Source organism: Streptomyces sp. NPDC111516 (genome assembly GCF_055635345.1).
The window spans coordinates 851,613-909,283 of the sequence record NZ_JBVKBV010000001.1; the positions used below are offsets into that span (position 1 = coordinate 851,613).

Annotated in this window: 44 protein-coding genes, 2 tRNA genes and 1 pseudogene (2 of these 47 cut by a window edge); 8 read left to right on the forward strand and 39 right to left on the reverse strand. The window is 68.8% G+C overall.

The annotated features are described in order from the left end of the window. The 6 genes from ACZ7L9_RS04035 to ACZ7L9_RS04060 form a co-directional block, all read right to left on the reverse strand. On the reverse strand, positions 1-712 hold the 5' portion of the coding sequence (locus ACZ7L9_RS04035) for a DegV family protein (protein ID WP_471412287.1). The gene continues 134 nt to the left of window position 1, outside the view; only the first 712 of its 846 coding nucleotides appear in the window; it begins with the start codon at positions 710-712; the stop codon falls past the left edge of the window. Positions 713-820: 108 nt separating this feature from the next. Next, positions 821-1,576, reverse strand: a complete 756-nt coding sequence (locus ACZ7L9_RS04040) for a hypothetical protein (protein WP_471412288.1) — start codon at positions 1,574-1,576, stop codon at positions 821-823. A gap of 175 nt (positions 1,577-1,751) precedes the next feature. Continuing rightward, a complete protein-coding gene (gene leuS / locus ACZ7L9_RS04045; protein WP_471412290.1) occupies positions 1,752-4,625 on the reverse strand; it encodes a leucine--tRNA ligase in 2,874 nt (957 codons plus the stop codon). Between the two features lie 448 nt (positions 4,626-5,073). Then, positions 5,074-5,146 (reverse strand) — tRNA-Ala (locus ACZ7L9_RS04050). A gap of 200 nt (positions 5,147-5,346) precedes the next feature. Continuing rightward, on the reverse strand, positions 5,347-5,580 hold the full coding sequence (locus ACZ7L9_RS04055; RefSeq protein WP_015608461.1) for a hypothetical protein: 234 nt from the start codon (positions 5,578-5,580) through the stop codon (positions 5,347-5,349). A gap of 259 nt (positions 5,581-5,839) precedes the next feature. Continuing rightward, complete coding sequence (locus tag ACZ7L9_RS04060) at positions 5,840-7,291, reverse strand: MFS transporter (RefSeq protein WP_471412291.1); 1,452 nt, start codon at positions 7,289-7,291, stop codon at positions 5,840-5,842. 102 nt (positions 7,292-7,393) lie between these two features. Here ACZ7L9_RS04060 and ACZ7L9_RS04065 point away from each other — a divergent pair. After that, a pseudogene (locus tag ACZ7L9_RS04065) lies at positions 7,394-8,246 on the forward strand (helix-turn-helix transcriptional regulator). Between the two features lie 125 nt (positions 8,247-8,371). Here the strand turns inward: ACZ7L9_RS04065 and ACZ7L9_RS04070 are convergent. The 7 genes from ACZ7L9_RS04070 to ACZ7L9_RS04100 form a co-directional block, all read right to left on the reverse strand. After that, positions 8,372-8,444, reverse strand: a tRNA-Ala gene (locus ACZ7L9_RS04070). Positions 8,445-8,700: 256 nt separating this feature from the next. Further along, positions 8,701-9,354 (reverse strand): histidine phosphatase family protein, encoded by a 654-nt coding sequence (locus ACZ7L9_RS04075; RefSeq protein WP_471412778.1) that lies wholly within the window; start codon positions 9,352-9,354, stop codon positions 8,701-8,703. Further along, positions 9,351-9,782, reverse strand: coding sequence for a ribosome silencing factor (gene rsfS, locus ACZ7L9_RS04080; RefSeq protein WP_266361561.1), 432 nt, complete (start codon positions 9,780-9,782; stop codon positions 9,351-9,353). Before rsfS ends, ACZ7L9_RS04075 begins: the two co-directional genes overlap by 4 nt. 114 nt (positions 9,783-9,896) lie before the next feature. Next, positions 9,897-11,669 carry an LCP family protein gene (locus ACZ7L9_RS04085; RefSeq protein ID WP_471412293.1) on the reverse strand — a complete coding sequence of 591 codons (1,773 nt, stop codon included), beginning with the start codon at positions 11,667-11,669 and terminating at the stop codon, positions 9,897-9,899. Positions 11,670-11,688: 19 nt separating this feature from the next. Further along, complete coding sequence (gene nadD, locus ACZ7L9_RS04090) at positions 11,689-12,306, reverse strand: nicotinate-nucleotide adenylyltransferase (RefSeq protein ID WP_266746151.1); 618 nt, start codon at positions 12,304-12,306, stop codon at positions 11,689-11,691. Between the two features lie 38 nt (positions 12,307-12,344). After that, positions 12,345-12,509, reverse strand: coding sequence for a hypothetical protein (locus ACZ7L9_RS04095; protein WP_471412295.1), 165 nt, complete (start codon positions 12,507-12,509; stop codon positions 12,345-12,347). A gap of 84 nt (positions 12,510-12,593) precedes the next feature. Beyond that, positions 12,594-12,746, reverse strand: coding sequence for a hypothetical protein (locus ACZ7L9_RS04100; RefSeq protein WP_471412296.1), 153 nt, complete (start codon positions 12,744-12,746; stop codon positions 12,594-12,596). Positions 12,747-12,856: 110 nt separating this feature from the next. On the opposite strand from ACZ7L9_RS04100, the gene ACZ7L9_RS04105 reads away from it, so the two are divergent. Beyond that, positions 12,857-14,002, forward strand: a complete 1,146-nt coding sequence (locus tag ACZ7L9_RS04105) for a M48 family metallopeptidase (protein ID WP_471412298.1) — start codon at positions 12,857-12,859, stop codon at positions 14,000-14,002. Here the strand turns inward: ACZ7L9_RS04105 and ACZ7L9_RS04110 are convergent. From ACZ7L9_RS04110 to proB, 5 genes are all read right to left on the reverse strand, one after another. Then, on the reverse strand, positions 13,914-15,056 hold the full coding sequence (locus ACZ7L9_RS04110; RefSeq protein ID WP_471412300.1) for an SCO2583 family membrane protein: 1,143 nt from the start codon (positions 15,054-15,056) through the stop codon (positions 13,914-13,916). The genes ACZ7L9_RS04105 and ACZ7L9_RS04110 overlap by 89 nt on opposite strands. A gap of 344 nt (positions 15,057-15,400) precedes the next feature. Continuing rightward, positions 15,401-16,003, reverse strand: coding sequence for an SCO2584 family spore wall biosynthesis protein (locus ACZ7L9_RS04115; RefSeq protein WP_471412302.1), 603 nt, complete (start codon positions 16,001-16,003; stop codon positions 15,401-15,403). 67 nt (positions 16,004-16,070) lie between these two features. After that, complete coding sequence (locus ACZ7L9_RS04120) at positions 16,071-17,354, reverse strand: glutamate-5-semialdehyde dehydrogenase (RefSeq protein WP_471412304.1); 1,284 nt, start codon at positions 17,352-17,354, stop codon at positions 16,071-16,073. 180 nt (positions 17,355-17,534) lie between these two features. Next, positions 17,535-18,050, reverse strand: a complete 516-nt coding sequence (locus tag ACZ7L9_RS04125; protein ID WP_471412306.1) for a hypothetical protein — start codon at positions 18,048-18,050, stop codon at positions 17,535-17,537. Between the two features lie 145 nt (positions 18,051-18,195). After that, entirely contained in the window at positions 18,196-19,281 is a 1,086-nt protein-coding gene (gene proB, locus ACZ7L9_RS04130; protein ID WP_471412780.1) for a glutamate 5-kinase, read from the reverse strand. 427 nt (positions 19,282-19,708) lie between these two features. Here proB and ACZ7L9_RS04135 point away from each other — a divergent pair, with 427 nt between their 5' ends. Together ACZ7L9_RS04135 and rfbC are read left to right on the forward strand one after the other, a co-directional pair. Continuing rightward, complete coding sequence (locus ACZ7L9_RS04135) at positions 19,709-21,748, forward strand: glycosyltransferase family 2 protein (RefSeq protein WP_471412308.1); 2,040 nt, start codon at positions 19,709-19,711, stop codon at positions 21,746-21,748. 84 nt (positions 21,749-21,832) lie between these two features. Continuing rightward, positions 21,833-22,432, forward strand: coding sequence for a dTDP-4-dehydrorhamnose 3,5-epimerase (gene rfbC, locus ACZ7L9_RS04140; RefSeq protein WP_471412309.1), 600 nt, complete (start codon positions 21,833-21,835; stop codon positions 22,430-22,432). Between the two features lie 70 nt (positions 22,433-22,502). Here rfbC and ACZ7L9_RS04145 read toward each other — a convergent pair whose 3' ends face one another. From ACZ7L9_RS04145 to rplU, 10 genes are all read right to left on the reverse strand, one after another. Next, complete coding sequence (locus tag ACZ7L9_RS04145) at positions 22,503-23,297, reverse strand: O-methyltransferase (RefSeq protein ID WP_471412310.1); 795 nt, start codon at positions 23,295-23,297, stop codon at positions 22,503-22,505. 155 nt (positions 23,298-23,452) lie between these two features. Continuing rightward, positions 23,453-24,337: a dTDP-4-dehydrorhamnose reductase gene (gene rfbD / locus ACZ7L9_RS04150; protein WP_471412312.1), complete on the reverse strand. Its 885-nt coding sequence runs from the start codon at positions 24,335-24,337 to the stop codon at positions 23,453-23,455. Continuing rightward, the gene (gene rfbB / locus ACZ7L9_RS04155) at positions 24,334-25,320 is read right to left on the reverse strand and encodes a dTDP-glucose 4,6-dehydratase (protein WP_471412314.1); all 987 of its coding nucleotides are present in this window, start codon (positions 25,318-25,320) and stop codon (positions 24,334-24,336) included. The genes rfbD and rfbB overlap by 4 nt, the downstream gene beginning before the upstream one ends. Beyond that, positions 25,317-26,387: a glucose-1-phosphate thymidylyltransferase gene (locus ACZ7L9_RS04160; RefSeq protein ID WP_471412315.1), complete on the reverse strand. Its 1,071-nt coding sequence runs from the start codon at positions 26,385-26,387 to the stop codon at positions 25,317-25,319. The genes rfbB and ACZ7L9_RS04160 overlap by 4 nt, the downstream gene beginning before the upstream one ends. Before the next feature lie 149 nt (positions 26,388-26,536). Further along, positions 26,537-27,754 carry a glycosyltransferase family 2 protein gene (locus tag ACZ7L9_RS04165; protein ID WP_471412317.1) on the reverse strand — a complete coding sequence of 406 codons (1,218 nt, stop codon included), beginning with the start codon at positions 27,752-27,754 and terminating at the stop codon, positions 26,537-26,539. A gap of 151 nt (positions 27,755-27,905) precedes the next feature. Then, positions 27,906-29,930 (reverse strand): hypothetical protein, encoded by a 2,025-nt coding sequence (locus ACZ7L9_RS04170; RefSeq protein WP_471412318.1) that lies wholly within the window; start codon positions 29,928-29,930, stop codon positions 27,906-27,908. 153 nt (positions 29,931-30,083) lie between these two features. Continuing rightward, on the reverse strand, positions 30,084-31,583 hold the full coding sequence (locus ACZ7L9_RS04175) for a D-ribitol-5-phosphate cytidylyltransferase (RefSeq protein WP_471412320.1): 1,500 nt from the start codon (positions 31,581-31,583) through the stop codon (positions 30,084-30,086). A gap of 349 nt (positions 31,584-31,932) precedes the next feature. Continuing rightward, on the reverse strand, positions 31,933-33,369 hold the full coding sequence (obgE, locus tag ACZ7L9_RS04180; protein WP_471412321.1) for a GTPase ObgE: 1,437 nt from the start codon (positions 33,367-33,369) through the stop codon (positions 31,933-31,935). A 160-nt stretch (positions 33,370-33,529) separates the two neighbouring features. Continuing rightward, positions 33,530-33,787 carry a 50S ribosomal protein L27 gene (gene rpmA, locus ACZ7L9_RS04185; RefSeq protein ID WP_018103204.1) on the reverse strand — a complete coding sequence of 86 codons (258 nt, stop codon included), beginning with the start codon at positions 33,785-33,787 and terminating at the stop codon, positions 33,530-33,532. A 14-nt stretch (positions 33,788-33,801) separates the two neighbouring features. Further along, entirely contained in the window at positions 33,802-34,122 is a 321-nt protein-coding gene (rplU, locus tag ACZ7L9_RS04190; protein WP_030921216.1) for a 50S ribosomal protein L21, read from the reverse strand. Between the two features lie 274 nt (positions 34,123-34,396). Here rplU and ACZ7L9_RS04195 point away from each other — a divergent pair, with 274 nt between their 5' ends. The 4 genes from ACZ7L9_RS04195 to ACZ7L9_RS04210 all read left to right on the forward strand — a co-directional run bounded on the left by ACZ7L9_RS04195 (position 34,397) and on the right by ACZ7L9_RS04210 (position 39,210). Continuing rightward, positions 34,397-35,671 (forward strand): hypothetical protein, encoded by a 1,275-nt coding sequence (locus ACZ7L9_RS04195; RefSeq protein ID WP_471412323.1) that lies wholly within the window; start codon positions 34,397-34,399, stop codon positions 35,669-35,671. Next, positions 35,649-37,250, forward strand: coding sequence for a glycosyltransferase (locus ACZ7L9_RS04200; RefSeq protein WP_471412325.1), 1,602 nt, complete (start codon positions 35,649-35,651; stop codon positions 37,248-37,250). The genes ACZ7L9_RS04195 and ACZ7L9_RS04200 overlap by 23 nt, the downstream gene beginning before the upstream one ends. Continuing rightward, a complete protein-coding gene (locus ACZ7L9_RS04205; protein WP_471412327.1) occupies positions 37,247-37,861 on the forward strand; it encodes an acyltransferase in 615 nt (204 codons plus the stop codon). Before ACZ7L9_RS04200 ends, ACZ7L9_RS04205 begins: the two co-directional genes overlap by 4 nt. A 194-nt stretch (positions 37,862-38,055) precedes the next feature. Next, complete coding sequence (locus tag ACZ7L9_RS04210) at positions 38,056-39,210, forward strand: acyltransferase family protein (protein ID WP_471412329.1); 1,155 nt, start codon at positions 38,056-38,058, stop codon at positions 39,208-39,210. 95 nt (positions 39,211-39,305) lie between these two features. Here ACZ7L9_RS04210 and ACZ7L9_RS04215 read toward each other — a convergent pair whose 3' ends face one another. From ACZ7L9_RS04215 to ACZ7L9_RS04265, 11 genes are all read right to left on the reverse strand, one after another. Then, positions 39,306-40,589, reverse strand: a complete 1,284-nt coding sequence (locus tag ACZ7L9_RS04215; RefSeq protein ID WP_471412331.1) for a nucleotide sugar dehydrogenase — start codon at positions 40,587-40,589, stop codon at positions 39,306-39,308. A 2-nt stretch (positions 40,590-40,591) separates the two neighbouring features. Next, positions 40,592-42,226, reverse strand: a complete 1,635-nt coding sequence (locus ACZ7L9_RS04220; RefSeq protein ID WP_471412333.1) for a glycosyltransferase family 2 protein — start codon at positions 42,224-42,226, stop codon at positions 40,592-40,594. Beyond that, complete coding sequence (locus ACZ7L9_RS04225; RefSeq protein WP_471412334.1) at positions 42,223-43,809, reverse strand: glycosyltransferase family 4 protein; 1,587 nt, start codon at positions 43,807-43,809, stop codon at positions 42,223-42,225. Before ACZ7L9_RS04225 ends, ACZ7L9_RS04220 begins: the two co-directional genes overlap by 4 nt. A 23-nt stretch (positions 43,810-43,832) precedes the next feature. Then, positions 43,833-46,421 (reverse strand): glycosyltransferase family 4 protein, encoded by a 2,589-nt coding sequence (locus ACZ7L9_RS04230; protein WP_471412336.1) that lies wholly within the window; start codon positions 46,419-46,421, stop codon positions 43,833-43,835. Between the two features lie 104 nt (positions 46,422-46,525). Further along, on the reverse strand, positions 46,526-47,536 hold the full coding sequence (locus tag ACZ7L9_RS04235; protein WP_471412338.1) for a Gfo/Idh/MocA family protein: 1,011 nt from the start codon (positions 47,534-47,536) through the stop codon (positions 46,526-46,528). Next, entirely contained in the window at positions 47,533-48,651 is a 1,119-nt protein-coding gene (locus ACZ7L9_RS04240) for a DegT/DnrJ/EryC1/StrS family aminotransferase (RefSeq protein ID WP_471412340.1), read from the reverse strand. Before ACZ7L9_RS04240 ends, ACZ7L9_RS04235 begins: the two co-directional genes overlap by 4 nt. Positions 48,652-49,057: 406 nt before the next feature. Continuing rightward, positions 49,058-53,062, reverse strand: coding sequence for an Rne/Rng family ribonuclease (locus tag ACZ7L9_RS04245; RefSeq protein WP_471412342.1), 4,005 nt, complete (start codon positions 53,060-53,062; stop codon positions 49,058-49,060). A gap of 232 nt (positions 53,063-53,294) precedes the next feature. Beyond that, on the reverse strand, positions 53,295-54,077 hold the full coding sequence (locus tag ACZ7L9_RS04250) for a TIGR03936 family radical SAM-associated protein (RefSeq protein WP_471412344.1): 783 nt from the start codon (positions 54,075-54,077) through the stop codon (positions 53,295-53,297). A 122-nt stretch (positions 54,078-54,199) separates the two neighbouring features. Further along, the gene (locus ACZ7L9_RS04255; protein WP_471412345.1) at positions 54,200-55,390 is read right to left on the reverse strand and encodes a hypothetical protein; all 1,191 of its coding nucleotides are present in this window, start codon (positions 55,388-55,390) and stop codon (positions 54,200-54,202) included. A 484-nt stretch (positions 55,391-55,874) separates the two neighbouring features. Next, complete coding sequence (locus tag ACZ7L9_RS04260; RefSeq protein WP_471412781.1) at positions 55,875-56,807, reverse strand: hypothetical protein; 933 nt, start codon at positions 56,805-56,807, stop codon at positions 55,875-55,877. A 17-nt stretch (positions 56,808-56,824) separates the two neighbouring features. Continuing rightward, a protein-coding gene (locus ACZ7L9_RS04265; protein ID WP_471412347.1) for an alpha/beta hydrolase crosses the window boundary here: on the reverse strand, positions 56,825-57,671 show its final stretch. It continues 974 nt past the right edge of the window; the window shows 847 of its 1,821 coding nt (coding positions 975-1,821); its start codon lies beyond the right edge, outside the window; the stop codon is at positions 56,825-56,827.

The following is a 57,671-nucleotide window of genomic DNA, read 5'->3' on the forward strand; positions in this document are numbered from 1 at the left end:
GCTCGGGTGCCGCCAGGTGATGCACGGCAATGTCCACCCGGTCGCTGCCCGAGCGCTCCGCGACGATCTCCTCCAGGCGCGCGATGGCCTTCGAGGCCGTCCGCACCTTCTCCAGCAGTTCGATACGGCCGCCGTCCAGTTGGAGCAGCGGCTTCACGGCGAGCGCCGATCCCAGCAGTGCCTGTGCGGCACCGATACGACCACCGCGGCGCAGATAGTCCAGCGTATCGACGTAGAAGTACGCGGAGGTGCCCGCGGCCCGCTTCTCCGCGGCTGCGACGGCCTCGTCCAGGCTCCCGCCCGCCTCCGCCGTCTCCGCCGCCGCCAGGGCGCAGAAACCCAGGGCCATGGCGACCATCCCGGTGTCCACCACCCGCACCGGAACCGATGCGTCCTTCGCCGCGAGCAGGGCGGCATCGTAGGTGCCCGAGATCTCGGCCGAGAGGTGCAGCGAGACGATGCCGCCGGCTCCGGCCTCGGCCGCCGCCCGGTACGCGGCGGCGAAGACCTCCGGGCTGGGCCGGGAAGTCGTCACGGGGCGACGCTTCTGGAGCGCCAGTGCGAGGGAGCGGGCCGAGATCTCGGTGCCGTCCTCCAGCGCCTGATCACCGAGGACGACGGTCAGCGGCACCGCGGTGATGCCGTGCCGCTCCATCGCCTCGGGCGGCAGGTAGGCCGTGGAATCGGTGACGATCGCGACATGGCGGGACATGAGCGGGAGGTTACCTGGCGAGTCCTCGGCTCGGCAGTCCGACCCCGACCCAGTGATCGCTCCGGACCGCTTCGGACCGCATCAGGTCACCGCCGGTCGTCGAACGTCTCAGTTCGTCGTTTCGGGCCGAGCTGCCTTCTGCCACGGGTACTCGGTCCGTGGTTGCGGGTCCGGAGCCGTGATCGCCTGCGCCGTAGCGTCGGCCGGCCCTCGTTCCTGCCCCGGCCGGCTCGTCCGGCCTTGTCCCGTCCCCCACCCCCGCCCCTGATCGCGGCTGCCGCCCCGCGGCCGGCCCTGGCCGTGGACCGGTTCGTCCGGCTCCACCGTCCAGTGCCGCAGCGCCCCGGCCTCCACATCGATCTGCGCGTTCAGCGCGTCCAGATCGTCCTCGGCGAACTGTCGGGCCCGGTCGCGCGCGGCCCATCGCAGCGAGTCCGCGGAGTGTGTGATCCGTTCCGTACGCTGCTTCAGGCCCGGCAGCAGCGACGCGACCGTCGCCCGGTCGGGCTCGCGCTCCAGTCTCTTCAGGTCGTCGTCCAGCTCCCGCCCGTGCGCACTCAGCCGCTGGAAGAGGCCCAGTGACTCCGAGAGCGAGGCATCCTCGGCGACTCCCGTCTGCAATGCCTCCTGCGTGGCCCGCATGGATGTGCGCAGCGCGAGCCGCAACTGCGCCAGCTCTCCGCCCACGCCCGTCTGGCCGTAGCTCTTGGCCCGCAACGTGGTGTCCTCGACGGTCCGGCGCGCCTGCGTGATCGTACGGTCCACGCCACGCTTCGCCACGCCGATGGCCTTGACGCTCACGTACACGCCCAGGGCCACGAACGCGAAAAAGAGCAACCCCAGGATGAGGATCACGGCTTCCATGAGCGCCCCTCGCATGTCGATTCGGCTGCCGGGTGCCGGCCCCTCCACCGTAAACGGAAAGGGCAGGCCGAGGGTTCCTTCGGAACCCCCAACCTGCCCGTAGGGGAACGCCCCCATACCGCGGCGCAGAAACCAGCGGATACTCGATACCGTCACGCGGGGACGGCGACCGCCATCACGCCGGGACGATATTGACCAGCTTCGGCGCCCGCACGATCACCTTGCGGATCCCCGCACCGTCCAGCGCCGCGATCACGGCCGGATCGGCCAGGGCCAGCGCTTCCAGCTCCTCGTCCGTGATCGACGGGGAGATCTCCAGACGCGCCTTGACCTTGCCCTTGACCTGCACGACGCAGGTCACGGTCTCGTCCACGACGTACGCCGGATCGGCGACCGGGAAGTCCTGGTGCACGACCGACTCGGTGTGGCCCAGTCGCCGCCACAGCTCCTCGGCGATGTGCGGCGCCAGCGGCGCCACCAGCAGCACCAGCGACTCGGCGACGCTCCGGGACAGCGGGCCGCCCGTCTTCGTCAGGTGGTTGTTCAGCTCGGTGACCTTGGCGATGGCGGTGTTGAAGCGCATCCCGGCCATGTCCTGGCCGGCCCCGTCGATCGCCTTGTGCAGAGCCCGCAGCGTCTCCTCTCCCGGCTCGGTGTCGACGACGGTGACCTCGCCGGTCTCCTCGTCGACGACGTTGCGCCACAGCCGCTGCAGCAGCCGGTACTGGCCGACGACGGCGCGCGTGTCCCACGGCCGCGACACGTCCAGCGGGCCCATCGCCATCTCGTACAGGCGCAGCGTGTCCGCACCGTACTCGGCGCAGATCTCGTCCGGCGTGACGGCGTTCTTCAGGGACTTGCCCATCTTGCCCAGGACGCGGCTGACCTTCTCGCCCTGGTAGTAGAACGTTCCGTCGCGCTCCTCGACCTCGGCCGCCGGGACCGCGATGCCACGGCTGTCCCGGTACACGAACGCCTGGATCATGCCCTGGTTGTACAGCTTGTGGAACGGCTCGGCGGACGAGATGTGTCCCAGGTCGTGCAGCACCTTGGACCAGAAGCGCGCGTACAGCAGGTGCAGCACGGCATGCTCCTGGCCGCCGATGTACAGGTCGACACCGCCGGTCGGCTGCCCCTCGCGCGGGCCCATCCAGTACTGCTCGATCGCGGGGTCGACCAGCTTCTGGTCGTTCTTCGGGTCCAGGTAGCGCAGCTCGTACCAGCAGGAGCCCGCCCAGTTGGGCATGGTGTTGGTCTCGCGGCGGTACTTCTTCGGGCCGTTGCCGTCGCCCAGGTCCAGGGTGACGTTGACCCAGTCGGCGTTCCGGGACAGCGGGGTCTCGGGCTGGGTGTCGGCGTCCTCGGGGTCGAAGGTGCGCGGCGAGTAGTCGTCGACCTCCGGCAGTTCCAGGGGCAGCATCGACTCGGGCAGCGGGTGGGCGATGCCGTCCTCGTCGTAGACGATCGGGAAGGGCTCGCCCCAGTAGCGCTGGCGGCTGAACAGCCAGTCGCGCAGCCGGAAATTGACAGTGCCCTCGCCGACGCCGTGCGCCTTCAGCCACTCGGTGATCTTCGCCTTGGCGTCGACGACGCCCAGACCGTCCAGCGAGATCTCGTCATTGGCGGAGTTGACCAGCTTCGCTTCGTACGAGTCGAAGGCGTCGTCCCACGTGGAGGGATCCGTGCCGCGGTCGTCCGACGGCTCGACGACACAGCGCATCGGCAGCTCGAAGGCCCGCGCGAAGGCGAAGTCGCGCGCGTCGTGCGCCGGTACGGCCATGATCGCGCCGGTGCCGTAACCCATCAGGACGTAGTCGGCGATGAAGACGGGCACCTTCTCGCCGCTGACCGGGTTGGTCGCGTACGCGCCGGTGAAGACACCGGTCTTGTCCTTGGCCTCGGCCTGCCGCTCGACGTCGGACTTGGCGGCGGCCAGCTTGCGGTACGCCGTGACGGCCTCGGCCGGGGACGCGTGTCCGCCGGTCCACACCGGGTGGGTGCCCTCGGGCCAGGCGGCCGGAATGATCCGCTCGACCAGCTCATGCTCGGGCGCCAGCACCATGTAGGTGGCACCGAACAGGGTGTCCTGGCGGGTGGTGAAGACGGTGATGTCGCCCGCGCCGTCGACCGGGAAGTCGACGCGCGCGCCTTCGGAACGCCCGATCCAGTTGCGTTGCTGCAGCTTGATGGCCTCGGGCCAGTCCAGCCCGTCCAGGTCGTTCAGCAGCCGGTCCGCATAGGCCGTGATGCGCATGTTCCACTGGCGCAGCTTGGCCTTGAAGACCGGGAAGTTCCCGCGCTCGGATCGGCCGTCGGCCGTCACCTCTTCGTTGGCCAGCACGGTGCCCAGGCCCGGCGACCAGTTGACCGGCGCGTCGGAGGCGTACGCCAGGCGGTACCCACTCAGCACGTCCGCGCGTTCGACGGCGCTCAGGGCGCTCCAGTCACGGCCGTCCGGAGCGGGACGCGAACCGCTCTCGAACTGTGCGACCAGCTCGTCGATCGGGCGGGCTCGGTCGGCCTCGGTGTCGTACCAGGAATTGAAGATCTGCAGGAAGATCCACTGGGTCCACTTGTAGTACTCCGACTCGATCGTGGCGAACGAGCGGCGCTTGTCGTGGCCCAGGCCCAGCCGGCGCAGCTGAGCGGTCATGTTCTCGATGTTGGCCTCGGTGGAGACCCGCGGGTGCGTGCCGGTCTGCACGGCGTACTGCTCCGCGGGCAGGCCGAAGGCGTCGAAGCCCAGGGTGTGCAGCACGTTGTGCCCGGTCATCCGCTGGTGACGGGCGAAGACATCGGTGGCGATGTAGCCCAGCGGGTGACCGACGTGCAGGCCCGCACCTGAGGGGTACGGGAACATGTCCATGATGAATTTCTTCGGCTTGGCGGCCAGTTCCGGATTGCCCGACAGGTCACCGGTCGGATTCGGTGCCTCGTACGTGCCCTCGGCGTCCCAGAAGTCCTGCCAGCGTGCCTCGATGTCGGCGGCCATCGCCGCCGTGTAGCGGTGCGGCGCAGCCGTCTCGGCTGCGGAATTCGTCTCGCTCATGATCCTCAAAGCTCCATCGATCGTCATCTGCCGGCGCCCACGTCTACGGACACGCGTCTACGGAAACGAAAAATCCCCTCGCACAGGAGGGGACGCCGCGCCGATTCCGACCAGGCATTCTCACCGGTCGGGACTGATCAGCGCGGCTCGCTAAGCAGAAGGCGTACGGCACGCATGGCGTCAGGGTACCGCACGGCCCCCGGGCCGGTCCTGGCGCGACCGATCCATGGACAGTGCGGCGGGAGCGACCACACGGCGGAGCATCCGGGCAGCGGGACTCCGTACACCGCTCTGTTCTGTACCGAGACAACCGATCAAATTCAGTACTGGCCGGTGGCGAGCGACTCAGCATGCCGCATCACGGGCGACATGCGACAATTGACGTTGACACGCATGCACGAGAAGCGGGTCACCCTGTAAGGATGACCCGCTTCTCACTTCTTCGCTGTGGAGCTAAGGAGAATTGAACTCCTGACCTCCTGCATGCCATGCAGGCGCTCTACCAACTGAGCTATAGCCCCGTGCTGTGTGCCACCCGGTTCCGTTTGCCCCTGGCGACATCGAGAACATTACCGGTGACCCCGCCGGTCCACCAAATCGTTTCCCGCCTGATCGGATTTGACCAATTTTGCGGCATCCCGGCCAGGGGACGAAGCGGGCGCGGAACGCCGGGGTCCACAGGGGTACACGCAAGGGGTGCACACAGCGGTCCACACAGGGCTCACGCGGTGGCGAAGGAGTAGAAGCGCTTGAGAGTGCAGTGCTCCTCCAGCAGCCGCCCGTAGATCGGCTCCCCCTCGAGCTCCCGGTAGGTCTCGATCGGGTCACCCTTTATGATCAGCGCCCGCGCACACTCCTCGCACCAGTACTGGTACTCCGGATTGATCGGATCCATGTCCCTGACGATGGGCGTACCGCTGCCGCACCAGTCGCACTTCCGCCTGTGTGCACCCATGAGTCAGCTCCGGCTTTGGCCACGGGCAGTGCACACGCAGGAGATTCCGCCGTTCTCGCCGAGCATGTGGGCCGCGCGGAGCGGGGCACCGACAAGGCGACCGGTCCGGGCACGGCGTTCGGGGACAAGGAGCAGGTCCGGGACCTCGTGGCGGCTCGCAGGCATCGCGCGCTCCCTCCCGTTCGGTCCGTCGCCCCCTCCGGCGGTCCGATTCTGCCATGACCCCGCAAGGGGGTCAGCCCGGCGGATATCCGGTCGGTCACCGACGCCGTACGAGACCCGCCGACGCGCCCGCCAGCGCCGCCGCCGACAGCACGAGAGCGCATGCCCACAACACGTGCCCCGACCCGTGCACCCCTGGTGTATCAAGGCGGTTGAGATAGAACGTGCCGAAGGCCGCGACACCGATCAGTTGACCGAGCTGGGCGACGGTCACCAGTACACCGCTCGCATCAGCCGCATCCTCCGGACGTACGTTTGCCAACGCCCCCGTAAGGGTGGGGCTGAAGCCCAGTGCCATGCCGCCGCCCATGACCGCAAAGGCCGCATACAGCCAGAGACCGCCGTCGCCTCCGTCACGCATCAACAGCCCGATGGCCACGGAACCGATGGCCACCAGGGCGAACCCGCCCGGAACCAGGGCGCCTTGAAGCCGCGTCGGCCAGCGGCGCCAGGTCAGCCCGACCGCGCCGAATACCAGCGCCGTCGGTGCGGACATCAGCCCCGTGCGCAGCGCCGAGTAGCCCAGGCCACCCTGGATGTGCAGCGTCATCGCGAAGAGGAAGCCGGCGTTGATCGCCATCACCACGAGAATACGCAGCGCCGCCCGGGCGATACCCGGGATGCGCAGCACCCTGGGCGCGATCAGGGGCGCACCACCGCGCGCGGCAAGCCGTGACTCGTACCCGGCGAACCCGGCGAAGAACCCTACGGAGGCAATCAGGCAGACCCGGGTCCAGACCGGCCAGTCCAACTCCTGCCCGAGCACCAGCGGGACGGTCAGCAATGTGACGGCAGCGGCCAGCAGCACCAGCCCCGGCAGATCGAACCCGCGCGCCCGCGCCCGGACCCTGGCAGCCCCTGTACGCGGTTCGCCGGGCAGCACACGGATACCGAGCACCAGCAGGACCAGCCCGATCGGCACATTCACCAGGAAGACCGGCCGCCAGCCCGCGCCGAACAGATCGGCGCTGACCAGCACCCCGCCGACCACCTGCCCGGCGGCCGCGCCGGTGGCGAGCACCGCACTGTAGGCGCCGAGCGCCCGGATCCGCGCCTCGCCGGTGAAGTATCGCTGAATGAGGCTGAGCACCTGCGGAATCATCACCGCCGCACCCGCCCCCTGGATCAGCCGGAAGGTGATCAACTGCCCGGTTGCTGCCGCGAGTCCGCAGGCCAGCGAGGCGGCGGTGAAGACGGCGAGTCCGGCCAGATGGGCCCGGCCGTGTCCGAGCAGGCCGCCGAGCCTGGCTCCGGTGATGAGCAACACGGCGTACGCGATCGTGTACCCGGCCACGATGAGCTGCAACCCGGCTCCGGATGCGCCGAGTTCGCCCTGGATCGTCGGAGCGGCGACGTTGACGATGAAGATGTCGAGCAGCGCCATGAATTGAGCCGCCAGCACCAGGGCGAGCACTCTCCCGGGGCGTTTGTCAGTGGTGACGCCTTTACTGGTTACGGAACGTGGAGCCGGCTCGGCGGTCGTCGTCATGGCGACGAGCCTGACCCCGGGTGGATACGGGTAACGAGAGCCCGCTGATGCTGGTACCGACAACACCTGGCAACTCCCGTACGAGGCAACCACGATGGGGGCATGACATCGGTGACGACACATCAGCCGGCCGGACACCGGAGGCGTCCGGAGCTCGCGGCCTTTCTGCGCAACCGCCGGGCACGGGTGACGCCCGCCGATGTGGGCATGGCTCCCGGACTGCGCCGCCGCACCCCGGGCCTGCGCCGCGAGGAGGTCGCCCAGCTCTCCGGCATCGGTGTCACCTGGTACACCTGGCTGGAACAGGGCCGTCCGATCAACGCGTCACCGCAGGTCCTGGACGCCGTGGCGCGCACCCTTCGGCTGGACACGCCGGAACGCGAACACCTCTACAACCTGGCGGAGGTTGCCTACGCCCCCGGCAGACAGACCGACGCGATCGAGGTCGGGCCGGAAATCCAGGGCATCATCGACGCGCTCGATCCACATCCGGCCGTGGTCTACAACACGCGGTACGACGTCCTGGCCACCAACCCCGCCTACCGCGACCTGTTCGGCATCCCCGAAATAGCGGGAACGGGCATACGCAATGCGCTGTGGACGCTGTTCACCGTGCCCGAGGACGCCTGTCCCATCGTCCACCGGGCCCAGGAGCTGCCGATCATGGTGGCGACGCTGCGGGGCGCCTACGGGCGAGCCCGCCTGGGAGTCGTTCATCGAAAACCTCTCGGCCGCCAGCCCGTACTTCGCCGAGCTGTGGCGCAGCGGGGATGTCGCCCCGCCGGGACCGCGGGTGAAGACCTTCCGGCACCGGGCAGCCACCGCCGAGGTACGGATGACTTCGGTGTCGCTGTCCGTCAACGGGCTGCCGGAGTGCCGGATCGTGGTCTACACCCCGGCCGACGAGGAGAGCGGGGAGCAGGTGGCGGCACTGCGGCGGCGCCGGGAGGCGTGACCGGACGCACGGTCAGAGGGGGCCGGGGAAGGGTCGGGGAAGGGTCGGGGAAACGGAACACGCAGGGAGAACGGTCGGCGCCAACGCGAAGATCCCGCCCCCTGGTGGGGACGGGATCCTGATTGTGGAGCTAAGGAGAATTGAACTCCTGACCTCCTGCATGCCATGCAGGCGCTCTACCAACTGAGCTATAGCCCCGCTGTTCGCTGTGTTTCCCTGCGTTTCCGCGCTGCGAACAAGAAGAACTTTAGCCTGTGACCAGCCGGAAAGTGAAATCCGGCCGATGCCGCACCGAGGTGACCTCCGAGCGCCGTCCGGGACCGCCCCACAGGCAGCCCCGGCGATCCCACCGCTCCGCCACTCCCGGCAGTCGCAGGTGCCTTCACTGCCGGATTAGTCCATTGCGCTCGGCGCCGTCGCTGGTGGATGTCGCCGCTGCCGGGCGTCGTCACCGCTACGTGTCGTCGCCGAGTACCTGCTCGGGCAACGTTCCGGCGTTGTGCTCCAGCAGGCGCCAGCCGCGCGCGCCCTCGCCCAGCACCGACCAGCAGCAGTTCGAGAGCCCGCCGAGCCCTTCCCAGTGGTACGACTCCAGGCCCAGCAGCCGACCAATGGTGGTACGGATGGTGCCGCCGTGGCTGACGACGACGAGCGTGCCGCTGTCGGGCAGCTTGTCAGCGTGTTCGAGTACGACCGGGGCGGCCCGGTCGGCGACCTCGGTCTCCAGCTCACCGCCACCGCGGCGCACGGGCTCACCGCGCTTCCACGCGGCGTACTGCTCGCCGTACTGCCCGAGGATCTCCTCGTGGGTGAGGCCCTGCCAGGCACCGGCGTAGGTCTCCCGCAGTCCCGCGTCGTGCGCGACTTCGAGGCCGGTGATCGCGGCGAGCTCGGCGGCCGTGGCCGTCGCCCGCTGCAGATCGGAGGCGACGATCGCATCCGGCCTCAGCGAGGCGAGCAGCCGGGCGGCCCGCTGGGCCTGCCCGATGCCGGCCTCGGTGAGCGCGATGTCCGTGGAGCCCTGGAACCGGCGCTCCAGATTCCATGCCGTCTGACCGTGTCGCCAGAGGACGATCCTGCGGCCCCTGCCGCTTCCGCTGCCGTTCAGCTCTGCTCACCTTCCGTGCTGCCGGTGAGCTGAGCGTGCTCCGCGGCCTTGCCGCGGGTCTTGACCGCGTCCTCGGGGAGCGCGATCTCGGGGCAGTCCTTCCAGAGGCGCTCCAGCGCGTAGAAGACACGTTCCTCGCTGTGCTGGACGTGGATGACGATGTCGACGTAGTCGAGGAGGATCCAGCGCGCGTCGCGGTCGCCCTCACGGCGTACCGGCTTGGCGCCGAGCTCCTTCTGGAGCCGCTCCTCGATCTCGTCGACGATCGACTTGACCTGGCGGTCGTTGGGGGCCGAGGCCAGCAGGAAGGCGTCCGTGATCGACAGCACATCGCTGACGTCGTACGCAATGATGTCGTGCGCGAGCCGGTCGGCGGCCGCCTGAGCGGCGGCGTTGATGAGCTCGATGGAGCGGTCCGTGGCGGTCACAAGCAGGCTTTCGTCGGCGGTCAGATCAACCCCTAGGGTCTCACGGACCGCCGACAGCCCACGCAGCGAACGTTCGAAGGTCGAATCGACCTCATCCGCGCGGCGCGGCCCCGATCATTTGATCTCGTAGTTCTGGCCGAGCACGACGGACACATCCGCGTTCGCGGCGGGCTTGCCCTGCTTCACCGCGCTTGTCGGCAGGCCCAGGGTCTTGGCGACCTGCGTCGCCTTTTCCTTGTCCGCCGCGGTCTTGTAAAGGACCTCCGACAGCGCCGCTGCCTCGACCGTTCCGCCGCCCACGAAGGCATAGCCACCGTTGACCAGCTTGATCCGGGCGGACTCGGTGCCGTCCTTGTCACCGGTGGCGTTCTTGACTCCGACCCGTACCGTCGCGTCGGCGGACGGCGACTTCACCGTGCCACCCAGGATGTCCTTGACGACACTCTCGGCGGCCGCTTCGGTGAGTGTGCCGTCGGCCTGCACCGGCAGCAGTGCCGTCTTGTAGTCGCCGATCTTGGCGCGCTGGGCGAGCTTCGCGAGGGAGGCGCCAAGGTCCTTCTCGGGGAGCGACGGGTCGAGGATCTGCGCCAGCGTCTGCACGGTGACCGTGGCGGCCTTCGGATCGTCCGAGATCTTCCGCAGGACACCCCGCAGCACCTCCCCGAACCGCGTGAGCTGCTTCGTCTCGGCCTCGCCGGGCGCCCGGTAGGTGGCGTACGCGACGGCCATCCGGCCGCTCAGGGTCTGTGCCTCGCCCTTCTTCACCAGGGGGGAAGCGTCCTTCTTCGTGTCGGGCACCTCGGTGTCGGTGTCGACCTCGATGTTGCCGACCAGATCGACGAGCGTCTCCAGATAGGGGGTGTCGAGCCGCCACGTACCGCTGATCCTCGTGCCGAGCAGCGTATCGATGGAATCGCGGGTGCCGGTGGTGCCGTCGCCCTCGACGGACTTGCCGAGGGTGGTCGTGACGCCGTCGTCGTCGGAGACCGCGAGCGAGTTGGGGAGCAGGACCGTGGCGCCCTGTTTGGTCGTCACATTGTCGACGAGCAGCGCCGTGGACGTGCCGCCCTTCTTGGTGTTGTGCAGATGGACGACGATGACGTCCCGCTGCTGCGGGCCCGTCGATGCCGTGTTGTCCTTCTCCGAACCGGAGAGGCCGGGGATCTTTCCGGCGGACCAGAGGTAGCCCACACCGCCGACCACCACCAGGGCCACCACGACTATCAGCGCGACCATGCGGTTGCGGCCGCGGCGACGCGCCTCCTCGCGCCGCTCACTGCGGCTCTCGGTGAACTTCAGCCAGTCGATGACGTCTTCGGAGTCCTCGTCGGGCTCCTCGATGAAGGAGAACTGCTCGGTGCGGTAGTCGGCGCGGCGCTGCCCCGGAACGGCCGCGTCCGGCCCGGCCCCGGCGTCGCTCTCCGGCCGGGGCTCCTGCGTGACCGGCGCCGGTGCGGGCGGAGGCGGGGGCTGTGCCGAGGGCTGCGCGGAGGTCTGCTGCGGAATGTTCCACTGCTGGGTGGTGTCGACCGCGGCGGACTGCCGGCCGGTGTCGTAGCCGTAACCGTCGTAGCCGCCGTAGGCCTGCCGCTGGGGCGACTGCGGTTGCTGAGGCGACTGCGGTTGCTGAGGCGACTGCGAGCCATACGGGTCGTACGCCTGTGGCTGCTGGGCCGGGGGCTGGGTCTGAGGCTGGGCGTACGGATCGTATCCGTACCCCTGGCCGCCCTCATACGGCTGCTGCTCGGGCTGCTGGGGCTGCTGAGGCGCATACGGGTCGTACGCCTGCTGTCCGGCCTGCTGGTACACCGGCTGCCCGTACTCGTCGTAGCCGATGATCTGCGGCTGCTGGTAGTACGGGTCGTACGGGTTCTGTCGGTCGTTCACCGGTGCCCCTCTGCGTGGCTCATTCGCCGCGGTACAGCTGGCGCTTGTCGATGTAGCGGACCACACCATCCGGCACCAAGTACCAGACCGGCTCTCCCTGCGCGACCCGCTGACGGCAGTCCGTGGACGAGATCGCGAGCGCGGGTACCTCCACGAGGGAGACTCCGCCTTCCGGTAGTCCGGGGTCCGTGAGCACATGCCCCGGCCGCGTCACACCGATGAAGTGGGAGAGCGAGAACAGCTCGTCGGCGTCCCGCCAGGTGAGGATCTGGGCGAGCGCGTCGGCGCCGGTGATGAAGAAGAGGTCCGCGTCGCCGTGGACCGCGCGCAGATCCCGCAGCGTATCGATGGTGTACGTCGGTCCGCTGCGGTCGATGTCGCTCCGGCTTACCGAGAACTGGGGGTTGGACGCCGTCGCGATGACCGTCATCAGATAGCGGTCCTCGGCCGGGGAGACGTTTTTGTGGCTCTTCTGCCACGGCTGCCCGGTCGGAACGAAGATCACCTCGTCGAGGTGGAACTGGGCGGCCACTTCACTGGCCGCCACCAGATGTCCATGATGAATCGGGTCAAATGTCCCGCCCATCACGCCGATTCGGCGCTTTCTGTGGCCGGTAGGCACTTCCTGCTCTCCCATGCGTGCAGAGCCTACTGGCACAGCTGTACGCCTCCGCCTCAGCGGTCGCGGTTGAAACGAGTGGTGATCCACAACAGGAGCAGCAGCACGACGAACGCACCGCCTCCGGTGAGAAACGGGCTGAGGCTTTCGTGGTTGCCACCGTGCTCGCCGCCCTCGGCGGCGAGGGTGACCAGCTGCTGCGCGGTGCTCGTGAGGCTCATCTTCGGCAGGACCTATCGATCGGGAGTCGGAAGGAAGACGTCGCGCACATCGTATGCGGGCGCCCCGGGCACGCTCACGCCGACTCAGTCGTTGTTGTCGTCGTTGCGGTATCCGCGGAGCAGGAACCAGCCGAGCAGGACGGCTCCGACGAGCGAGGCGAGCAGCACGATGCGGAGCGTGTTGCCGGGCCCCTGATCCTCGGATGCGGTGGCGAGCAGAGCAACGGTGTGCGGCATGTCGGGCGTCTCCTCAGTTATCCACAGCCCCCCGCACACCGTAGCCCCAGCACCTACGCTGGGATTTGTCAGGGGGCGAGTGACGTCTCGTACGAACAGGGGGCCCATTCATGACCGACCGTAGCCACGAGAGCCGCGAGAACGTGCCGAGCAGGCAGCGCAGGCGCTTCGCAGGGATCTCGTCCCGGGCCTACGAACACCCGGCGGACCGCTCGGCTCTGGTAGCCCTGCGCAAGCTGAGCGGATTCGACACCGTCTTCAAGACACTGAGCGGTCTGCTGCCCGAGCGGAGCCTGCGACTGCTCTTCCTCTCCGACTCCGTCCGGGTGAGCGACGCACAGTTCGTCCATCTCAACGACATGCTGCGGGACGCCTGTTACATCCTGGACCTGGAGAAGGTCCCGCCGATGTACGTCAATCAGGATCCGCAGCCCAATGCCATGTGCATCGGGCTCGACGAGCCGATCATCGTGGTGACGACGGGGCTGGTGGAGCTGCTCGACGAGGAGGAGATGCGGGCCGTCATCGGCCACGAGGTGGGACACGCCCTCTCCGGCCACGCCGTGTACCGCACGATCCTGCTGTTCCTCACCAATATCGCGCTGAAGGTCGCCTGGATCCCGCTCGGCAATGTCGCGATCATGGCGATCGTTACGGCGCTGCGAGAGTGGTTCCGCAAGTCGGAGCTGTCGGCCGACCGGGCGGGGCTGCTCGTCGGCCAGGAACTGCAGGCTTCGATGCGCGGTCTGATGAAGATCGCAGGCGGCAATCATCTGCACGAGATGAATGTGGACGCCTTCCTCGCCCAGGCCGACGAGTACGAGAAGGGCGGCGATCTGCGCGACTCGGTACTCAAGATCCTCAATCTGCTGCCCCGTTCGCACCCCTTCACCACGGTGCGCGCGGCCGAGCTGAAGAAGTGGTCCGAGACCCGCGACTACCAGCGGATCATGGACGGCCACTACCCGCGGCGCGACGAGGACAAGGACACCTCGGTGACGGATTCGTTCCGGGAGTCCGCGACGCATTACGCGGACGCGGTGCGCAGCAGCAAGGATCCGCTGATGAAGCTGGTCGGCGACATAGCGGGCGGCGCCGGAGACCTGGGCGGCAAGCTTCGTGACAAGTTCACCGGCCAGGGCGGGGGCGGGGCCGGCAAGGGCGGCGCTACGGACGGCTCCGCGGGCTCTGCGAGGCCGGGGGAGCCTGGGGACCCTGATGGGCCGGGGACTGCGCCGGGGTCTGCGGGGAGCTGACCGCCAGCGTTCCGCACAGCGCCGCCGTGGGCCGGCCCGTAGCGTACGGGTTGGTGCCCGCAGGGCCGTGGGAGACGGCGCGCTGCCCGGCGAGCAGCGGCCGCAGCGTACCTGTGGTGTCCGTCGGGCATGCCTGCGGTCCGGCCTGGACATAGCTGGTGCGAACCTCCAGCCGGTGCAGCCGCAGGTCTTCGCGGTCGAAGCGGAAGACCAGCTCGCGCCGTACGGTGAAGAGCGAGGCGCCGTCCGCCCGTTGGGGCCCCGAGGTGGCCGGGCGGAGCGTGTAGGTGAAGGTGTGGTCCGACACCACTTCCAGGGTGTCGGACCCCGCCTCGGTGTAGCTCAAGGTGCCCCGGACCCGGATGTCCGGACCGGCCAGCGCCACCTTGGCCGGGTCGAACCGCACCAGCCAGCCGGTCGGGGCATGCTGTCCGTCGTCGTCCGGCCGGTTCATACTGCGGGCGAACTGGGCCGTCTGGTCCGGGTCGAGCAGCAGTTCCACCGGCCGCACCGCATGGCCGGTGAGGACGGCGGGGTTGAGCGAGGACGCCACCAGATAGTCCTTGACCGTGCTCAGGGCCGCCGCCACCTGGCTGTCCGAGAAGTTGTCCGTCGCTCGGATCGCCGGCAGGTTGATGCCTGCGGCACCCTTTGCGAACTGCGCCGCGGGGCTCTTCGCAAGGAGATCTGCAGGTGTTCCGCCGGGCACGGCGGACCGGGGGGTCAGGGGTACGACGGTCGATCTGAGGGTCTCCGCCCTTCTTCCGACAGGCGCCTGATATGGATGGCGGAAGCCCATGTACACGGCCGTCGCGAAGGCCAGGGCGATCAGGAGGACCAGGGCGATGGCCGCTCTGGATCCGGCTCGGAGGCTCCGGGGCGGGAGGCTGCGTACGGCGCGGGCGTGGTCCCCCATGCGTTCCTCGGCGGAGAATTCCTTCAGCCGTGCAGCACGTACGAACGACTCGTCGAAAACGAGTGAGCGGTACTCGTCCTCACCGCCGCCCGGCGCGTTCTCGGGCGGACCTTCTGGTGGTTCTCCACGGTCTGCCATGACTTCTCCCGACTCCACGTCACCGACCGGGGCCGAAACGCTTCGCTCTGCTTCGGCCGAGTGGCTTCGGACAGGGCCTGCCCGTCATGAGTTCGCATGACTGCGCATGTACGGACGAGTGAGAAGCCCCCTCGTAGAGAGGGGTCACACCTTCAGGGTAGGTCGATTACGACCGAGGTAAACGCCGAGCCGCCGGAGAACCACCGCAGAATTGCGCGTGAGCCCGGAGAACCGCCCTGAACACGGGCGCTGGACGTCCCCAGTGCCTGCGCGGCACGAGCTGAGGACCCGCGTGGGACGCTCCCAGGACACGGCGTACGCGGGGCGTTGTCGGTCCGGTGGCTTCAGCCTGTGTGGGGGGCCGCCGAGACCGTGCGGCGGGGGTAACCGGCCGAGGCCGAGGGGACGGCGCTGGGGGCGGGGCCCGGGGCGCTGTCCACGCCCGTGGTGGCGGGCGGCGGGGCAGGGTCCTGGCGGTTGCCCGAGCTGTTGCGGTAGACGGCGCTGAAGGCCAGCGCGACCATTCCGATGCCCATCAGCACGGCCAGCAGCCAGGCCACCGGCCGGTGCCAGCGTGCCGCACCCCGGTAGGGGCGCAGCGCGCCGCCGTGGCGCCCGTAGGGACCGGTGCCGTACGCGTCGTCATCAGGGTCCAGCGGATCGTCGTAGGCGCTCCCGCGGCCGTATGCGCCGCCCGGCCCATATCCATCGTCGGGGAGGTCGTCGTCCAGCGGGCCGCCGCCGGCCCGCGCCCGGGACGCCTCGGCCTCGGCTCGGGCCTGCGCAGCCGCGAGCAACCGCTCGACCGCGGTGGGTTCATGGATCTCGGCGGCCCGTACGAAGTCCTCATCGAACACCACGGAGGCGAAGTCCTCGTCCGCGCCCCCGCGGTCGTCGTCGGGCTCCCAGCCGTCCGGGAACGGCCTGCCCCCCACGTCGTCCGGCACAGCTCCAGACTAGACCCGCCGGGTCGTTCTGGGCAGGGAGCCCGCAACATTCACCGAACCCGGACAGTCACCGTACGTGGCCGTCGCCCGTGACGATGTACTTCGTCGAGGTGAGCTCCGGCAGCCCCATCGGGCCCCTGGCGTGCAGCTTCTGGGTGGAGATGCCGATCTCGGCCCCGAAGCCGAACTGGCCGCCGTCGGTGAAACGCGTGGACGCGTTCACGGCCACGGTCGTGGAGTCAACCAACTGGGTGAAGCGGCGGGCCGCGGCCTGGGAAGTGGTCACGATCGCCTCGGTGTGGCCGGAGGACCAGAGCCGGATGTGCGCGACGGCCGCGTCCAGCGACTCCACGACGGCCGCGGCGATGTCGTACGAGAGGTACTCGGTCTCCCAGTCCTCCGGCGTGGCCGCCACCACGGTGGCCTTGGACCCCTCGGCGTATTCGAGGACCCGCTCGTCGCCGTGCACGGTCACCCCGGCGTCGGCCAGCGCCTCCAGGGCACGCGGCAGGAAGTCCGCTGCAACGTCCTTGTGGATCAGGAGCGTCTCGGCGGCGTTGCAGACGCTCGGACGCTGCGCCTTGGAATTGATCAGGATGTCGACCGCCATGTCGAGGTCGGTCTGCGCGTCCACATACACATGGCAGTTGCCGGTGCCGGTCTCGATGACCGGAACGGTGGACTCCTCGACCACCGTGCGGATCAGCGAGGCACCGCCGCGCGGAATGAGGACGTCGACGAGGCCGCGGGCCCGCATCAGTTCCCGTACCGAGTCGCGGCTCTCGCCCGGCACCAGCTGCACCGCGTCGGCCGGGAGGCCGGAGCCGCCGATCGCGTCGCGCAGCACCCGTACGAGCGCGACATTGGAGGCGTACGCGGAGGACGAGCCGCGCAGCAGGACGGCGTTGCCCGACTTCAGGCAGAGGGCCGCGGCGTCGACCGTCACATTGGGCCGGGCCTCGTAGATGATCCCGACGACGCCGAGCGGCACCCGGACCTGCCGGAGGTCGATGCCGTTGGGCAGGGTCGAGCCGCGGACGACCTCGCCGACCGGGTCGGGCAGCGCCGCCACATCCCGCACGTCGGCGGCGATGGCGCGGATCCGCTCCGGCGTGAGGGTGAGCCGGTCGACGATCGACTCGCTGGTCCCGGCCTCGCGGGCGCGGGCGACGTCCTCGGCGTTGGCCGCGACGATCTCGCCCGTCCGCACCTCCAGCGCGTCCGCGATCGCCAGCAGTGCATCGTCCTTCGCTGCGCGCGGCAGCGGTGCGATGTCCGCGGCGGCGGAGCGTGCCCGGTAGGCGGCCTGAGCGACCGGGGACATGTTGTCGTACGGCGAGAGCGTGGTCATGCCCGCAGAGTAGTGCGCACACTGCGGGCATCCCTCACGTATCCCGTGATGCGAGACAACTGCCCGGGGGGCCGTTTCCGAGATGCGGGACAGCCGCCCCGGAAACCGCCCCAGGAACACGGGACGACCACCCCGAGGACGACCACCCCGGAGACGACCGCCCGGGATCCGTCGACGTGCTCAGTACGGGTGGACGCCGACCGGGGCGGCCGGGGGCGGTCCGTATCCCTCGGCGACGCGCTGGTGGTACGTCTCGCGGTCGATGACCTCCAGGCCGACGATCTCCCAGGGCGGAAGCCCGGCGGTGGAGCGGTGCTCTCCCCAGAGCCGCAGCGCGACGGCCGCCGCGTCGTGCAGATCGCGGGCCTCTTCCCAGTAGCGGATCTCCGCGTGGTCGTTGGCGTACCGGCTGGTCAGCAGGAAGGGATGGTCGTGCGCGAGCTGTTCGAGCCCGCGTCTGACCTCTTTCAGCGGGATCGCGGCGCCCGAGACACTGAGCGTGATGTGCCAGAGTCTCGACGGAGTGCGTTCCTCCTCCGCCCTGGTCGGCTCGGACCGCGTGGTCCGGTCGTCCGCACGGTCCGTGGACCGTCTCTCGCCGGACCGTCTCTCGTCGAAGCCGACACCTGCTCCGACACTGGTCAGGGCCCGGCCACCCGTTCCTCGGGGCGGCGCCCCCGGGCGCGCTCGTCTCACCGGCGGCCTCCTGTGAATGCGTTTGCTGTGCTGTACCCCGCTGTGCCCCCCGTGACAAAGTTGACCAGTCCGCGGCCGACGATGGGGCGGTTTTCCTGAAGGTCTCTGCCGCGAGGCAGGACTTTCAGCCGTTTCAGGGGGTCTGTCAGGGGTGCAGGACGACGAGATCGTCCCTGTGTACGACCTCGCGCTCATATGCGGGACCGAGTTCCCGCGCCAGGTCGCGGGTGGATCGGCCGAGCAGTTGCGGGATCTCCTTGGCGTCGAAGTTGACGAGTCCGCGGGCCACGGGGCGGCCTTCGAGGTCGCGCAGTTCCACCGGGTCGCCCGCGGTGAACTCGCCCTCGATCGCCGCGATTCCGGCGGGCAGCAGCGAGCTGTGCCGTTCGACGACAGCCTGGACGGCCCCGTCGTCGAGGGTCAGCGAGCCCTGCGGGGTGGAGGCGTGGGCGAGCCAGAGCAGCCGGTCCGCCGAGCGGCGTCCGGTGCGGTGGAAGTACGTACCGGTGTCGCGTCCGGCCAGGGCGTCGGCGGCCCGGCTCGCCGAGGTGAGGACGACCGGGACTCCGGCGGCCGTGGCGATCCGGGCGGCCTCGACCTTGGTGACCATTCCGCCGGTGCCGACGCCCGCCTTCCCCGCGCTGCCGATGGTGACACCCGCGAGGTCCTCGGGGCCGGCCACTTCGGCGACCCGCGAGGTGCCTGGGGTGCTGGGGTCGCCGTCGTAGAGGCCGTCCACGTCCGAGAGGAGGACGAGCAGATCGGCGCGGACAAGATGGGCGACGAGCGCGGCGAGCCGGTCGTTGTCACCGAACCGGATCTCGTCGGTGGCGACGGTGTCGTTCTCGTTGACGATCGGGAGCGCCCCCATGTCCAGGAGCTGGTCGAGGGTGCGGTAGGCGTTGCGGTAGTGGGCGCGGCGGCTGGTGTCGTTACTGGTGAGCAGCACCTGGCCGACGCGTACGCCGTAACGTGCGAAGGAGGCGGTGTAGCGGGCGACGAGCAGTCCCTGTCCCACGCTGGCCGCAGCCTGCTGTCTGGCCAGGTCCTTGGGTCGGCGGTGCAGCCCGAGCGGGGCGAGCCCGGCCGCGATGGCGCCGCTGGAGACGAGCACGATCTCACGCTCCCCGCCGCTCCTCACCCTGGCGAGCACGTCGACGAGCGCATCGACGCGATCCGCGTCGAGGCCGCCGGCCGCGGTGGTGAGGGATGAGGAACCGACTTTGACCACGACCCTGCGGGCCTCTGCGACGCCCTGCCTTGCCCCTGACACGTACATCCCCAATGATTCGACCTCGCCCAGCCCCCGCAATCTACGCGAGCGGGGGAACGGGTGCCTGCGCGTTCCGCCCCGTGGACGTATGGACGGCTTCACGGCTCGTCCGCACCTGACCTCTCCGCCGATGAGATCGACAGCCGCATCAGCAATCACGTTCATTACTTATATCGAATGATCAACTTCTCGGCGCCGTACACCGGTATCAGACGAAGAGAACGGGAAAACCGGTGTGCGCCGACCGGTACAACCATGAGAACCCCTCGCTCATCTAACAGCCGATAGGGTGCGTGGCGGCGGCTCCCCCCATATTCGGCGGTGGCGGTGTCGGCCCCACATCTGCCGCCACCTTCAGGGACCTACCAGACATGGGACAGCAGCGATGCCAGTCAAAGTAAGTGTCGTCATTCCGGTATACAACCCGGGCAAGTACATCGACCCCTGCATCGACTCACTCCTGAGACAGTCTCTCCCCGCGGGTGAGTTCGAAGTTCTGTTCGTGAACGACGGGTCCACCGACGACACTCCCGAACGACTCGAAAAGCTGGCGGTGGAACACCCCCATTTCCGGTTGATCACCATCCCCAACTCCGGATGGCCCGGAAAGCCCCGCAACATCGGTGTGGCCGAAGCGAAGGGCGAATACGTCCAGTTCGTCGACCAGGACGACCATCTCGCCTCCGACGCACTGCGCCGGCTGTACGAGATGGGCCGCCGCAATGGCTCGGACATCGTCATCGGCAAGGTGGCGAGCAACTTCCGCGGCGTGCCGCACGGCGTGTTCAAGAGGAACCGCGAGAAGTGCACCCTGCGCGACGCGCCCCTGTACGACAGCCTCACGCCGCACAAGATGTTCCGTACGGAGTTCCTCCGCGAGAACGGCATCGCCTACCCCGAGGGCAAGCGCCGGCTCGAGGACCAGCTCTACATGATGCAGGCGTACTTCCCCGCCGAGGTCGTCTCGATCCTCGGCAACTACACCTGCTACTACTACTCCCGGCGCGACGACGGCAAGAACGCCGGGTCCACCAGGATCGTCCCGGCCGACTACTACGGCAACCTCCGCGAAGTCCTGGACGTCGTCGTGGCCAACACCGAGCCGGGCGACTTCCGGGATCTGCTGCTCCGCCGCTTCTACCGGGTCGAGATGCTGAGCCGACTCAGCGAACCCGCGGTGGTCAAGTACCAGCCCGAGTTCTTCAACGAGATGTGCGACGCGATCAGGCCGCTGGCCATCGACTTCATGGGCGACGGTGTGCATGACGGCCTCGGCCCGCTGCTGCGGATCCGGTCCACTCTCCTGCGCCGGGACGACCGGGAGGGTCTGCTGCGCATCGCCCGATTCGCCGGGTCCGTCAAGGCGTCGGCCCGTCTGGAGGACTTCGCCTGGCAGCCGGACGGCCGCGCAGCCATCACCGTGACCGCCCGGCTGGTCCACGGAGACGACGAGGCGCCGGTGAAGCTGCTGCGCAAGGACGGCCGCTACTTCCTGCACCCCGACATCGGCGGCGGGCAGCTGGCGGAGGACGAACTCCTGGACGTCACCGGCGACATCGACGGCTTCTCCGCCGAACTGTCCCTGCGCAACCGCGAGACGGCAGTCGAGTGGCCCTGCCCCGCGACATTCACCACTCGGACCGATGAACTCGGCGACGGGGCCTGCGAGATCGTCCTGCACGGCAGTGGTCATGTCACTTCGGAGGCGGTCAAGGGCCGCGGTCGGGTCTCTCGCGGCTTCTGGGACATCTGGGTGCCGCTGCGCGGCCTGGGCCTGGTCCGCAAGGCAAGGCTGGGCGCCGACCGCGACCCGGAGGTGGACTCCGCCTGCCTGCCCGCGTCGCTCGGCTCGCCGGCCCGTGCCGTCATCCCGTACTTCACCGACCCGCACGGCAACCTCACGCTCGATGTGGGCCGCCGCAGCAAGAAACTCGCCGCCTATCTGGACGGCCGTCCGGTCCTGCGGACCCCCGGTCGCCGGCCCGAACTCCGACTGGAGCTCTTCACCGCCACCACCACCGTGTCCTCCGAGGCCCAATTGGTTCTGAGTCCGGCCGACGGAACCGGCTCGGCCGTGCACACGCTGTCCACCGTGCTGCACCCGACAGCGGGCCGGGCCCACCTCACCGTGCCCGATCGCGCCCCCCGCGTCGTAGCGGGCGCTTGGAAGCTCTCCGTTCGGCTGGACGGCGCGAAGGACCCCATGCTCGGCCTCTGCGACGTCACCATCGGCGAGGACGGAAGGATCCAACTGGATCCAGAGCTGCCCGAGGCCGCAGACACGGTCATGGTCGGCGTGGTCGCACAACGCCGGAAGGCGACTCTGCATCGCGCGCTGCGCATCGTCGGCGGACCCCTCGTGCGCAGGTTCCCCCCGCAGGGCCGCAAGCGTGCACGCCGCCTCGCCGCCCGGCTCACCGGCTGATCCACACCCGCGGATCCGTCGCGCCCTGACGAGACGGTCCCGCCAGTACCAGCACCGAACACATCGGAACGAGGACGTGATCGCATGCGACAGCTCTCCGTCGCAGGGGCCTGGGTTCATGAACCCAAGGTCTTCCCGGACAGCCGCGGCAGCTTCCACGAATGGTTCAAGGCGTCGGAGCTCAGCGAGGCCGTCGGACACACGCTGCGGCTCGCGCAGGCCAACTTCTCCATCTCCAGCCGGGGAACGCTGCGTGGTGTCCACTTCGCCGATGTGCCGCCGAGCCAGGCGAAGTACGTCAAGTGCGTACGCGGCGCGGTGCTCGACGTCATCGTGGACATCCGGGTCGGCTCCCCTACGTACAAGCAGTGGGAGGCCGTCCGGCTCGACGACGCGGACCATCACGCCGTCTATCTCTCCGAGGGGCTCGGCCACGCCTTCATGGCCCTGACGGACGACGCCTCGGTCGTCTATCTGTGCTCCGAGGGCTACGCGCCCGGCCGCGAGCACGGCATCAACCCGCTCGATCCCGAGCTGGGCATCCAGTGGCCGAAGGGGATCACCCCGCTGCTGTCCGACAAGGACGCCGCGGCCCCCTCGCTGGCCGAGGCCGAGGCACAGGGCCTGCTGCCGTCGTACGAGGACTGCCAGGCCCACTACGCCCGGCTGCGCGCCCGCGGCTGAGCCTTGCAGGAACGCCGAAGCCCCCGTGGTCCGTACGGACCACGGGGGCTTCGTACTGTCCTGGGCCCCGTCAGCCCGTCACGGCCTCGATGCGCTTGCGCAGCGGTGCGAACGCCGAGCGGGGGCGGCGAAGGTTCCGGGCGCGTGCCAGGGCCGGCCAGAAGTCGGCGCCGAGCAGCGTCTCGGGCCGGACGGCGTTCTTGCGCACCAGCACCTCGTCGGGCACGTCCTGCGGATCGGGTACGACATACTCCTCGATGATCTTGTCGTACGCGTTCTTCAGGATGCCACTGTCCGGGTTGGCGCCGAACACGGCGGCCACACCGGTCGGGGCGGTGTCCAGCTCGACGACCACCAGGTCGGGGCGGTAGCGGCGCAGCACCTGCACCACCTTGTACACATCACCGGTCCAGAACTTGGTGTGCCGGTCGCGGGCCGCCTCGTCGACATCGCGCGGCAGCATGTCGTCCAGCACGATCACACTCGACCAGCGGGCGTGCTTCTCGACGTTCATGAAGTCGCGCAGGGCGTACTCGAAGAGGTGCATGCCGTCGATGAAGGCGAGTTCCACTTTCGGGTCGCCGCCGAGCACATTGAGCGGATCGCGTCGGGCGAGGGCGCGGAACGGGTTGCGGCCGTTGCGCAGGTGCAGCAGCGGGTCCTTGCGGGCGAAGAAGTCGTCACTGGTCGCCTTGACCAGGTGGACGTCGCAACTGATGTCCGTCACCACCCGGAAGGCGGGGTCGACGGCGACCGAGGGCACTCGCGAGAGCGCCAGGCTTCTGCCGTCGTTGACCCCGATCTCCAAATAGTTCCGAGGACGGTAGACGCGGTGCAAATGACGCAGAAAGTCATGGCGGTTCACGTGGAGCAGCCCTTCGAGGAAACCAACTGGTCTGATCCCCGGCGAAGTTACCTCATGACCGCACTGTGATGTAAGCGTTCTCCCCCGTGTAAACCTTCGTTTTTCACATCTTTGAAATTCAACTGGATTCGACGATCAATATGATCATTGGATGATCATGATCGCTCTGCTGCAAGGAGCGACGGAAATGCCTCTTTCAGCGCCGCCCGCCAATCCCGGATCGGTTCGATTCCGGCCGCCGCCCAGCGGTCGTGTCCCAGCACGCTGAAAGCGGGCCGGGGAGCCGGCCGCACGAAAGCCTCGCTGGTCGTGGGGCGGACGCGCGCCGGGTCGGTGCCGAGCAGCCGGAAGATCTCCCGGGTGAAGCCGAACCAGGTCGTCCCGCCGCGGCTGGTGCCGTGATAGACGCCCGCGGGGGCGGTGCCCGCCAGGGCGGCCTGTCCGAGCCGGACCAGCCGGTCGGCCAGATCGGCGGTCCAGGTGGGCTGTCCGCGCTGGTCGTCCACCACGTCGAGGGTGTCCTTGACGCCTTCCAGCTTGATCATCGTACGGACGAAGTTGCCGCCGCCCGCCCCGTACAGCCAGGCGGTACGGACCACGTAACCGGTGTCCGGCAGGGTGTCCAGCACGGCCCGCTCGCCGGCCAGTTTGGTGCGGCCGTAGGCGCTGCGCGGCCCCGTGGGGTCTTCCTCGGCGTAGGGCTTCTCACCGTCCCCGGCGAAGACGTAGTCGGTGGAGACCTGGAGGAGGACGGCGCCGTGTTCGCGGCAGGCCGCGGCGAGGACCTCGGGGCCTGTGCCGTTGACCCGCAGTGCGGCGTCCTCCTGGGACTCGGCGTCATCGACGGCGGTCCAGGCGGCGCAGTTCACCACGACGGCGGGCCGGTGCTGCTCGAAGCCGGAGCGCACCGACCCGGGGTCGGCGATGTCCATGGCCGCGCGGTCCGCGGCGACCACCGTGACGTCCTCACCGGCGAGCCGGGCCAGAACGTCCTGGCCCAGCATCCCGGCGGCCCCGGTGACCAGCCAGACGGCGCTCACAGCGCGGCCCGGCCCTTCAGCGGCTCCCACCAGGCGCGGTTGTCGCGGTACCACTGCACGGTCTCGGCGAGGCCGGTGCGGAAGTCCTTGCGGGGCTCGTAGCCGAGCTCCTCGCGGATCTTGGTGCAGTCGACCGAGTAGCGGCGGTCGTGGCCCTTGCGGTCCTCGACATAGGTGACGCTGGTGTCCCAGTCGGCGTCGCAGGCGTCCAGCAGCAGGCCGGTGAGCTCCTTGTTGGAGAGCTCGGTGCCGCCGCCGATGTTGTACACCTCGCCGGCCCGGCCCTTCGTGCGGACCAGCTCGATGCCCTGGACATGGTCGTCGATGTGCAGCCAGTCACGGACGTTGGCGCCGTCGCCGTAGAGCGGGACCGTCTTGCCGTCCAGCAGATTGGTGACGAAGAGCGGGATGACCTTCTCGGGGAAGTGGTGGTGCCCGTAGTTGTTGGAGCAGCGGGTCACCCGCACGTCGAGGCCGTGGGTGCGGTGGTAGGAGAGCGCGATCAGGTCGCTGGACGCCTTGGCCGCGGAGTACGGCGAGTTGGGCGCGAGCGGGTCGGTCTCGGGCCAGGAGCCCTCGTCGATCGAGCCGTAGACCTCGTCGGTGGAGATGTGCACGAAGGTCTTGATGCCGGCCAGGTGCGCGGCATGGATCAGGGTGTGGGTGCCCACGACGTTCGTACGGACGAATTCGGCGCCGCCGTCGATGGAGCGGTCCACATGGGACTCGGCCGCAAAGTGCACCACCTGGTCGTGCTCGGCCATCAGCTCGGCGACCAGCTCGGGATCGCAGATGTCGCCCTGCGCGAACCGGAATCCGGGGTGGTCGCGCACCTCGTCGAGGTTGGCCGGGTTGCCTGCGTAGGTGAGCTTGTCGAGCACGGTGACGGCGATGTCGCCGGGGCCGTCGGGGCCGAGCACCGTGCGGACGTAGTGCGAGCCGATGAATCCGGCCCCGCCGGTCACCAGGATGTTGGTGGTCATGAGGAGATCTGCACCTTGCTGTGGTCGCCGAGTACGAGTCGGTGGGCGGACGGGGAACGAGGCGCGGGGGTCACTTCGACGTCACGGCCGATGAGCGACGCCTCCACGCGGCGTACACCGGCGATGGATGCGCCCCGCAGAACGATGGAGTACTCGATCTCGCTGTCCTCGATCCGGCAGTCCTCCGAGACCGATGTGAACGGACCGACGTACGCGCCGCTGATCACCGACCGGGCGCCGATGATCACGGGCCCGACGATGCGGCTGCCGCTGACCTTGGCGCCCGCCTCGATCCGCACCCGGCCGATGATCTCGCTCGCATCGTCGACCTCGGCCTCCTCGTGGGACGGCTCGATGGTCTCCAGAACGGTCCGGTTGACCTCCAGCATGTCGGTGACATTGCCGGTGTCCTTCCAGTACCCGTGGATCGTGGTGGAACGGACGTCACGCCTCTGGTCGATCAGCCACTGGATGGCGTGCGTGATCTCCAGCTCGCCGCGCCAGGAGGGCTCGACCGAGCGGACGGCCTCGTGGATGGCGGGGGTGAACAGGTAGACGCCGACGAGCGCCAGATCGCTCTTGGGCTCCTTCGGCTTCTCCTCCAGGGCCGCCACCCGGCCGTCGGCGTCGAGCTCCGCGACACCGAAGGAGGTCGGGTTGGGCACCTGGGTCAGCAGGATCTGCGCATCGGGCTTGTCCGTGCGGAACTCCTCCACCAGAGCGGTGATCCCGCCGACGATGAAGTTGTCACCGAGGTACATGACGAAGTCGTCGTCCCCCAGGAAGTCACGGGCGATCAGCACCGCGTGGGCGAGGCCGAGCGGTTCGTCCTGGGGGATGTACGTGACCTCGATGCCCAACCGGGAACCGTCGCCGACCGCCTCGCGGATCTCCTGAGCGGTGTCGCCCACGATGATGCCGACTTCGGTGATGCCCGCTTCCGCGATGGCTTCCAGGCCGTAGAACAGCACGGGCTTGTTCGCCACCGGCACCAGTTGCTTGGCCGAGGTGTGTGTGATGGGACGCAGGCGGGTGCCGGCCCCTCCGGACAGTACGAGAGCCTTCACGTGACCAGTCCTCATGGTTGAGATATCGGTCTTGTCGCGGCTGCGACCTGCGAGGCGACTTTACTGAGAATTGCTGTGCAATTCGTCCTGCGTCAACCCCGCGAACGAGATGCGAACGCACGTACGGAATTTGGCCGGAATGGACCTGCTCAGCCTGCGTTGATCCTCAGCTTCCAGCGTCGTACGTCCCGCCGCATACGCCGGACGACGCGCCGCGACAATGACGGCTTACGGGCTATGACCTCGGGCTTCTCGATGCGCTTGCCGTCATGCCAGTCGGGCACGGTGACCTCGAAATCGGATTCCGAAAGACCGCTCGAAGGGTCCCGGAAGTGCGGGTACGCGAGGAAGGCCTTGTCCCCCTTTCGCGAGTTGACCACATCCGGAACCGTCTTCGCCCGCTGATACGTCAGCGCGTCCACCAGCACGTCGGCCCGGCCCGCCGCGACAGCGGCGAGCCGCAGCCTCTCGGCGACCTTGATCAGGCGCGCCACCCTGTCGTTCCAGTACGTTTCCATGAGCGGAGCCGCAAGCTCCATCTTGTGGCGCCGCACCTCCTCCGAGTCCCGGAGGAAGTTGGGACCGAACTGCTGCAGCGTCCCGACCGTGAAGGGCCTGACCATCAGGAAGTCCCGCTTCGGTCCGGCCGGTTCGAGCCGGTGAATGAGCGCCATCATGGCCCGCATGGAATCGAAGCGCCATACGTAGGTGCCGCTCTTGGTCACATGCTTTCCGTCGTCCCGGCCGACCAGGTAATAGCAGGTGTAATTGGAGATGACGGAGACTCCGGCGCCCCGGAGATACACCTCCATGGTGAAGAGCGCATCCTCACCGGTCTTGAGTTCCTCATCGAATCTCAGACCAATTCGCTCCAGCAGTTCACGCCGGAAAAGCTTCTGTGCGCTCAGCGTGTAAATGACCTTGGAGTTGTATACGTTGACCCGTTCCTTGGTGCCTGTCCACATCGACTTGGGCGCTCCGCGATTGACCCCGACCACCTTGCCGAGCACCACATCGGTGTGCGCCCGGTCGGCCATGGCCACCATCCGCTCCAGGGCCTCGTCACCGAAGTAGTCGTCCGCATCGAGGAAGAACACATAGCGCCCCCTCGCCATGCCGAGACCCACATTGCGCGGCCCGCTCGGACCGCCGGAATTCTCCTGCCTGACCACCCTCGTCGGGACCGCGGATCGGGCCGCGAACTCCTCCAGGTACTCACCGGTGCCATCGGTCGAACCGTCATCGACCGCCACGATCTCGATCCGGTCGGCACCGATGGTCTGCGTCTCCACCGATTCGAGACATCGGATGAGGTAGGGCATCGCCTCATATGCGCCGATGATCACGGTTACGTCAGGAGTTGGCATCTCGTTCACATCAACAGAAGACAGTCGCCCCGGAGCGTTGGTTGCCCGGCACTACCCACTCGAAAGAGTGACCTTCACCACAAAGGCCCGGCACAACCCTTTCAGGGCTATGCCGGGCCGGATGAATCGTGTAAGCGAGCCAGCCTGACTCTCAGCCGCTCACCGGTTCGCCGAGGTTTCTCGCCAGACCTGCGTTCCGGGCCTCCGACTTGGCCGCGAGCGCCTTCACCGCCGTGTCGAACCGCACGATCGAGGTGGGCTCGTCCGGGCCGAGGAGGTACTCCTTCAGCTCGCGCCGGTCGGCCGCCAAGGTGTCCGCCGCGGGGTCCACCACCGCCGCGAGCAGGGCGTCCAGCTCGGTCGCGGCATTGGACAGGATGACCGCGGCACGGACCGCGGTGTTCTGCCGGCGGAATTCGTCCTCGCCCAGCACCGCCGAATCGGTGACCGCGTACGGCTTGCCGCTCGCGATGAAGTCCGACACCACGCTGGAGATGTCCGAGACCATGGCATCCGACTCGTTGAAGCAGTCGTACAGCCGCATGCGGGCGCCCGTGATGACCTTGTGCTCCCACCAGCCGAGCGCCCGCCACGAGGCTGCGTTCCACTCGTCCTTGAGCCGCCCGATCTCGGCCTCGCGCGCGGGGTCGGCCAGCGAGTCGCGGGACACCTCGGCCTCGTCCCCTGCGACGTGGTCACCGCTCGACAGTGCCGTGAGCCGGGCCTCGATACGGGCCAGTTCGGCCCGCGCCTCGGCCTGCACCGCCTGGAGCGCCGCCGATTCCTTCGCCCAGCGAGGGTCGGTGGCGCGCTCGACGGCGGCCTTCTCGATCAACGCGGTGATCCGCTGGTGCACGGCCTTGGCCTTGGCGCTGCGGGTTCCCGTGAAGGGGTGCGGCTTGTAGAGCAGCCGGACCGGCTGCTCCGCGTTCAGCAGCCGCTTGACGATGTTCTCGCCGGCCAGCAGGAGCGAGGTGTTGCCCGGGTTGTCGTCCCAGCCTTCCCAGGTGGGGGCGTACAGCACGGTCGGGATCGGGTTCTTCGGCGCACCGGACCACGGCTGGATGGCGGCCAGCTGCGGGCGGCCCACCTCGACGATGTCCTCGTCGCGCACACCGACATCGGCCAGCGCGTAACGGTCCCGGCCGGCCCGGCCCGCGGTCCATACCTCGTCGTAGGCCTTGCTGTACGGGTTGACGCTGGCGAGCTTGTCGCTGTCCCCGTGACCGATGAAGACATGCTTCATCGTCGGCACCCGGAGCAGGTGGATGTTCTTGCCGACGTTGGCCGCGTAGAGCGCGACCCGTACCGACGAGAGGTTCAGGTTCATCAGGTGCACGCCGCCGGGCACGCAGAGCACCGGCACCGACGTCGTGTTCAGCTGAGGCATTATCTGGCGCTCACGCAGCAGGATCAGCGGGCGGCCGTCGAGCTGCGCCATGGTCTCCAGCCACATGTTGACCTGGTAGGCCGAATCCTTGGAGCCGGAGAAGTAGAGAACCACGTCCGGCTTGTACTCGCGCAGCCAGGTGTCCACGGCGCTCAGCACCTTGGACTCGGGCCCCACCAGCCGGCTCGGACGGATGTACGGGAGGAGCGCCACCACGTAGCAGAGCGCGAGCACCAGCGTGACGGCCAGGCCCGCGTAGGCGAAGCCGGTCGCCTCGGTCTCGATCGCGACCAGCACACCCACCATCGCGAAGACGTCCAGATGGAGCATCTTCTCCGCGGGGTGGTTCATCAGCAGCGACGGCGGAGCGTCCTGGATCCGCACCTGCTCCAGGTCGACGTTGCGCGTGACCACCGGGAGCTTGCGGCGGAGCTTGATGAGGGTGACCACCACGCTCTGCGGTGCCTGGAGACCATAGAAAACCAGCAGGCAGGCGACCGTCACGTAGAACAACGTCTGCTCTCCGTAACCCATGCGGGAGAGCAGCAGGATCAGCAGCAGCTGGCGGACCAGGAAACGGATCGAAAGCCCCGCGCGGACGGCGGCAAGCCGGTTGACCAGGTAGCTACCGCAGTGGTGCAGATACTGGTCGGCCAGGTAGGTCACCGCGGCAGCACCTGCGAAGAACCACAGATTGGGGATTATGGCCGCGAGCATTATGCACGGGAACCCCAGGGCCATGAGGAGGGCTGCGGCCAGTTCCGAGCCACTGCCCACTCGAGCCATGCGAATGGCTTTCGAAATCACGAAGTACCGCTCCCGAGGATGCCGACTGATTACCTTGCGGGGAAAATGTGAAGTCAGAGCTTCACGAATTCGGACCCCTGTGGTTCGCACGCGGCGTCTACAGGGGTCCGAATAGTCGATTACCAAGCAGTATTACACATCGGCCTGTCGGTCCAGGACAGCGGCCAGCGCCTGTTCGAAACCCGACGCCTCGGAAGCACCACGGGTCGGGTCCTGCTGGCGTACGTCGATGACATGGCCGGTCATCTCGGAGAGCAGGACGTCGAGGGAGGTCCTGGCAACCGCCTCGGAGGAAAGCAGCGTACCCGCGGGCTCGTTCCCGAACGCCTTGGTGCGCATCGGCGTGGCGGTGCGCTCGGGGTTCACGCAGTTCACCCGCACGCCGTCGCCCGCCCACTCGTCCGAGAGCGCCTGGGTGAGATTGACCATGGCGGCCTTGGTCGACGAGTAGAGGCTGTACTCCGCGCGGCCCCGGGTGTAGCTGCTGGAGGTGTAGAGCAGCAACTGGCCCTTCGTCTCGGCGAGGTACTTGTACGAGGCACGGGCGATCTGTACCGGCGCCAGGTAGTTGACGTTCAGCGCTTCCTGGATGGTCGCGTTGTCCGTCTCGGCCAGCTTGCCGATGCGGAGCACGCCCGCGGTGTTGATCACGTAGTCGACGCGGCCGGTGTCCGCGTACGCCTTGGAGAGCGCCTCGTCGATGTGCTCCGGGTTCTCCACGTGCGTACCGGTGGTGGAGCGGCCCAGGGCGTAGACGGTGGCACCGTAGGACTCGGCGAGGGTCGCGATGTCCGCACCGATGCCGTACGAGCCGCCGAAGACGACGAGGGTCTTGCCGGTGAGCAGTTCGCGGTAGGCGGCGTCGTCGGTCGGCTGCGGGACGGCCGTGGAGGCCAGCTGGAAGAGCTTGTCCGCGATGAAGACGTCGACGGGCTGAGTGACCTTCATGTTGTACTCGTCGCCCGCGACGACGTAGATCGGCACGTCCGGGAGGTACTTCAGGACGACCGAGCAGTCGTCGGTGGCCTGGAAGTTCGGGTCGCCGGCGGCGACCTCGTACGCCCGGCGGATCGTGGAGAGCTTGAAGGCCTGCGGCGTCTGGCCGCGGCGCAGCCGGGAGCGGTCGGGCACATCGGTGATGAACTCGCCGTCGCCGCCGTGGGTGCGGGTCACGATGATCGTGTCCGCGGACGGGATGGCGACGTCGACCGCCTGGTAGCGGTCCAGGGCGTCGACGCAGTCCTTGATGACGCGCTGCGACAGCAGCGGGCGCACGGCGTCGTGGAACAGGACGTTGCGGTCCTCGCCCTCGGCCAGGCCCTCGCCGAGCGCCGCGATGGCACGCTCGGTGGTCTCGTTACGGGTGGAGCCGCCCTCGATCACCTTGGTGACCTTGGTGAGTCCGGCCTTGGCGACGATCTTCTCCACGTCGGGCACGTAGCCCGGAGCCATCAGCACGATGATGTCGTCGATGGAGTCGGCCTGCTGAAAGATCGACAGCGTGTGCTCGATGACAGCCTTGCCTGCGATCTTCAGCAGTTGCTTGGGGATGGACAGTCCCACGCGCTGGCCGGTACCACCGGCGAGCACGACTGCTGTGGTTCGGGCTTTGGCTATGTGCTGAGCAGACACAGACGACCTACCTTGCGGGGCTGGGAGATACAGCGATGGTTGCACTCTCCGTTACCGTCTCGCAAGGTGGACGTCGGCCGCTGCATGCCGTATGGACACCTCGCGTTGCCCTGCGATCAGGGCGAATACCGGAATTGACACCTCCCGGCCGGGTGACCGACGCCACACGGTTGAGCGGCATGAATCACCCCTGAGCGGGTTCGGCTCCGCCGATCGAGTGACATCGAGAGCATGCCGGGCCGCCGGACGGGATGACGAACAGACCCGTCCGGCGGTATGGCCTCGACTGAAAGTGCGACTGCTTCGGCGGCTGCGGCTGCGGCTGCGGCTGCGGCTGCGGCTGAACGTCCTAGAACGGGTTGAAGTCGTCGAACTCGCGCTGTGCGTCGTCGCGTTCCGCCTCGCGGTCGCGGCGGCGCTGCGCCGCCGGCCGCGGCGCTTCGAGACGGTGGTCCTCGCCACGCCGGCCGAGCATCTCCGCGCCCGCCGCCATGGTCGGCTCCCAGTCGAAGACGACCGCGTTGTCCTCGGCGCCGATGGCCACGCCGTCGCGCGCGCGGGCGCCGGCCTTCATCAACTCGTCCTCGACACCGAGACGGTTGAGCCGGTCGGCCAGGTAGCCGACGGCCTCGTCGTTGTTGAAGTCGGTCTGCCGGACCCAGCGTTCCGGCTTCTCGCCGCGCACCCGGTAGAGGCCGTCCTCCTCCTTGGTGACGGTGAAGCCCGCGTCGTCGACGGCCTTCGGGCGGATGACGATACGGGTCGCCACCTCCACGGGCTTGGCCGCGCGCGCCTCGGCGATGATGCCCGCGAGCGCGAAGGAGAGCTCCTTCAGGCCGGTACGGGCGACGGCGGACGCCTCGAGGACGCGGTAGCCGCGCGCCTCCAGGTCCGGGCGGATCATGTCGGCGAGGTCCTGGCCGTCCGGGATGTCGATCTTGTTGAGAACGACGATGCGGGGCCGGTCCTCCAGGCCTCCGTACTGCTTCAGCTCCTCCTCGATCATCTCGAGGTCGGAGACCGGGTCACGGTCGGACTCCAGCGTCGCGGTGTCCAGTACGTGCACGAGCACCGAGCAGCGCTCCACGTGCCGCAGGAATTCCAGGCCGAGGCCCCGGCCCTGGCTGGCGCCCGGGATGAGGCCCGGGACGTCGGCGATGGTGTAGACGGTGCTGCCCGCGGTGACCACGCCGAGGTTCGGGACGAGGGTCGTGAACGGGTAGTCGGCGATCTTCGGCTTGGCCGCCGACAGGACCGAGATCAGCGAGGACTTCCCGGCGCTCGGGTAGCCCACCAGCGCGACGTCGGCGACGGTCTTGAGCTCCAGGACGATGTCGCGGGCCTCACCGGGCTCGCCGAGCAGCGCGAAGCCGGGGGCCTTGCGGCGGGCGGAGGCCAGTGCGGCGTTGCCGAGGCCGCCGCGGCCGCCCTGTCCGGCGACGAACGTGGTGCCCTGGCCGACCAGGTCGGCCAGCACATTGCCGTTCCGGTCGAGCACGACCGTACCGTCGGGCACCGGCAGGACCAGGTCCTGCCCGTCCTTGCCGGAGCGGTGGTCGCCCGCGCCGGGCTGGCCGTTGGTGGCCTTGCGGTGGGGACTGTGGTGGTAGTCGAGGAGCGTGGTGATGTCCTGGTCGACGACCAGGGTCACATCGCCGCCGCGGCCGCCGTTGCCGCCGTCCGGACCGCCGAGCGGCTTGAACTTCTCACGGTGAACGGAGGCACAGCCGTGGCCTCCGTTACCCGCGGCGACATGCAGCTCGACGCGGTCCACGAAGGTGGTCATGGTTGGAACCTCCAGTTACATACATGCAGAAATGTCTCACTCGTGCCGTCCCACTAGGAGAAGGCCGTCTCTCATGGGAGAAACACGCGAAAGGCGGACCCGCTTCCCGTATGGGAAGTGAGGTCCGCCTCCGCAGAAACCGCTCGACGAGCGCCGAAAATCAGCCGGCGATCGGAACGATGTTCACGACCTTGCGGCCACGGTGCGTGCCGAACTCGACCGCACCGGCGGCGAGTGCGAACAGCGTGTCGTCGCCACCACGGCCGACGCCCGTGCCCGGGTGGAAGTGGGTGCCACGCTGGCGGACCAGGATCTCACCGGCGTTGACGGCCTGACCGCCGAAGCGCTTCACGCCGAGCCGCTGAGCATTGGAATCGCGCCCGTTCCGGGTGGACGATGCGCCCTTCTTGTGTGCCATGTCTCCTCAGTCCCTTACTTCGCAGCCGCGGGGATACCGGTGACCTTGATCGCCGTGTACTGCTGACGGTGACCCTGGCGACGGCGGTAGCCGGTCTTGTTCTTGTAGCGAAGGATGTCGATCTTCGCGCCCTTGTGGTGGTCCACGACCTCGGCCTGGACCTTGATCCCGGCCAGCACCCACGGGTCGCTGGTCACGGCGTCGCCGTCGACCACGAGCAGGGTCGAGAGCTCGACCGTGTCGCCAACCTGGGCAGTGGAAATCTTGTCAACCTCAACGATGTCACCGACAGCAACCTTGTGCTGGCGGCCACCGCTGCGCACGATGGCGTACACGCGGATCTCTCTCTCGCTCGGAACGGATCCCCTGATGCCAGCCGCCCGCACAGGCCGAAGCCCGCGACGATCCGGAAGGATGAGCGGCCTCTCCTGACGGACAGGTCCATCAGGAGGAATGTGCTCAGGGGTGGGCGCGCATGGAAACACGCCGAGGGTCAAGGTTACGGGGCCGCTCCCGGGCGGTCAAACCGGGCCTCCAGGAGCCGGTCCACCGGCTCCCGCGTGCTAACTTTTCCATTTTCGTAACTCTCCGTACAGCCTGAGGCTATCGATGCCACGCTCCGTCCCGCCCGGCCGTGCCTGGCTGTTGGCCTTTCTGGTGTCTGCCGTCTATGTGCTGGCACAGCTGGCCGCCGGGACCTCCTGGACGCTCTTCCCCGACTCCTACCGGTACGCCCGTGCTGCCGAGGAGTACCTCGGAGCCGACCGGGGCGAGGCGCACCGGGCCGCGCTCTCCGCCTTCTGTGCGAGCCGGGCCGACGAGGCCGCCCGGAGCGAGAAGCTCGATCCGCTGGCCGGCGAGGGCGGGCCCGGCGCGGCCGGGGCGGCGAGCGAGGCCGCCTGCCTGAAGCGATGGTCCACCGCCCCCGACATCACCACCGGGGATCCCCGCTACCAATCGATCTTCTCGTCCCGTCCCGGCTACCCCCTGCTCGCCGCTCCCTTTGTCGGTGCGCTCGGGGTGCTCGACGGCATGCGGGCGCTCGGGCTGCTGCTGGCCGTGGGCGGTTCCCTGGCCGTCTACGGGCTGCTGCGCGGGGCCGGGCTCTCGCCCGCGGCCGCCGTGACCGGCCAGATCGCCTTCCTCGTCTCACCGCTCGGTTGGTGGAGTCTCCAGGCACTCAGCGAGGGCCTGGTCACCGTCTGTGTGCTCGGCGCGGTGTGGGGCGGGGTGCTCATGGCGCGGGACAGGCGTACGGTGGGTGCGGCGCTGTTCATCGGCTCCCTGGCGGTCTGCACGGTCACCCGTTATTCGACAGCACTGATGCTGGCCGCGCTGATCGCGGCGGCGATGTTCATCTCCTGGCTCCTGCGCCGGTGCCGTGCGGATCTGTTGCTCGCCGGCGTGGCCGCGGGATGCGCCGGTGCCGTGGAACTCGTGATGAAGCTGCTCGGGCTTCCCTCGTCGGAGGTCACCCTCCAGGACACCTTCACCCACCATTTCCGTGCCCCCGAGGTCCCGGACCCCTGGGCCCGGCTCGTCGATCTCGATCTGAAGTACTGGAGTCACTGGATCGGTGAGCAGGCCGCAATGCCGTTCTTCCTGGTGGCCACGGTGCTCGCGCTGTGGGTGCTGCTGCGTCGCGGCGGGGTGCTCGGCCCACTGGCCTGCGCGGTGACGCTGACCGGTGCCGCCCAGATAGCCGCGCATCCCCTGGTCCAGGAGGCCGATCGGCTGGGAGTGCTCATGTGGATACCGGTGACGCTGGGAATTGCCTTGATTACACAAGCAGTTCGGGGCTTTCCCTCACTACCGATTGACCGTACGGTCCGAGTTCCTTCCTCAACAGTGGAGACGTACTGTGCCGACACCACAGATTCCTGATGAACTTCTGGCGAAGGCCGCCCGACGCGCAGTCGCCCGGATGGCCCGTACCGACCGGCCGGTCGTCGCCGCACGAGTCCTGGGTGTCTGCGCGCAACGCGTCCGGAACCGTCGGCTCAAGGCGGACCTGCTGGGTGAGGCGGCCGCAGTCCAGCTCGGCCGGGGCCTCGTCCCCCGCCATCTCGTCCAGGCGTACGCCGCCGAGCTGTCCTACGCGGACTCCAGGTTCAAGGCGGGCCGCAAGAAGGAGGCCGCCGCGTCTCTCACCCAGGCCCTGCTGCTGGCTTTTCACCGGGTTCCGCACGTCGACCGGCTCCACTCGCCCCTGTCGGACGACCCGGCCGGATTCACCGCCCGGCTGCGCACCAGCACCACCGCCCGCGCGGTGGCCGCACCCCGCGGCCGGAAGACACCGCCCGCCGCGCCCCCGACCGACCGGCCGCTGCGGCTGCTCGTGGTGAACCGGGCCAATGCCAACTTCCTGGGCCTGCTCACCGAGCGTTACGCGGACCACCCCGGTGTCGAGCTCCGCACGCTGGACCTGGCGGCCGATCCGGTACTGGCGCCGCTGGCCAAGGGCCTGCGGCGGATGATCGAGCTGCCGCTCGGGAGCCAGGCCGCGTACGCAGCCGAGGTCGAAGCGGCGCTGCGCCCCCATCTGGACTGGGCGGACACGGTCTTCATCGAGTGGTGCTCCACGGCCGCCGCGTTCATGACCCTGGTGGACCCGCGCAGCACCCGGGTCGTCGTCCGGCTCCACAAGTACGAGTCGTTCACGTACTGGCCGCACATCATGGACTTCTCCCGGGTCGACGATGTCGTGTTCATCGCGGAGCACATGCGGGAGTTGACCACCGCCGCCGTTCCCCGGCTGCTCGGTACCGCCGCGCCACGCCTCCACTTCCTGCACAACGCACTGGACCTGCGGCGGTTCGACCGTCCCAAGAGCGACGACGCGCGGTTCACCGTGGGCCTGATAGGCATCGGCCAGATCGCCAAGGATCCACGCTGGGCTCTGGAGGTGCTCAGGCTGCTTCGGGCCCGGGACGAGCGGTACCGCCTGCTGATGGTCGGCGACGGCATCGATCCGGCACCCGGCGCGGCGGCCGCCGCATATCACTCGGCGCTGGAGAAGGATCTCGCCGAGCTGGAGCCCACGGGTGCCGTGATCAGGCTCGGGCCGAGCGACGACGTACCCGGTGTGCTCACCGGAGTGGGAGTGATCCTCAGCAGCTCGGTCCGTGAGGGCTGTCATGTCGGCCTGATGGAGGGAGCGGCGGCCGGTGCCGTGCCGGTCGTCCGGGACTGGCCGTTCGTGGCCGGCCGTCCGCACAGCACGCGGACCCTCTTCCCCGAGGACTGGGTCGTCACCACCCCGCAGCAGGCTGCTGAGCGCATCCTCGCCGTCACCGCGTCCGAGGAGATCCGGGCCGAGGCCGGACGTGAGGCGTCCCGGTACGCCCTTTCGACCTGGGACTGGGGGACCGTGCGCAGCGACTACGACCGCCTGCTGCTGGGCGGCGACCGCGACGTAAGCTCGCCGGTCGAGGCCCCACTCCGAAAGGCAGACGCGCAGTGAACTACAGAGTCCAGCCCACCGCCCAGGTCGACGAGACCGCCGAGATCGGCGCCGGCAGCAGTGTCTGGGAGCTCGCTCAGATCCGCGAACAGGCCCGGCTCGGCGAGGGCTGTGTGGTCGGGCGCGGCGCCTACGTGGGTACGGGTGTCCGGATCGGCGACAACGTCAAGATCCAGAACTACGCACTCGTATACGAACCCGCCGAACTTGCCGACGGTGTCTTCATCGGCCCGTCGGTGGTGCTCACCAACGACCACAACCCGCGCTCCGTCGCCCCCGACGGCAAGCAGAAGCGCGGCGGCGACTGGGAGGCGGTCGGGGTGAAGATCGCCGAGGGGGCGTCCCTGGGCGCCCGTTCGGTCGCCGTCGCCCCGGTCCGGATCGGCCGCTGGGCCATGGTCGCGGCCGGTGCGGTGGTCACCAAGGACGTCCCCGACTTCGCTCTGGTCGTCGGTGTCCCGGCCCGGCAGGTCGGCTGGGTCGGTCACGCCGGCGTGAAGCTGGTGGAGAGCCCGGGCGAGCCGGGCGTGTGGGAGTGCCCGCAGACGGGTGCGGTATACGAGGAGAAGGCCGGGGTGCTGTCCGAGCGCGCCGCACAGCCCAAGGGCTGAGCCAAGGAGAACGCCGCGGGAAACGCCCTCGTTCAGGGGGCCGATCCCGCGGCGCTTCCGTCTCTGGCACCACCTTCGAACGCTCACGGAGCCGGTCAGATGTCGGCTGCCGCCCCGGCCGCCGGTGCGGCCGCACGTTCCAGTCGGACACATAAGATGACTGGATTTACAGGCGCCTTACAAGTGAGGTCGACATGTTCCAGACCGATGTCCAGGTCCCGGGTCAACCGGACGCAGTCGGCGTGCACGGAACGCAGTCGCCCAAGAAGGAGGCCGTACCCCGGCTCTACGCACTGGATGCCCTGCGCGTCCTGGCGGCGTTGTCCGTCCTGTTGTTCCACTTCACCGGCGTCGACGCGGCGACCAAGGCCAACTGGGGCGTGAACCCGAAGGAGTTGTTCCCCTGGCTCTTCCCGGTCACGTCGTACGGTTCGTACGGCGTCCAGCTCTTCTTCATCATCAGTGGCTTCGTCATCTGCCTCTCGGCCTGGAACCGCACGCCCGGGCAGTTCGTACGCGCCCGCTTCCTGCGGCTGTTCCCCGCCTACTGGTTCTCCGCCGTCGTCGCTTTCCTGGTCTGGCGCGTGCTGCCGGACGGCCAGCGCACCGCGCCCAGTATCAGTGACTCGCTGACCAACCTCACGATGTTCCAGGTGCCCCTCTCCGCACGGCATCTGGTGGGTGCCTACTGGACGCTCTGGGTCGAGCTCACCTTCTACCTGGTCTTCCTGGCGGTTCTCTGGAAGGGCGTCGACTACCGGCGCGTCTCGGTCTTCTGCTGGGTGTGGCTGCTGGCGAGCGTCCTCGTCCAGCAGGACCAGAACGTGCCGCTGCTCGGAATCTTCGCCCAGCCGCTGAACACCGCGCTGTTCGTGGCCGGCATTGCGATGTATCTGATGTACCGCTTCGGACCCGATCTGAAGCTGTGGGGACTGCTGGGTGCGAGCTGGCTGGTGATGCAGAGCGACCTGGTCGAACACGCCGACAAGCTGCGACACGACAAGGGCATGGATCGGGACCCGTACCTCGCACTGGCCCTGGTCACCGTCTTCTACTTGCTGGTGCTGGCCGTGGCGCTGCGCAAGGTGAACTGGATCAACTGGAAGTGGCTGTCCACCGCAGGCGCCCTGGTCTACCCGCTCTACCTCCTCCACGAGGAGCTGGGTTGGGCCGTGATCCGCAAGCTGTTCGGGCACCTGGGCGCCTGGCCCACTCTGGGAGTCACCACGGCCGCGCTGATCGCGCTGGCCTGGCTGGTGCACCGGTTCGTGGAGCGGCCCTCGCAGAACTGGCTGCGCGCGGCTCTGGCCCGGGAATCCAGCAATCCGCCGGCGCTGCCCCATAGTTGACTGCGCGCCCGGCGCCCCACCGGGCCGGGGTCCGGCAGACGACGAGGGGCCCCCGTCGACCAGGTCGGCGGGGGCCCCTCGTACGCGTACGGTGATCAGCCGCCGATGACGACGCGGCGGACACCTTCCCAGCGGGCCGGGTCCGTCGTGCGGCGGCCGTCGACCAGGACGCGGACGTCCGGGAGATCGGCGGCGGCCAGCTCGCGGTATTCGGCGTGGTCGGCCTGGAGGATCGCTGCGGTGACGGTCTGGCCCTCGTGCGGGACGAGACCGTGCGCGGTCAGCTCCTCGGCCGTGTACATCGGGTCCGAGACGAACGGCACCGCGCCGCGCGCCTTCAGGGCCTCGACGGTCGGGAATACGCCGGAGAAGGCCGTCTCCTTCACACCGCCGCGGTAGGCCGCGCCCAGCACCAGCACGCCCACCCCGTCCAGGTCGCCGTAGGCGGCGGCGAGCAGGTCGACCGCGTACTCGGGCATGGCCGCGTTGGCCTCGCGCGCCGAACGCACCACGGTCGCCGAGGGGTCGTTCCAGAGGTACATCCGCGGGTAGATCGGGATGCAGTGGCCACCGACGGCGATGCCCGGCTGGTGGATGTGGCTGTACGGCTGGGAGTTGCAGGCCTCGATGACCTTGAGGACATCGATGTTCTGCTGGTCGGCGAAGCGCGCGAACTGGTTCGCCAGACCGATGTTGACGTCGCGGTAGGTCGTCTCGGCGAGCTTGGCCAGCTCGGACGCCTCCGAAGTGCCCAGGTCCCAGACGCCGTTGGGGCGCGGCAGATCCGTACGCTCGTCGAAGTCCAGGACCGACTCGTAGAACGACACACCGTGCGCTGCCGATGCCTCGTCGATCCCGCCGACCAGCTTCGGGTAGCGGCGCAGGTCCGCGAAGACCCGGCCGGTGAGCACCCGCTCCGGCGAGAACACCAGGTGGAAGTCCTCGCCGGCCTTGAGGCCGGAGCCCTCTTCGAGCATCGGCGCCCAGCGGGTACGGGTGGTCCCGACCGGCAGCGTGGTCTCGTAGCTGACGAGGGTGCCCGGCTTGAGACCGGCGGCGATCGCCCTGGTCGCGGAGTCCATCCAGCCGAAGTCGGGCGTGCCCTCGGCGTCCACGAAGAGGGGGACGACGACCACGACGGCCTCGGACCGGGCGACGGCGGACGCGGTGTCCGTCGTCGCGGTCAGCAGCCCCGCCTCGACGGTCTCCTTGAGCTTGATGTCGAGATCGTGCTCGCCGGGGAAGGGTTCGATGCCGGCGTTGACCAGCTCGACGACCTTCTCGTTGACGTCGGCGCCGATCACCCGGTGCCCCTTGGCGGCGAACTGCACGGCGAGCGGCAGGCCGATCTTGCCCAGGGCGACTACACAGATGTTCATGGTTACTTCCTCTTGGAGCGCTTGGCGCCGGTCAACAGGGATCGCAGCCGCGAGCCCAGCGGTTTCTTGGGCGGGTGGAGCGGGCCGGTTCCGATCACCATGCGGCCCTTGGTGTTGAGGCGCGCCGCGGCCCGGTACGGGTCCGCTTCGCCGTGCCATCTGCGGGCCAGCGGCATGGGCCGGCCGTCGCCCCGTACCGGAATCTCGTACGTTCCGCCGGCCACGTCGACGAAGACCCGCACGCCTCGCTTGACCGTACGGGGTTCGAGCGGGATCCGGGCCCGCACCACGGTGGCGTTGCCGTCGTCCGCGAGTTCCCTGGTCGACTCACCCTGCGCCGGGGGCAGATCGTGCCCGTCCGGCAGTCGGCGGGCGCGTGCCTTGTCGGCGCTCTTGGGCATGGCCCCCTCGACGAGACGGACGACCGCGGAGCCGGTGTCGCCGACGACACCTATCCGTATCGTCAGTGCGAGTGCCAGCTCCTCGCCGGTCTGCACCCACTCCGACTCGATCAGCCGGGTCTTGTTGGCCAGGCGTCCGGGGACGATCTCCCCGACCAGTTCGAAGCAGCGGTCGGGGAGCTCCAGCCCCGCGTCGCGGAACCCGGGGTAGCGGGCGAAGGCCCGGCCGTCCTCCAGGTGGAAGGGGGGCGCACCGTGCTCGGCCTCTTCGCTGATCGCGCGGCAGAGTTCGTCGACGGCGCCGCGCTGCGCGAGCCGGAGTCTCGCCCGCAGCTTGACCGGGAGCGAATCGCTGAGCGGATCCGTCAGGTAGGAGTCGGCGAGCCGGGTGATACCGGCACAGATCTCGCGCTTCGTCTCGGCGTCGAGGTCCACGAAGTCGTCCTGGATGAGCTTGGAGAGCTCCCAGGTGAAGTGACGCTTGAGCACAGCGTCCCGGTCCGGCCCGGCCTCGATCAGCCCGGCCGCATGGTCCATGATCACTGCGGTGCAGCGCAGCCGTGCCAGATGGTTGGCACGGTAGGTGATGTTGCTGGCGTCCCCGCGCTTCACGGCGTAGTAGCAGGTGTAGTCGGCGACCACGGATATTCGGCGGGCGTGGACGCACGCCTCGATGGTGAAGGGCTGGTCGCTGCCGACCGGCAGGTCCTCGGGGAAGCGCAGCTGGTGCTTCTCCACGAGGTCGCGGCGGAAGAGCTTGGTGTTGGCCAGCGCGAACGGCAGCTCGGGTCCGTAGAGGCTGACGTCGGAGTCGTTGGCCTTGTAGAGCGACTGGCGCACGTACCGGCCGTTGGTGCCGACCATCTTGCCGACGACGACATCGGAACCGTGGGTGTCTGCGCACTTCACCATCCGCTCCAGCGCCTCCTCGCCGAGGTAGTCGTCGGAGCCTATGAAATAGACGTACCTGCCGGTCGCGAGCTCCAGTGCCCGGTTGCTCGGCATCGCCGGGCCCCCGGAGTTGGCCTGGTGGACGACCTTGACCGTGTCCGGGTAGCGCTCGGCGAAGCGGTCGAGCTCGGCGGCGCTGTCGTCCGTCGAACCGTCGTCGACCGCGACGACCTCCAGCCGGTCCAGCCCGATGCTCTGCCCGACGAGGGAGTTCAGGCACTCCGTCAGGTAGGGCATGGTGTTGTACACGGCGACAACCACACTGACGTCAGGAACCGTCGTCATCGTCTGTTTTCCGCCTTCTTTGGGTCGGAGAGCAGGTTGGTGTAGAGACCGTCGAGGACGTCGGCCTGGGCTTCCCAGGTCCAGGTATCCAGCAGCCCGGGTTTGTCGTAGGCGGCACGGTAGCGATCCGGATCGGCCAGCACCTGCTTGATCGCGCGGACCAGATCGGAAACGTCCTCAGCGGTGCACACCTCGCCCTGGCCCGTCGAACGGGTCATCTCGGACATCGTCTTCACATCGCTGACGACCAGGGGGAGCCGGGCGTGCGAGTACTCGAAGAACTTGGTGATGAGAGCGATTTCGTGGTTCGGCCAGTGATGGATCGGGATGCAGCCGACATCCGCGGCGGACAGGAACCGGACGACCTGCCAGTGCGGTACGTACGGCACCGCGTGCAGCCGCTCCCGCACCCCCAGCTCCTCCGCTCGGGCCAGAAGGCCCTGGATGTAGCCGGCGGCCGGATTCGGAACGACGAATGCGATGTGCACGCCTTCCAGCTGCGGCAGCGCCTCCACCATGTCGCCGAGGCCGCGCTGAGGTCCGGGCGAGCCGCTGTAGACCACCAGCGGAACGTCCGGACCGATGCCGCACTGTTCCCGCAGATCGGGCAGTGGTTCGACATCGTCCTCGTCGAGCGGCTCGACCGGCCGGTCGGGGGCGTTGAGCACGACCGTTGGCTGCGCGGTCAAGGAGTGACGCTCACGGAGCAGATCGGCGAGGCCCTCGGAGACGGTCACCACCGCGTCGGCGTACGGGGCAAATTCGCTCTCGTGTGCCGTATTGCCCGGGATCCAGTGGGCGTTGTCCTCCCACGGGCGGACTCCGGGCAGGAACTCGTGCGCGTCCCAGACCAGCTTGACCCGACGGCCCGCGGCCCTCGCGCGGACGGTGGCGCGGGCACCGACGCCGAGCATGCGGAAGTCGTTGGCGTGGATCAGATCCGGCTTGAGGGCGTCGATCTCCTTTCCGTACGTCAGCTCGTAGTCCCACAAGGCGGGTTCGAGCCTGCGCCAGGCGCGCTTCCCCTTGGCAGCCTTCCAGGCCGCGGTGAACGCCCGGTCCAGCGGACCCCGCAGGCGTCGGCCGGCCTTCTGCGCCTCGGTGGACTGCCGGGAGCGGAATTCGATCCAGCGCTGCATCACCTTCGATGCCGGCCCGGCCGCCACGAGGCGAGCCTGCTCCATCTTCCGGAATCCCGGCGTGCCGACCGCCTGCGGGGCCACCTTGAGCGCGGCCCGACGCGTGGCGACATCCGCGCGCCATGCCTTCGCCCACTGTCGGCGGTACGCCGCGAGGGGGCCGGGCGGGTACGCCAGAGGGCGACGCAGCAGCGAGCGGTGCCGCTCGGCATGCCGCTTCGCCAGTGGCGTCTTCAGCGGCAGCAGCCGCACTTCGGCGTCGCCCAGCTTCCAGCTGCGGCCCTTGCCCGAGCGCACCAGGCCCAGCAGCGTCACGTCCCAGCCGGCGGCGGCCATGGACTCGGCAGCCTTCTGCACCCGCGAATCGCCGTCGACCTTGTTGTCGACCAGCATGACGACCCGGCCCCTGCCGGGCCGGTCGATGCCGGATTCCTGCATCTCCATCAACAGCCTTTCCCCCGGACGCGTCACTTGAGAAAACCGTTCAGCACCTGTGCTGTCCTGCGTCCGTCGTGGTAATTACGCGCGAATTCCACCGAAGCGCGGCCGATGGCCGCTGTCCCCGCACGGTCGTCGATCAAGGAGCCCAGTACCTCACGCAGGGTGTCCGGGGTGGCGCCGACAAGTGGCAGCTCGTCGTTGGTCGCGGCCTTCACCGTGGTGCTGATGTAGCCGATCACTGGCTTGCCGGCAGCCATCGCTTCCACGGCGAACGTGCCGTAGCTGCCTGTGGTGAACTGGTCCAGGACCAGATCGCTCTCCTTGACCAGTGCCTGCATCTCGGCCCAGGGAATGCCCTCCGCGAGCCTGAAGTCGATCACGCCCTTGTCGTGCAGTTCGGTGAGTACGGGCATGATCCGGTCCGTACCCTTCGTCCAGCGCTTGGACGGGGCGTGCAGCACGATGGGCCGCTTGCGCTCCATCACGGGCCGCTCGGCAGCCCATGAGGTGACATCCACCACGAGCGGAGCCCACTGCGCCATCGGCAGGTCCTCGAGCAGATCGGGAGTCGTGACGAAGAGCGGGAGACCGCATTCGTCGGCGATCCGCCGGTTGACCTCGGCCTTGCTCTGGAGCCTCTCGGCGATTCCGTCGGGCGCGTCCCGGAACAGCGAGTACTCGTGGCGCTCCAGATGCCGGGCGGGGTTGCGGATGTCGCTTCCGTGCGACAGGAGCGCCACCTTGATACGAGCCTTGCGCAGCGCGGCCAGGTCTCCGGCGATGGTGTCACCGTTGAGCCGCCCGAAGACCGGCATGAAGGCATCGACGATCAGATGGCTGTAGCGGCCGACGATCCGCTTCACCTGCTGCAGCTGAACATCGAGTTCGCCGAGCCGGTCGGCGTCGACATAGACGTCCGCGGGGTAGCCGAAGCTGTCGGTCCGCCGGTTCATGACGACTTCGACGGACACATCCGGATTCGCCTGCGACACCGCCTGGGCGAAGGCCGCACCCTGACCGGCGTAGTTGGCCGGACCGATGCCCAGCTTGATCGGTGTGGAGCCGAGCGCGGTCCAGGCCGGTACTCCGGGTTCCCCACTGCTCGCAGCGATCTGCATGGCCCCGGGGGTCTCCTGAACGGTCCAGGAGACCTGCGTGACCGGCACCGGTGGCTTCTTCTTCGACAGGGTGCGGTACAGCTGAAGCAGTCCGGCGCTCTGGTGCTCCCAGGAGAGCTCCTTGAGCACGTCCTCGGTGATGTGCGCGGCCAGCTCATCACGACGCTTCAGTGCGCGGGACGCGGCAGCCGCGAAGGTGGTCGGGTCATCCCAGGTGAAGACCTCGCCGAGCCCCTTCTCCTCCACGTATGCCTTGATCACACGCACATCGCTGGTCACCAGCGGGAGCCCGGCCTGAAGGTACTCGGAGACCTTCGTCGGCAGGGAGACCTCGCAGTTGGGAACCCGCTTGAACGGAGTCAGGCCGACATCCGCCGAGGACAGGTAGTCGGCGACCTGATGCTGCGGCACGTAGGGCACCAAGTGAATACGGTCGCGCACTCCGAGCGTCTCGGCGGTCGCCAGCAGCTGCTCCAGAAGCGGCGTCATCCGGCTGCAGACGAGCGCCAGGTGCACACCGGGCAGTTCGGGGAGACCGTCGATCACAGCGTCCACACCGCGTTCAGGCCCCAGCCACCCCGAATACACCATGAGCGGGACCTCGGGCCCCAGACCGCACGCCTCACGGACTGACGACGGCACCGACCCGGATCCGATCACCTCGCGGACCGGGGAGTTGCCCACGACCAGAGGAAGTCCGGAAAGCTTGTGGTCGTCCCTGAGCAGCTCGGCCAGTTGCGGGGAAACGGTGACAACCGCGTCGGCCCGGCCGATGTACTCGGCCTCGGCTGCGGGAAGTGCGTAGGCCTGCCGCGGGTTGGGCCATTCGACACCGCGAATGTACTCGTGTGCGTCGTAGAGCCACGCGCACTGGTGGCCGCTCGCCCGGAGCCGTGCGGCGCTGCGCGCGGCCGTCACGATCGTAGTGGCGTCGTTGGCGTGGATGACGTCCGGCTTGAGTTCCTCGATCAACGGACCGAACGCCAGATCCAGATCGACCAACTGCGGCCAGTCCAGACGCCAGTCACGGACCGGATCCGAGTCCTTCGGCGTCCGGCGCTGCTCCCACTTGAAGGCACGCACCCGAAGCTTGTAGACGGCACGGCGGGCACGCAGCACAGCTTTCAGCGACGTCCGCCGCGGCATGCCCGACCAGGTCGTCTCGGCGGACGTCTGGCGCACCCATGCCTGATAGGACGCACGGTAGCGACTCATCGCCACCTGGTCATGGAGACGGAACTGGGTCATGGCGCCACGCAGCGGATGAGCCTTGCGCGCCTTCACCGACCGCAGGTACTCCCTGGCCACGGGGACGCGGACCACCTCGATCGGCCCCAGCCTCGACCGCTGGACACGCTTGGTGTCGCTCCTGCCGATCAGCGTGACGTCCCAGCCGTCGCGCGCAGCGGCCACAGCCGTTTTCTGGACCCGTGAGTCGCCCGTGATGCCGTTGGCGACGATCACGGCAAGCCGCGGCCGACGAGCAGGGGATTTCATTCTGTACTTCCTCCGGTGCAAGACAAACGGGCCGGAGCCGGCTTCGCACTCCCGGGAGTGCGAAGCGGACCGGGGAGATGAACGGTGTGCCCGCTGCCGGGGATTCAGCTCGCTGCGCTGTCGACGTCCACGCGGACGGTCGTGCCGCTCGCGGCCGACTCGAGAACCGCAGCCGCCACCTCGACGGTCCGCAGCCCCTGCCGCAATGTGCAGATGTCGTCCGACGTGCCCAGAACAGCGTCCCTGAAGAGCTCATGCTCGACCAGCAGCGGCTCACGCTTCGGGATCGCGTAGCGGATCATGTCGCCCTCGGAGACACCGCGGAAGGCCTGGAGCGCCTCCCACTCGGTGGCCACCGCGGCGTTCGAGTGGAAGGTGAGGTCGGCGGTGAGGGTGTCGGCGATGAAGGTGCCGCGCTCGCCGGTGACGGAGGTGAAACGTTCCTTGAGCGGGCTCAGCCAGTTGACCAGGTGGTTGACCATGGTGCCGTCGGAAAGCTGGCCGACCGCGGAGACCATGTCCTCGTGCGGACGGCCGGACTTCGAAACGGTGTGGGCGGAGATCGAGGTGTAGGTCTGTCCCGTCACCCAGCCGGTCAGGTCGATGTCGTGGGTGGCGAGATCCTTCACCACACCGACATCGGCGATGCGGTGCGGGAACGGGCCCTGTCGGCGGGTGACCACCTGGAACACCTCGCCCAGCTCGCCCGCCTCCAGCCGGGAGCGCAGCGACCGCAGCGCCGGGTTGCAGCGCTCGATGTGGCCGACGCCTGCCACCAGGCCACGCGACTCGAAGGCGTCGACCAGCCGTCGGGCACCTTCCACGGTGTCGGCGACCGGCTTCTCGATCAGCGCGCAGACACCCGCCTCGGCGAGCTGAAGGCCGACTTCCTCGTGCAGCGCGGTGGGGCAGGCCACGACCGCGTAGTCGACACCGAGAGAGATGAGCTCGTCGACCGTTGACAGTACGGGGGCGCCCTGCGCCCAGCCGTTCTTGTCCCCCATCGGGTCGACGACGCCGACCAGTTGTACGTCCTCCAGGCCGGCCAGCACACGGGCGTGGTGGCGGCCCATCGAGCCGAGGCCGATCAGTCCGGCTCTCAGTCCTGCGGTCACTGTATTTCTCCCAGCGAGTTCACGGCGCCGACGATGCGGTCCAGGTCTTCCGGCGTCAGCGAAGGATGCACGGGCAGCGAGACGACCTCGGCGGCGGCCCGCTCGGTCTCCGGCAGGTCCCAGATCCGGCCCGCCTTCTGGTCGGGCTCCCAGTACGGCTTCAGCCGGTGGATCGGAGTCGGGTAGTACACGGCGTTGCCGATGCCCGCCTCGCTCAGCCTGGCCATGGCGGCGTCTCGGTCACCCTGCACCCGAATGGTGTACTGGTGGTAAACGTGGCGTGAACCGTCGGCGACGGGCGGGACGGTGACGCCGGGCACGGTGATGTGCTCGTCGAGGTACGCGGCGTTGGCGCGGCGCTGCTCGGTCCAGCCGAGCACCTTCCCGAGCTGTACGCGCCCGACGGCGGCAGACACGTCCGTCATGCGCATGTTGGCGCCGACGATCTCATTGGCGTACCGCTGCTCCATGCCCTGGTTGCGCAGCAACCTGAGGGTGCGCGCCACCTCGGCGTCCGCGGTGGTGACCATGCCACCTTCGAGGGAGTGCATGTTCTTGGTGGGATAGAAGCTGAACGTGCCGCCGGAGCCGAAGGTGCCGACCGGGGTGCCGTTCAATGCCGCGGTGTGCGCCTGGCAGGCGTCCTCGACCACGGCGAGCTTGTGCTTGTCGGCGATGGGCATGAGCTTGTCCATCGCTGCCGGGTGACCGTACAGGTGCACCGGCATGATCGCGGCGGTACGCGGCGTGATGGCGGCCTCGACCGCGGCCGGGTCCAGGCCGAAGCTGCCCGGCTCGATGTCCGCGAAGACCACATCGGCACCGGCCAGGCGGACCGCGTTGGCGGAGGCCGCGAAGGAGAACGAGGGCACGATGACCTCGTCACCGGGGCCGATCCCGAGGGCGAGCAGCAGCAGATGCAGGGCCGAGGTACCGGAGTTGACGGCGACGCAGTGGTGTCCGGCAACCAGCTCCGAGAAGCCCTCCTCGAAGGCCGCGACCTCCGGGCCCTGCACCACACGACCGCTGCGCAGTACGCGTACCACGGCCTCGATCTCGTCGTCACCGATCACGGGTCGGGCAGCAGGGATCGCTTCCCTGTTGTCGCTCGACATGGACATCCTCCTTGAACACCGCAAGAGCTGTGACCGACGACGGCTCCAAGGGCACGCGAATGCCCGCATGAGGCTCCGCCGCCCCGGCGCATGGCCGATTCTGTACCAATATATTGCGCGCAAATCACCCTTTTCCCCGGGGGCCAGTGCACCGGGGTGTAAAGGATGGTCTGTCCTGCCTGAAGCGGGCCGACGCGCTGATGAGCATTCTCGGGAATGACGTATCCAGCGTCAGCCGCGTCACATTATCAGTCTTTTCACAGCTGGTTTTCCTGAGGTTACGGCTGACGAGACACAGCCCACATGCTCCGCGCCCGCGTCCCGCATGCGAAAGAGGCGCGGTCCCCTTGAGGGGGCCGCACCTCTTTCGATGCTGTCCGACCGTCGGCCGGCTCTCCGTGCCGTCCTAGACGGAGGGCTGCGGCGACTGCTCCGCGGCGACCGTCTTCTTCGCCGCCGCCTTCTTGGCCGTCGTCTTCTTCGCGACGGTCTTCTTGGCAGCCGTCTTCTTGGTGGCTGCCTTCTTGGCGGTGGCCTTCTTGGCGGTCTTGCGAGCCGTCTTCTTGGCCGGGGCCACCACTTCCGCGGTTTCCGGAGCCTCGACCGACTCGGCGGTCTCGGCCGGCTCGGTGTCGGGCTTCGGCTCCGGGGAACCGGTCACCACGACCACCTCTGCCGCGTCCGCGCCTGCGGGCGAGCCCGCGGGGGCGGTGACCTTGCGGGTCACCCGGCGGCGGGCACGCGGCGGGGCGGCCTCGGGGACCACCTCTTCGGGTGCTGCCTCGGGCTGGGGAGCCTCGATGACGACCGGGGCCTCAATGACTACCGGGGCTTCGATCACGACCGGGGCCTCGGTGGCCGGGGGCTCGGCGGCCGGGGCTTCCTCCCCGGCCGGGGCCGGGGAACCGGCCGGGGCGGTCGCCTTCCGGGTCGCCCGGCGGCGCGTACGGCCCTTGGGGGCCTCGGCGACCGGTTCCGGCTCCACCACCGGCTCGGGCTCCGCGGCCACGACCGGCTCCGGCTCGACGACCGGCTCCGGGGCAGGGGCCGCTTCGGCCTTCGGGGCGCCGGCCGGAGCCGTTGCCTTACGGGTCGCGCGGCGCCGGCCGCGGCCGCGCAGGGCTGCTGCCTCGGCCTCGGCCGCGCTGCTGTAGAGCTCCTCGTCCGGGACGAACTCCGGCTCGGGCAGCGCCACCGGGGCGGCCACCTCGGCAGCCACCTCGGCCTCGGTCTCGACCTCGGCGACGTGCTCGTGCTCGGGTTCCTGGCCCGCGCCGACCCGGCCGCGCTTCTTGGCACGCTTGCCGCCGCCACCGACCGACGTCGGCTGCTCCATGTGCACGATCACGCCGCGCCCGTTGCAGTGGACGCAGGTCTCGGAGAAGGACTCCAGCAGGCCCTGGCCAACCCGCTTACGGGTCATCTGGACCAGGCCCAGCGAGGTGACCTCGGCGACCTGGTGCTTCGTACGGTCGCGACCCAGGCACTCCAGCAGACGCCGCAGCACCAGGTCCCGGTTGGACTCCAGCACCATGTCGATGAAGTCGACGACGACGATGCCACCGAGGTCGCGCAGCCGCAGCTGACGCACGATCTCCTCGGCCGCCTCCAGGTTGTTCTTGGTGACGGTCTCTTCGAGGTTGCCGCCCTGGCCGGTGAACTTGCCGGTGTTGACGTCGACGACGACCATCGCCTCGGTCTTGTCGATCACCAGCGAGCCGCCGCTCGGCAGATAGACCTTCCGGTCCAGCGCCTTCATGAGCTGCTCGTCGATCCGGTACGTCGCGAAGATGTCGACCTCGGAGGTCCAGCGCGACAGGCGGTCCGTCAGGTCGGGCGCCACCTGCGAGACGTAGCCGTGGATGGTCCCCCACGCGTCGTCGCCGCTGACGATGACCTTGGAGAAGTCCTCGTTGAAGATGTCGCGGACGACCCGGACGGTCATGTCCGGCTCGCCGTAGAGCAGCGTCGGCGCGTTGGAGCTGCCGGTGCTCTTCGCCTTCTTCTGGATGTCTTCCCACTGCTGCTGCAGCCGCTCGACATCGCGGCTCAGCTCGTCCTCGCTGGCACCCTCCGCCGCGGTACGGACGATGACGCCCGCGTCCTCGGGGACGATCTTCTTGAGGATGGTCTTCAGCCGGGCCCGCTCGGTGTCGGGCAGCTTGCGGCTGATGCCGGTCATCGAGCCCTCGGGCACATAGACCAGGTAGCGGCCGGGCAGCGAGACCTGGCTGGTCAGGCGGGCGCCCTTGTGGCCGATCGGGTCCTTGGTCACCTGGACGAGGACGGACTGGCCGGACTTGAGCGCGGTCTCGATACGCCGCGGCCCGTGGGCCATGCCGAGCGCCTCGAAGTTCACCTCACCCGCGTACAGGACGGCGTTGCGGCCCTTGCCGATGTCGACGAAGGCGGCCTCCATGGACGGCAGTACGTTCTGCACCTTGCCCAGGTAGACGTTGCCGACGTAGCTGGTGGCCTGCTCCTTGTTGACGTAGTGCTCGACGAGCACGTTGTCCTCGAGGACACCGATCTGGGTGCGCTCGCCGTTCTGGCGGACGACCATGACCCGCTCGACGGCCTCGCGGCGCGCCAGGAACTCGGCCTCGGTGATGATCGGAACGCGGCGGCGGCCCTGCTCACGGCCCTCGCGGCGACGCTGCTTCTTCGCCTCCATGCGGGTCGAGCCCTTGATGGACTGGACCTCGTCGAAGCCGGTGCCGGGCTCCCGCTCTTCCTTCTTACGGGGCTCGCGGACCTTGACGACCGTACGCTCCGGGTCGTCCGTACCGCTGTCGGCTTCGGACGCGACGTCCCCGCTGCGACGACGGCGACGACGACGGCGACGGCTGCTGCTGGATCCGACGGCGGACGCCTCGTGCTCCTCGTCCTCCTCCTCTTCGGACTCCTGAGCGCGCTCCTGGTCCCCCTCGGCGTGCTCGGCGGCGGCCTCGTCGCCGAACTGCTCCGCGGTCTCGTCACCTTCGGTGGTCTCGCCACGACGGCGGCGACGGCCTCCGCGACGGCGACGGCGCGAGGGCCGGTCCCCGTACTCGTCCGTCTCCTCGCCCTCGTGTCCGGCTTCGCTCTCGCCCTCCGGCTCGTGCTCCTCCTCGACATGCTCCTCCACCTCGGCGGCGGGAGCGGCGGCGGCCTGCTCGGGCTCGGCGGCCTCACCGCGACGGCGGCGCCGACGGCGCGCACCGGCCTGTGGCGCGGCCTCGGCGGCCGGTGCCTCGATGGTGGCGGTCGGCTCCTCGACCGCCTCGGGCTCTTCCTCGACCTCCACGTGACGCGAAGCGGCAGCGGCGGCGGCCGCGGTCTCCGGGGTCTGGAACATCGGCTCGGCGAAGACCGGCGCCTGGAACACGGCCACGGCGGGGCGCGTCGCGCGACGGCTCTTGCGTACGGGCTCCTCCTCCTTGGCGGTGAACTCGGGCCGGCCCGCGGCTGCGGTGGCGCGGCGCCGGGTGCGGCCCCGCGGTGCGGCCTCCTCGGCGGGCTCGGCGGCCGGCTCCTCGGGGGCGGCGGCCTCGAGCAGGCTCTCGCCGGCGATCTCGGCGGCCTGCGGCGCACCTGCCGAAGCGGTCGCCTTACGGACCGCACGACGACGCGTACGCGGGGCCTCGACGACCTCTTCCTCCGCTTCCGCGGGCGCGGCGGGCTCGACGACTGCCTCGGCGGGCTGCGGTGCACCGGCCGGAGCCGATGCCCTGCGCCGGGTACGACCGCGCGGCGCGGCGGCCACGGGCTCGGCGGCTGCGTCGGCCGGCTCGGGCTCGGCACTCGTCACGGCCGTTGCTTCCTCGACGATCTCGACGGCCTCGGCGGCCTGCGGCGCACCCGCCGGAGCGGTCGCCTTGCGAACGGCACGACGACGCGTACGCGCCGGCGGCGCCTCCACGACCTCGGCCTCGACCTCGGCTTCGACGACGGGCTCGGTGACGGCCCCGGCGGCCTGCGGCGCACCCGCCGGAGCGGTCGCCTTACGGACCGCACGACGACGCGTACGCGCCGGCGGCGCCTCCACGACCTCGGCCTCGGCCTCGGCTTCGACCACGGGCTCGGTGGTCTCGGCGCTCGCCGCGGGTTCCACGATCTCGACGGCCTCGGCGGCCTGCGGCGCACCCGCCGGAGCGGTCGCCTTGCGGACCGCGCGACGGCGCGTACGGGCCGGCGGCGCGGCTTCTGCGGCTTCCGCCGCCGGGGCACTCTCGGCTTCGGTGCCGGTGCTGTCGGACACTGCGGCGTCAACGGCCGGTATGGCCGGAGCGGCGGTGCCCGATGCCTCCGGCACCGGCGGTCCGGCCGGGCGGGACGCGGCGCGGCGCCTGCGGCGCGGCGGCAGCTTGTCGCCGGGTGCGTTGTTCTCTTCGGCGTTCCCGGTCGTGCCGGGTTCGTTGGACTGGGGCATGCGGGCGGTTCTCCCGTCAGGCTCCCGGGCGCCGCGTCTGATTCCGGGCCGGTACGGTCCGCGTGATGTACGCGGGACCGGCGTCCGGGGCGCGGGCGCCGCACGGGAGCTCAATGTCTGGCTCGCCGGTTCCGTACGCGAGGTGCGTACGGCCTGGCGAAAGTCTTATGGGTCATCGCGCGGCCCGGCCCAGGTGGCTCCCGAGTCGGAGAGCTGCGCTGCAACGACCGCCTTACGCGGAACCTGCACCTTCCGGCGCCGTCGCGACGGCGGTCCCGGTGGCCGTGGGTGTAGCGGCCGGGGCTGCCTCGCGGTCGGGCGCGAGCGGGTCGGTCACCGTGCCGGACTCCTCGTCGAAGAGCCCCTGCGCCAGCCTGGTCACCGCTGCGGGGACCGGCGGCGCCAGGTCGGCCACAACGTGGAGACCGGACAGGACGTCGTCAGGTCGCACGGCAGGTGTCACGTGCCGCACTACCAGCCGCAGTATCGCACAGGGCCTGTCCTCGGACCTATCAGGCTGTGGGTCAAGGGCCTCCAGGCCGACCACGGCGGCGCGGGCGTCGAACGTCCGCATGCCGTTCTTCGCCCGGCGCTGGACCTCGACGGTCTCCGCCTCGTTGAAGGCGGCCACGGCCTTCGCGGCCTCCTCGACGGGGACTCCGTCGAGACGCAGTTCCCAGATGGAGGCGGTCAGCCGGTCGGCGAGACCCGAGGTGCGGGCCTCCACGGCGTCGGTGATGTCGAGACCGTCCGGCAGCGAGGCGTTGAGCAGCTCACGCAGGACGGCGGGATCCCGGGCCTCGGTGAGGGCGATCTCCAGGAACTCGGCCTCACTGCCCGTGCCGGTGGGTGCGGCATTGGCGTACGAGACCTTCGGGTGCGGGGTGAAGCCCGCCGAGTAGGCCATGGGCACCTCGGAGCGGCGCAGTGCCCGCTCGAAGGCACGCTGGAAGTCACGGTGACTGGTGAACCGGAGGCGGCCGCGCTTGGTGTAGCGCAGTCGGATGCGCTGCACCGCCGGTGCGGGCGGCGGGCCTTCGGGCTGTCGCTTGCCCAGTGGTTCTTCTCCTCGGTGCGGGACGGACGCGGTGGCACGCCGCCCTCGAAATGCGGGTGGCCCGGGGTGTCCGGTCCGGCTCACCCCCGCTCGGCGTTTTTCTCTCCGAGCAGGGAGATCTCTGGTTCGGGCGCCGCGCTGGGCACAGTCGTTGTACTACCAAGACTACGCGCAAGGGGGCTCCCCAGTTCCCTCGGAGTCGGAGCCCCGGGGCCGCCGACCAGTGCCCGCCAGGCGTCACGACGCGCCCGCGCCACGGTCTCGCGTGCCGTGCGCAGCGCCGACCGGGCCGCGCGTCCGGTCTCGACGGCGGCCCGCTTGGCGGGACTCCAGACTGCGTCACGTACGAAATGCCCCACCGGCGTGCAGACCGCGCGGTAGACCCAGGTCACCGGCGCCCCGACCAGATGCCACGCCAGCCAGGCGATGGCCCGGCCGACGGCCCGCGAGATGTAGCCCGCGATGCGCCAGGCGACACCGAACGCGGCGGCGATCTCCCGGCCGAGCGGGGCGAGGACCCGCCGGTACAGCAGGCCGAGCGGCGCGACGAGCAGCGTCAGGACCAGCCACTCGACCGCTGCCCACAGCCCGCTCCCGGCGGCCGCGATCCCGCGTGCCAGCAGTTCGAGCAGCCAGGTGATGCCGTGGCCGAGCGGGATGAGCAGTTCGCGGTACGTCCAGGCCAGCGACCGCACGAGCAGGTGCTCCACCAGCCAGACGGCGGCGAGCGCGAGCGGCACCAGGACGTACCGCCACAGGGCGGCCACCGGCCGGACGAACAAGGCGGTGAGCACCCAGTCGATCGCGGTGCCGATCCCCCGCCAGGCAGGGGCCAACAACGCGCGATACACCCAGCCCAGCCCGTGCCCGATCGGGGTGAGCACCGCCTCGTACACCCACAACACCGGAACCACGAGCCCGTACCGCACCGCCGGCACCAGCACGTACCGCCAGAGCGCGACCCACGGCCACACGAAGACCGCCGCGGCCAGCCACCGCAGCGCATGGCCCAGCGGGGTGAGCACCCACGCGTACAGCCAGACCGCGGGGGCCACCACCAACGTCGCGAACAGCCAGGACAGGGCCCGGCCCAGAGGGCGCAGCAGGATGCGGTCGGCGGCACGGGCGGCGACCACCAGGACGTCCCAGACCATGCGTACCGGCAGGACGATCACCAGCACCACGATCCGTACCGGAATCCTGATGAGCGTGGTCACACAGCCCTCACCGGCTTCGTAGTGCGCGGGAGCCTCGTGCTTGCCGTAGTCCATGCCGTACATGACGCGAAGGCCCGGTCCGGAGTTTCCCGGACCGGGCCTTCGTCACCGAGCCGTCACCCGGACGGACGTGCCCGAGGCGGCTACTGCACGACCGACAGCGGCAGCAGCTTCTTGCCGGTCGGGCCGATCCGGATACTGGTGTCCATCTGCCACGAGGATCTGCGCGCTCCTGCGACGAGCGGACACCGCGACTCCCGCCGTGCGGCGACGGTAAAGCTGGCCGCTCCGAAGGGGCCCGCGGGAGATCAAGGCGGCAGCGCCCGGCCAGCCGGTCATCGTGACTGTGGTTGAGATGAAGCGCCTGGCAAACTAGGCCGCCGAGTTGATGGCCCTGTCCGCCACGCTCCAAGCGAACGGCATCCAACTGGAACTCCTCTCCGGCCCCCTTCAGAGGGTGTGTGACCAGAACGGCGCGGGCGTCATCGTGTACGAGGGCCGTCCCCTTGAGTAGTTTGTGCTTCCTCGCAACCACCACTCAGACAGACCTGTTGTCGCCATCGTCCACAGTCGTAACGGCGACTCGTACAGAGCCGTCGTCCGCTGGTGCAACGCGGGCGAGACTGCCGTCAGCGGGGTGGCGTGCCATGATCGCTTCTTCGCAACTTTCCAGAGGTAGGACTCGAACAGCCCATCCCGCTCCATGAAGGCTGTTGCGCACGCGCTGAATTGCGTTCGCCCGAGCCCCCTTACTTAGGGGAACTGTCGACCAAGCGTGGTGAATCAGCGAGTCCGCGCCGTCCATGACACGGCTGACTCCGTCATCGGCCTGCGGACGGTGACGAACGCGAAGAGCTTCGTAGATCCGGCTGGAGTACCCACGTACTCGACGTTCCGCAGCCGAAGTCTCCGACGCCGTGCTGTAAGAGGTTGGGTTCGTTACCGAATCCGTACCTGCATCGACGGAGAAGCACGGAGAGGTGACGGTGATTGCCGCGATACCCTCGCCCTTTTCTTTGTTGGTGGGGCCGATGATGGCGTCAATCCAGAAGTCGTCTGTCGGTGTGCGCATGTAGATCTTGGGGAATGGCTGGCTCCAGTCCGCGTCAGGAGAGCTGAACTTGTACCCCTCCTTGACCCAAGCGTCCCGGGCGTGACGCACCAGCTTCTTGGCCTCGCTACCTGGCACGCCAGTCAACTGGTACACGAGGGCAACCTGCTTGCGATTGCTTGAACCGGAATTCTCATCAGCCAGGCAAGGGCCCACAGGTGCAGGGCCAACCCGCTTCAACGTCGGCTTGGGCTGCATCCCATCCACGGCTTGGTGGATGATTTCCTCTGCCCGATCGGTCGCTTGCTGCTCGTCCATCTTGCTGGCCCGATTCTGTGTCGTGGTGTCGCCCTGGCCGCTGTCGCCTCCATTTCCGCAAGCTGCTGTTCCAACTGCCATGAACAAGATCACGGCAGTCATTGCGGCTGGACGGAGCTTCACGGCTTTCCTCCGGTCACGATCGTTGCCATATTTTGGAGCGATTCACGCTCCCAGTACTGCGAGTGGGCAGGCATGAACCCATCCGTTCCCGGAAGCTTCCCGTCCGCAACGCTAAACGTCTGCCCTCCGAAGTCGTCAGAGGTGGGATCGTAGCCATAGAGGACGGAGTGGTCGTCGAAGAGCCTCATGTACGCCTTGGGATTGAGCGGTGCCAGCGTGCCTGCCGGCGGAGGGGCAAGATTGATGAGGTCGTTCTTCGCTGCGGCCACCCACACATGGTCGGCAGGGATGTGCAGGTCTTGCGCGTGGTTCACACCCACACCTGGGCTACCCACCATGATCGCGTTGTCGACCGGGAGATCGGGATGGTCACGCAGAGCTTCGCCAGTAACGAGCGACCCGTAACTGTGGCCGAGGACGGTTGAGTTCACGTTGCCACCGTGGACTGTGTCCACTCCGGTAAGGAAGTCGCTCAGTGGATCTTTTGCGGCGTCGGCGAATTTGGGGTCCATCGCGTCACTCAAGATGTTCTGCGGCGCGTCGTAGCCGAGCCACACGATCGACGCCGTCGTGTGAAGGGGGTCAGTCGTCGCGGCCTTGGCCTGCAGCAGCTCGCCACGTTGAATGGTTCCGTCGATGTCTGTCAACTTCGCGCCGGTGCCTGGCACATACGTTGTCACGTTGTCGGCCGTATCGGGATTCCCGATCGACATAATTACATGGCCGAGCTTCTTGTCGTCGAACCCCAGTAGGTAAGGACGAGCCGTTGAGTCACCGCTGTAGTTGTCGTATCGATCCTGGATCTTTTCCATAGCGCTGACGGTCTTGGTCAACTGGTCCTTG

Excerpts from the sequence above, each read along its gene's own strand:
- ACZ7L9_RS04220 (WP_471412333.1), bottom strand. The coding sequence starts at position 42,226 with ATGACGACGGTTCCTGACGTCAGTGTGGTTGTCGCCGTGTACAACACC.
- rfbB (WP_471412314.1), bottom strand. The coding sequence starts at position 25,320 with ATGACCACCAACATCCTGGTGACCGGCGGGGCCGGATTCATCGGCTCG.
- ACZ7L9_RS04060 (WP_471412291.1), bottom strand. The coding sequence starts at position 7,291 with ATGACGACGACCGCCGAGCCGGCTCCACGTTCCGTAACCAGTAAAGGC.
- obgE (WP_471412321.1), bottom strand. The coding sequence starts at position 33,369 with ATGACCACCTTCGTGGACCGCGTCGAGCTGCATGTCGCCGCGGGTAAC.
- ACZ7L9_RS04210 (WP_471412329.1), top strand. The coding sequence starts at position 38,056 with ATGTTCCAGACCGATGTCCAGGTCCCGGGTCAACCGGACGCAGTCGGC.
- leuS (WP_471412290.1), bottom strand. The coding sequence starts at position 4,625 with ATGAGCGAGACGAATTCCGCAGCCGAGACGGCTGCGCCGCACCGCTAC.
- ACZ7L9_RS04110 (WP_471412300.1), bottom strand. The coding sequence starts at position 15,056 with ATGGCAGACCGTGGAGAACCACCAGAAGGTCCGCCCGAGAACGCGCCG.
- ACZ7L9_RS04230 (WP_471412336.1), bottom strand. The coding sequence starts at position 46,421 with ATGAAATCCCCTGCTCGTCGGCCGCGGCTTGCCGTGATCGTCGCCAAC.
- ACZ7L9_RS04240 (WP_471412340.1), bottom strand. The coding sequence starts at position 48,651 with ATGTCGAGCGACAACAGGGAAGCGATCCCTGCTGCCCGACCCGTGATC.
- ACZ7L9_RS04095 (WP_471412295.1), bottom strand. The coding sequence starts at position 12,509 with ATGAGCCTCACGAGCACCGCGCAGCAGCTGGTCACCCTCGCCGCCGAG.
- rpmA (WP_018103204.1), bottom strand. The coding sequence starts at position 33,787 with ATGGCACACAAGAAGGGCGCATCGTCCACCCGGAACGGGCGCGATTCC.
- ACZ7L9_RS04225 (WP_471412334.1), bottom strand. The coding sequence starts at position 43,809 with ATGGAGATGCAGGAATCCGGCATCGACCGGCCCGGCAGGGGCCGGGTC.
- ACZ7L9_RS04055 (WP_015608461.1), bottom strand. The coding sequence starts at position 5,580 with ATGGGTGCACACAGGCGGAAGTGCGACTGGTGCGGCAGCGGTACGCCC.
- ACZ7L9_RS04170 (WP_471412318.1), bottom strand. The coding sequence starts at position 29,930 with ATGGCTCGAGTGGGCAGTGGCTCGGAACTGGCCGCAGCCCTCCTCATG.
- ACZ7L9_RS04105 (WP_471412298.1), top strand. The coding sequence starts at position 12,857 with ATGACCGACCGTAGCCACGAGAGCCGCGAGAACGTGCCGAGCAGGCAG.
- ACZ7L9_RS04120 (WP_471412304.1), bottom strand. The coding sequence starts at position 17,354 with ATGACCACGCTCTCGCCGTACGACAACATGTCCCCGGTCGCTCAGGCC.
- ACZ7L9_RS04165 (WP_471412317.1), bottom strand. The coding sequence starts at position 27,754 with ATGCCAACTCCTGACGTAACCGTGATCATCGGCGCATATGAGGCGATG.
- ACZ7L9_RS04245 (WP_471412342.1), bottom strand. The coding sequence starts at position 53,062 with ATGCCCCAGTCCAACGAACCCGGCACGACCGGGAACGCCGAAGAGAAC.
- ACZ7L9_RS04255 (WP_471412345.1), bottom strand. The coding sequence starts at position 55,390 with ATGGACTACGGCAAGCACGAGGCTCCCGCGCACTACGAAGCCGGTGAG.
- ACZ7L9_RS04040 (WP_471412288.1), bottom strand. The coding sequence starts at position 1,576 with ATGGAAGCCGTGATCCTCATCCTGGGGTTGCTCTTTTTCGCGTTCGTG.
- ACZ7L9_RS04215 (WP_471412331.1), bottom strand. The coding sequence starts at position 40,589 with ATGAACATCTGTGTAGTCGCCCTGGGCAAGATCGGCCTGCCGCTCGCC.
- nadD (WP_266746151.1), bottom strand. The coding sequence starts at position 12,306 with ATGGGAGAGCAGGAAGTGCCTACCGGCCACAGAAAGCGCCGAATCGGC.
- ACZ7L9_RS04195 (WP_471412323.1), top strand. The coding sequence starts at position 34,397 with ATGCCACGCTCCGTCCCGCCCGGCCGTGCCTGGCTGTTGGCCTTTCTG.
- ACZ7L9_RS04135 (WP_471412308.1), top strand. The coding sequence starts at position 19,709 with ATGCCAGTCAAAGTAAGTGTCGTCATTCCGGTATACAACCCGGGCAAG.
- ACZ7L9_RS04260 (WP_471412781.1), bottom strand. The coding sequence starts at position 56,807 with ATGACTGCCGTGATCTTGTTCATGGCAGTTGGAACAGCAGCTTGCGGA.
- rfbC (WP_471412309.1), top strand. The coding sequence starts at position 21,833 with ATGCGACAGCTCTCCGTCGCAGGGGCCTGGGTTCATGAACCCAAGGTC.
- ACZ7L9_RS04100 (WP_471412296.1), bottom strand. The coding sequence starts at position 12,746 with ATGCCGCACACCGTTGCTCTGCTCGCCACCGCATCCGAGGATCAGGGG.